This is a genomic window from Janthinobacterium sp. KBS0711 (assembly GCF_000988085.1).
In the GTDB taxonomy this organism is placed as follows: Bacteria; Pseudomonadota; Gammaproteobacteria; order Burkholderiales; family Burkholderiaceae_D; genus Janthinobacterium; species Janthinobacterium lividum_E.
In genome coordinates this window covers 55,758-100,872 of the sequence record NZ_LBCO01000002.1, presented here as the reverse complement: position 1 = coordinate 100,872, position 45,115 = coordinate 55,758, and the positions used below count along the sequence as shown (strand labels likewise).

General features: G+C 63.1%; 40 protein-coding genes and 1 tRNA gene (1 of these 41 running past the window's edge). 10 read left to right on the top strand and 31 right to left on the bottom strand.

Going from position 1 to position 45,115, the window contains the following annotated elements; genetic code table 11:
* Positions 1-252: 252 nt before the first annotated feature.
* A complete protein-coding gene (gene rapZ, locus VM94_RS00505) occupies positions 253-1,116 on the top strand; it encodes an RNase adapter RapZ (protein WP_046681712.1) in 864 nt (287 codons plus the stop codon).
* On the opposite strand, the gene VM94_RS00500 is transcribed toward rapZ, so the two are convergent.
* The 8 genes from VM94_RS00500 to VM94_RS00465 form a co-directional block, all read right to left on the bottom strand.
* Positions 1,117-2,202, bottom strand: a complete 1,086-nt coding sequence (locus tag VM94_RS00500) for an enoyl-CoA hydratase/isomerase family protein (protein ID WP_046681711.1) — start codon at positions 2,200-2,202, stop codon at positions 1,117-1,119.
* Between the two features lie 135 nt (positions 2,203-2,337).
* Positions 2,338-2,700, bottom strand: coding sequence for a ribosome hibernation-promoting factor, HPF/YfiA family (gene hpf, locus VM94_RS00495; protein WP_034753331.1), 363 nt, complete (start codon positions 2,698-2,700; stop codon positions 2,338-2,340).
* Between the two features lie 69 nt (positions 2,701-2,769).
* Positions 2,770-4,248: an RNA polymerase factor sigma-54 gene (locus VM94_RS00490; RefSeq protein ID WP_046681710.1), complete on the bottom strand. Its 1,479-nt coding sequence runs from the start codon at positions 4,246-4,248 to the stop codon at positions 2,770-2,772.
* Between the two features lie 4 nt (positions 4,249-4,252).
* The gene (lptB, locus tag VM94_RS00485) at positions 4,253-5,008 is read right to left on the bottom strand and encodes an LPS export ABC transporter ATP-binding protein (RefSeq protein WP_034753325.1); all 756 of its coding nucleotides are present in this window, start codon (positions 5,006-5,008) and stop codon (positions 4,253-4,255) included.
* Complete coding sequence (gene lptA / locus VM94_RS00480; protein WP_046681709.1) at positions 5,008-5,589, bottom strand: lipopolysaccharide transport periplasmic protein LptA; 582 nt, start codon at positions 5,587-5,589, stop codon at positions 5,008-5,010. Before lptA ends, lptB begins: the two co-directional genes overlap by 1 nt.
* A gap of 25 nt (positions 5,590-5,614) precedes the next feature.
* Positions 5,615-6,226, bottom strand: coding sequence for an LPS export ABC transporter periplasmic protein LptC (gene lptC / locus VM94_RS00475; RefSeq protein ID WP_046681708.1), 612 nt, complete (start codon positions 6,224-6,226; stop codon positions 5,615-5,617).
* 42 nt (positions 6,227-6,268) lie between these two features.
* A complete protein-coding gene (locus VM94_RS00470) occupies positions 6,269-6,802 on the bottom strand; it encodes a KdsC family phosphatase (protein WP_046681707.1) in 534 nt (177 codons plus the stop codon).
* Positions 6,802-7,812, bottom strand: a complete 1,011-nt coding sequence (locus tag VM94_RS00465) for a KpsF/GutQ family sugar-phosphate isomerase (protein ID WP_082127485.1) — start codon at positions 7,810-7,812, stop codon at positions 6,802-6,804. The genes VM94_RS00470 and VM94_RS00465 overlap by 1 nt, the downstream gene beginning before the upstream one ends.
* Positions 7,813-7,920: 108 nt before the next feature.
* Here VM94_RS00465 and VM94_RS00460 point away from each other — a divergent pair, with 108 nt between their 5' ends.
* Positions 7,921-9,900: a monovalent cation:proton antiporter family protein gene (locus tag VM94_RS00460; RefSeq protein WP_046681706.1), complete on the top strand. Its 1,980-nt coding sequence runs from the start codon at positions 7,921-7,923 to the stop codon at positions 9,898-9,900.
* On the opposite strand, the gene VM94_RS00455 is transcribed toward VM94_RS00460, so the two are convergent.
* The 3 genes from VM94_RS00455 to VM94_RS00445 form a co-directional block, all read right to left on the bottom strand.
* Positions 9,901-11,058, bottom strand: a complete 1,158-nt coding sequence (locus VM94_RS00455) for a GGDEF domain-containing protein (protein ID WP_046681705.1) — start codon at positions 11,056-11,058, stop codon at positions 9,901-9,903. It abuts the gene before it with no gap.
* Positions 11,059-11,092: 34 nt separating this feature from the next.
* Complete coding sequence (locus VM94_RS00450) at positions 11,093-11,944, bottom strand: MOSC domain-containing protein (protein WP_046681704.1); 852 nt, start codon at positions 11,942-11,944, stop codon at positions 11,093-11,095.
* Between the two features lie 127 nt (positions 11,945-12,071).
* Positions 12,072-13,166 carry a type II asparaginase gene (locus VM94_RS00445; protein ID WP_046681703.1) on the bottom strand — a complete coding sequence of 365 codons (1,095 nt, stop codon included), beginning with the start codon at positions 13,164-13,166 and terminating at the stop codon, positions 12,072-12,074.
* Between the two features lie 133 nt (positions 13,167-13,299).
* On the opposite strand from VM94_RS00445, the gene VM94_RS00440 reads away from it, so the two are divergent.
* Both VM94_RS00440 and VM94_RS00435 read left to right on the top strand, forming a co-directional pair.
* Positions 13,300-13,692 carry a hypothetical protein gene (locus VM94_RS00440; RefSeq protein ID WP_138828932.1) on the top strand — a complete coding sequence of 131 codons (393 nt, stop codon included), beginning with the start codon at positions 13,300-13,302 and terminating at the stop codon, positions 13,690-13,692.
* A complete protein-coding gene (locus VM94_RS00435) occupies positions 13,689-14,525 on the top strand; it encodes a MipA/OmpV family protein (RefSeq protein ID WP_046681701.1) in 837 nt (278 codons plus the stop codon). Before VM94_RS00440 ends, VM94_RS00435 begins: the two co-directional genes overlap by 4 nt.
* 22 nt (positions 14,526-14,547) lie before the next feature.
* Here the strand turns inward: VM94_RS00435 and VM94_RS00430 are convergent, their stop codons facing one another.
* From VM94_RS00430 to VM94_RS00375, 12 genes are all read right to left on the bottom strand, one after another.
* Positions 14,548-16,977 carry a TonB-dependent receptor gene (locus VM94_RS00430; protein ID WP_185982098.1) on the bottom strand — a complete coding sequence of 810 codons (2,430 nt, stop codon included), beginning with the start codon at positions 16,975-16,977 and terminating at the stop codon, positions 14,548-14,550.
* Positions 16,978-17,087: 110 nt separating this feature from the next.
* On the bottom strand, positions 17,088-18,071 hold the full coding sequence (locus tag VM94_RS00425; protein WP_046681699.1) for a siderophore ABC transporter substrate-binding protein: 984 nt from the start codon (positions 18,069-18,071) through the stop codon (positions 17,088-17,090).
* Position 18,072: 1 nt separating this feature from the next.
* Positions 18,073-18,843 carry an iron ABC transporter ATP-binding protein gene (locus tag VM94_RS00420; RefSeq protein WP_046681698.1) on the bottom strand — a complete coding sequence of 257 codons (771 nt, stop codon included), beginning with the start codon at positions 18,841-18,843 and terminating at the stop codon, positions 18,073-18,075.
* A complete protein-coding gene (locus VM94_RS00415; RefSeq protein ID WP_046681697.1) occupies positions 18,840-19,790 on the bottom strand; it encodes an iron chelate uptake ABC transporter family permease subunit in 951 nt (316 codons plus the stop codon). Before VM94_RS00415 ends, VM94_RS00420 begins: the two co-directional genes overlap by 4 nt.
* Positions 19,787-20,752 (bottom strand): ABC transporter permease, encoded by a 966-nt coding sequence (locus VM94_RS00410; RefSeq protein ID WP_046681720.1) that lies wholly within the window; start codon positions 20,750-20,752, stop codon positions 19,787-19,789. Before VM94_RS00410 ends, VM94_RS00415 begins: the two co-directional genes overlap by 4 nt.
* A complete protein-coding gene (locus VM94_RS00405; protein ID WP_046681696.1) occupies positions 20,752-22,524 on the bottom strand; it encodes an ABC transporter ATP-binding protein in 1,773 nt (590 codons plus the stop codon). The genes VM94_RS00410 and VM94_RS00405 overlap by 1 nt, the downstream gene beginning before the upstream one ends.
* Positions 22,518-24,284, bottom strand: coding sequence for an ABC transporter ATP-binding protein (locus VM94_RS00400; protein WP_046681695.1), 1,767 nt, complete (start codon positions 24,282-24,284; stop codon positions 22,518-22,520). Before VM94_RS00400 ends, VM94_RS00405 begins: the two co-directional genes overlap by 7 nt.
* A gap of 103 nt (positions 24,285-24,387) precedes the next feature.
* Positions 24,388-25,356: a FecR domain-containing protein gene (locus tag VM94_RS00395; protein WP_046681694.1), complete on the bottom strand. Its 969-nt coding sequence runs from the start codon at positions 25,354-25,356 to the stop codon at positions 24,388-24,390.
* 3 nt (positions 25,357-25,359) lie between these two features.
* Positions 25,360-25,878 carry a sigma-70 family RNA polymerase sigma factor gene (locus tag VM94_RS00390; RefSeq protein WP_046681693.1) on the bottom strand — a complete coding sequence of 173 codons (519 nt, stop codon included), beginning with the start codon at positions 25,876-25,878 and terminating at the stop codon, positions 25,360-25,362.
* Positions 25,879-26,074: 196 nt separating this feature from the next.
* Positions 26,075-27,166, bottom strand: coding sequence for a redox-regulated ATPase YchF (gene ychF / locus VM94_RS00385; RefSeq protein WP_034753282.1), 1,092 nt, complete (start codon positions 27,164-27,166; stop codon positions 26,075-26,077).
* Between the two features lie 154 nt (positions 27,167-27,320).
* On the bottom strand, positions 27,321-27,554 hold the full coding sequence (locus VM94_RS00380) for a helix-turn-helix domain-containing protein (RefSeq protein WP_034778346.1): 234 nt from the start codon (positions 27,552-27,554) through the stop codon (positions 27,321-27,323).
* Positions 27,554-28,129: a DUF2975 domain-containing protein gene (locus VM94_RS00375; RefSeq protein WP_046681692.1), complete on the bottom strand. Its 576-nt coding sequence runs from the start codon at positions 28,127-28,129 to the stop codon at positions 27,554-27,556. Before VM94_RS00375 ends, VM94_RS00380 begins: the two co-directional genes overlap by 1 nt.
* A gap of 123 nt (positions 28,130-28,252) precedes the next feature.
* Here VM94_RS00375 and VM94_RS00370 point away from each other — a divergent pair, with 123 nt between their 5' ends.
* Positions 28,253-29,350 carry a serine hydrolase domain-containing protein gene (locus VM94_RS00370; RefSeq protein ID WP_046681691.1) on the top strand — a complete coding sequence of 366 codons (1,098 nt, stop codon included), beginning with the start codon at positions 28,253-28,255 and terminating at the stop codon, positions 29,348-29,350.
* On the opposite strand, the gene pth is transcribed toward VM94_RS00370, so the two are convergent.
* The 7 genes from pth to VM94_RS00335 form a co-directional block, all read right to left on the bottom strand.
* Entirely contained in the window at positions 29,351-29,935 is a 585-nt protein-coding gene (gene pth / locus VM94_RS00365) for an aminoacyl-tRNA hydrolase (protein WP_034753275.1), read from the bottom strand.
* A 115-nt stretch (positions 29,936-30,050) separates the two neighbouring features.
* On the bottom strand, positions 30,051-30,659 hold the full coding sequence (locus VM94_RS00360; protein ID WP_035824067.1) for a 50S ribosomal protein L25/general stress protein Ctc: 609 nt from the start codon (positions 30,657-30,659) through the stop codon (positions 30,051-30,053).
* 164 nt (positions 30,660-30,823) lie between these two features.
* Positions 30,824-31,774, bottom strand: a complete 951-nt coding sequence (locus tag VM94_RS00355) for a ribose-phosphate pyrophosphokinase (RefSeq protein WP_034753270.1) — start codon at positions 31,772-31,774, stop codon at positions 30,824-30,826.
* A gap of 150 nt (positions 31,775-31,924) precedes the next feature.
* Positions 31,925-32,001 (bottom strand) — tRNA-Gln (locus VM94_RS00350).
* A gap of 78 nt (positions 32,002-32,079) precedes the next feature.
* Positions 32,080-32,964, bottom strand: a complete 885-nt coding sequence (ispE, locus tag VM94_RS00345; protein ID WP_046681690.1) for a 4-(cytidine 5'-diphospho)-2-C-methyl-D-erythritol kinase — start codon at positions 32,962-32,964, stop codon at positions 32,080-32,082.
* Complete coding sequence (locus tag VM94_RS00340; RefSeq protein ID WP_046681689.1) at positions 32,961-33,611, bottom strand: outer membrane lipoprotein LolB; 651 nt, start codon at positions 33,609-33,611, stop codon at positions 32,961-32,963. Before VM94_RS00340 ends, ispE begins: the two co-directional genes overlap by 4 nt.
* A 61-nt stretch (positions 33,612-33,672) precedes the next feature.
* Positions 33,673-35,463 (bottom strand): tetratricopeptide repeat protein, encoded by a 1,791-nt coding sequence (locus tag VM94_RS00335; protein ID WP_046681688.1) that lies wholly within the window; start codon positions 35,461-35,463, stop codon positions 33,673-33,675.
* 167 nt (positions 35,464-35,630) lie between these two features.
* Here VM94_RS00335 and mutM point away from each other — a divergent pair, with 167 nt between their 5' ends.
* From mutM to VM94_RS00310, 5 genes are read left to right on the top strand one after another with little or no spacing between them, the layout of a single operon-like run.
* Positions 35,631-36,467: a bifunctional DNA-formamidopyrimidine glycosylase/DNA-(apurinic or apyrimidinic site) lyase gene (mutM, locus tag VM94_RS00330; protein ID WP_046681687.1), complete on the top strand. Its 837-nt coding sequence runs from the start codon at positions 35,631-35,633 to the stop codon at positions 36,465-36,467.
* 10 nt (positions 36,468-36,477) lie between these two features.
* Positions 36,478-38,379 (top strand): dynamin family protein, encoded by a 1,902-nt coding sequence (locus VM94_RS00325; protein ID WP_046681686.1) that lies wholly within the window; start codon positions 36,478-36,480, stop codon positions 38,377-38,379.
* A 23-nt stretch (positions 38,380-38,402) separates the two neighbouring features.
* Positions 38,403-39,566 carry an A/G-specific adenine glycosylase gene (gene mutY / locus VM94_RS00320; RefSeq protein WP_235432776.1) on the top strand — a complete coding sequence of 388 codons (1,164 nt, stop codon included), beginning with the start codon at positions 38,403-38,405 and terminating at the stop codon, positions 39,564-39,566.
* Positions 39,566-41,356 (top strand): sensor histidine kinase, encoded by a 1,791-nt coding sequence (locus VM94_RS00315; protein WP_052755437.1) that lies wholly within the window; start codon positions 39,566-39,568, stop codon positions 41,354-41,356. The genes mutY and VM94_RS00315 overlap by 1 nt, the downstream gene beginning before the upstream one ends.
* Positions 41,353-41,967, top strand: a complete 615-nt coding sequence (locus VM94_RS00310; protein WP_046681685.1) for a response regulator transcription factor — start codon at positions 41,353-41,355, stop codon at positions 41,965-41,967. The genes VM94_RS00315 and VM94_RS00310 overlap by 4 nt, the downstream gene beginning before the upstream one ends.
* A 53-nt stretch (positions 41,968-42,020) precedes the next feature.
* Here the strand turns inward: VM94_RS00310 and VM94_RS00305 are convergent, their stop codons facing one another.
* Positions 42,021-45,115, bottom strand: the 3' portion of a protein-coding gene (locus VM94_RS00305; RefSeq protein WP_046681684.1) for a molybdopterin dinucleotide binding domain-containing protein. It continues 127 nt past the right edge of the window; the window shows 3,095 of its 3,222 coding nt (coding positions 128-3,222); its start codon lies off the right edge, out of view; its stop codon occupies positions 42,021-42,023.

Genomic DNA, 45,115 nt, shown 5'->3' with positions numbered 1-45,115 from the left:
CAAGGAGTTCGCCCTTGCAAGGGCGAACCGTTACGCAGGCACGCAGCAGTGCTGTGTGAATTCCCTGCTGCACCAACGGCTCGCCATGAGTGGCGATTAACAACGTAGGTCGGATTAGCAGGGCAACGCCCTGCGTAATCCGACAACATTGTTGACGTGTGCAGCAAAGAAATACCACAGTCCAAATTGCAATAATTTGTAAAGATAATTGCCTTGGGAGCAGAGCGCCGATCTTTATTGTATGATCGGGCTATGCATATCGTCCTTATCACCGGAATATCCGGTTCCGGTAAATCCGTCGCGCTCAATGTGCTGGAAGATACCGGCTACTATTGTGTCGACAACCTGCCACCGGCCTTGCTGCCCAGCCTGGTGCAAACCCTGCTCGACGAAGGTACACCGCAACTGGCCGTCGCCGTCGATGCGCGCAGCGCCGAGTCGCTCGTCAGCTTGCCGCACAATGTGGCGCTGCTGCGCGACCAGGGGCACGACGTCAAGGTCATGTTTTTGACGGCCACCACGCATTCGCTGGTGGCGCGCTTCTCGGAAACGCGGCGCAGCCATCCGCTGTCGCATGAATTGCGCCCGAACCAGAATCCGGCCAGCCGCCGCACCCTGATCGAGTGCATTTCGGAAGAGCGCGAACGCCTGTCGGCCATCGAACAGCTGGGCCACGTGATCGACACGTCGGAACTGAGCGCCAACAAATTGCGCGCCTGGATCAAGGATATGATCGCCTCCGAACGCGCGCCACTGACCCTGTTCTTCGAATCGTTCGCCTTCAAGCTGGGCGTGCCGCTGGATGCCGATTTCGTCTTCGACGTGCGGGCCTTGCCCAATCCTTATTATGACCTGGCGCTGCGCCCGCTCGACGGCCGCGACGCGCCCGTGATCGCCTTTCTCGACGCGCAGCCAAGCGCACTGGAACTACTGGCCGACATCCGCACCTTCATCGAGAAATGGTTACCGTCATTCAAGTCCGACAACCGCAGCTACCTGACGGTGGCGCTCGGTTGCACGGGCGGCCAGCACCGCTCCGTGTACATGGCGGAACGGCTGGCGCAATACTTCGGCCCGAATGAACGGGTCGTGCTGCGCCACCGCGAGCGTAGCTAGTTAATTCAAGTGGCGCAGCGGATGCGCTTGGGCCGGCCAGACGGGCGCAAAGAAGCGCGCCACCATGGCCGCGTCGACCTCGTCCAGGGTTGATGGATTCCAGCGCGGCGCATTGTCCTTGTCGACCACCAGCGCGCGCACGCCCTCGAGCACTTCGCCATGCTCGAAATTGTGGCGCACCACCGTGCGCTCCAGACGCAGGCAATCGGCCACGCCCAGGTGAGCCCCCCGCTGCAGCAACTCCAGGGTTACCGACATCATCAAGGGCGAACGCAGGCGCATGGCCGCCAAAGCCTTGGCGGCGAACGCGCTGTCGTCCTGCGCCAGCGAGGCCATGATGGCCGCCACGGAGCCGGCGCCGAAATGGCGGTCCAGCGCCGCGCGCGCCGCCGCCAGCGAGGAAACGCCTGCCTGTGCCTGAAACGGCGCCGCCAGGGCCTTGATGGCCACCGGCAAGGCCTCGCCCGGCGTCGACTCGAACAGGGCCAGCAGCGCCCCCATCTGCGCCTCGGGCAGGTAGACATCGGCCAGGTCCGTGTACAGGGCGTCGGCCGCGCTGATCGTCAAGCCCGTCAAGCCCAAATACAAGCCCAGCTGGCCTGCCAGGCGGGACAGGAAATAACTGCCGCCCACGTCGGGAAACAAACCGATATTGACTTCCGGCATAGCCATGCGCGTGCGGCCCGTGACAATGCGCAGGCGGTTGCCGGGCCCTGCTTGTGCCACGCCCATGCCGCCGCCCATCACCACGCCATCCATCACGGCGATATACGGTTTCGGATAGAAATGAATCAAATGATTTAAAGCGTATTCTTCCGTAAAGAAATCTTCCAGCAAGGCGCTGCCGCCTTGCGGCGTGGCCAGGCCCGCATCGTAAAAGAAACGGATGTCGCCGCCGGCGCACAGCGCTTTTTCGCTGCTGGAACGGATCACCACTGCGTCCACCTGCGGGTCGTCGCGCCAGGCCAGCAGGGCCGCGCTCAGGGCGCGCACCATCTCCAGCGACAGGGAATTCAAGGCTTTCGGGCGGTCGAGCACGATGTGCCCCGTGCGGTTGCGGATGGAGGTCTGGACGAAGTCGCTCATGGCAGGCAGGAAAGAAGTGAAAGTGCAAACATTCTAGCCCCTGCGCGGGGAACATTGCGTTCAAAAGGTACGGGCGCAAAAAAGGGCGCAAGATGTGCGCCCTTAGTTGATCACAACTGCTGGAAGCGGGTGGCCTTAAACGGCGACGACGGCGTCTTCCTCGGAGTTGTCTGGCAGATGCTTGATCGCCTCTTTACCGTGCCCTTGCACTTTGGTTTTGTATTTCATCACTTGCCTATCGAGCTTGTCGATCAGGGCATCGATCGCGGCATACAGGTCTTGTGCCAGGCTTTCCACATAGACGGTTTTGCCACTTAAACGCAGGTTGACTTCGGCCTTTTGACGTTTTTCTTTCTCTTTGAGGTTATCCACGGTCAGAATCACGGCGATATCGATAACTTGATCGAAATGACGTTTCACGCGTTCCAGCTTCGTTTGTACGTATTCACGGATGGCTGGTGTCACTTCGAGATGATGTCCGCTGATGGTGAGATTCATACACACTCCTAAAGATGATCGGGTTCGTGCGGTCCATCCTATCCGGCCCGCAGAGGAACCGAAAAAAACTTACAAACACTTACGCAGGCTCACTGGCGGAATTTTCAACGCTTCCCGGTATTTGGCAACAGTACGTCGCGCAATCACCATGCCTTGTTCCCCCAGCATGTCCGCAATCTTACTGTCGGATAAAGGATTTTTAGGGTCTTCTGCTCCTGTCAGTTGCACGATCAATGCCCGTATCGCCGTCGATGACGCTTCGCCCCCCGCTTCGGTGGCGACGTGGCTACCAAAGAAATATTTCAACTCGAACATGCCGTGCGGGGTCAGCATGTACTTTTGAGTTGTTACCCGCGAGATAGTACTCTCGTGTAAACCCAGTGTATCAGCTATTTCACGGAGCACAAGGGGGCGCATGGCAACGGCCCCGTGCGAGAAAAAGTTCTTTTGTCTTTCTACTATCGCCTGTGCCACGCGCAGGATCGTGTCGAAACGCTGGCGCATATTCTTGATCAGCCACTTGGCTTCCTGCAACTGTGCGCCCATGGCGCCCTCGCCCTTGCCCTGCTTGAGCAGGTTGGCATACATGGCGTTGACGCGCAGGCGCGGCATCACATCGTTGTTCAAGGTGACTTGCCAGCCATTGCGCGCGCGCTTGACGACGACGTCGGGCACCACGTAATCGGACACGTCCGAGGCGAACACGGCGCCCGGATGCGGATTGCACTGGCGAATCACCGTCTGCGCTTCGCGCAAGTCTTCATCGTCGCAATCGAGGGCTTTTTTCAGCTTGTTGAAATCGCGCTGGGCAAACCAGGCCAGGTGCTTTTCCACGATGACGAGAGCCATGCGCCGCGTCACCATGGCGATGTGCGGCAAGCGCTTGATCTGCAGCGCCAGGCATTCGGACGCATTGCGCGCGCCCACGCCGGGCGGATCGAAACTTTGCAGCAGCGACAAGGCCGTGCGCATCTCGTCGGCGTCGATTTCCAGCTCTTCCGGCAGGCGCGCCAGGATGTCGTCGAGCGACTCTTCCAGGTAGCCATTGTCGTCGAGCGCGTCGATGATCAGCTCGACCAGCGCGCGGTCGCGCAATTCGAGCACCGTCACGCGCATCTGTTCCATCAGGTGTTCGCGCAGGGTGCAGTGATGGGCTTCCAGTTGCGGACGGGAATCTTCATCGTCGGGCGCCTTGCCCCGGCTCGCCTCGCTCCAGTCGCTGTCGCCGCCGTCCGCCGCGGCCGGGCTCTCGCCCGCCTCGCCGTCAAAGGTTTCCGCTTCGGCCGGCGCCGCGGGCGCTTCCTGGCCTGGCGGCTGGGGCGGCGCTTCAGCCGGCGCGGCCGTGGAACTCAAGGCGCCGTCCGACAGCAGGCGCAAGGAGCGGTCGAGCGGATCGTCGAGGCGCTCGAGCAGGGGATTGTCCGTCAGCAGTTGCTCTAGCTCCTGGTGCAATTCCAGGGTAGACAATTGCAACAGGCGTATCGATTGCTGCAACTGCGGCGTCAGTGCCAGGTGCTGCGAAGTGCGCAGCTGCAATGATTGTTTCATTGGCTTACATGCGGAAGTGTTCGCCCAGATAGACCCGGCGTACCGACTCGTTCGCGATGATGTCGTCGGGGCGTCCCGACGCCAGCACCGAGCCCTGGTTGATGATATAGGCACGGTCGCAAATACCCAGCGTCTCGCGCACATTATGATCGGTGATCAGCACGCCGATATTGCGCTCCTTCAAGAAGCGCACGATGCGCTGGATCTCGATCACGGCGATCGGATCGACGCCGGCGAACGGCTCGTCGAGCAACACGAAACGGGGATCGGTGGCCAGCGCGCGGGCGATTTCCACGCGGCGGCGCTCACCGCCCGACAGGGACAGGGCCTGGTTCTCGCGCAGCTTTTCAATCTGCAAGTCGGCCAGCAGTTTATCCAGGCGCTCCTCGATCTCGGCCTTCTTCAGGGGGCGGCCTTCGACGGTCTGGATTTCCAGCACGGCGCGGATATTGTCTTCCACCGTCAGCTTGCGGAACACGGACGCTTCCTGCGGCAGATAGGACAGGCCCATCTGCGCGCGGCGGTGGATCGGCAGGCTGGAAATGTCCACGCCGCTGATATCGATGCTGCCGCCGTCCGACGGCACCAGGCCGACGATCATGTAGAACGAGGTGGTCTTGCCGGCGCCGTTCGGGCCCAGCAAACCCACCACTTCGCCGCATTCGACTTGCAGCGAAACATCATGCACGACTTGCCGCTTGCCATAGGTTTTTTGCAGACCGCGAACGATCAGGGTGCTGCCGCAACGAGTATTGTCCATTATTTCTTTCCTGGCGCAGGCGTGGCTGGCGCTTTCTCCGCCGCCGGCGCCTTGGTCTTCGGCTGGATCACCATGCGCACGCTGCCGCCATCCGGGGTGCTGGTGCCGCTGTTGGAGTTTTCCATCGCAAATACTTCCTTGCGGCTGTCATACGAGATGAAGGCGCCATTGGCCACGTCGGTCACTTTCGTGCCTTCCAGACGCGTCAGCTTGGCCCGGGAAAACAGTTTCACCACTTCCGTCTTGTTGTCGTATTCCACGCGCTCCGCTTCGCCTTCGACCCACAGGTCGCCCGCGCCATCGCGCTTCTGGCGGAAGGTGGCCAGCTTGCCGGGATCGGCCCAGAAGGTGATGAACTGGTAGCCTTGCGGGTCTTCCGTGATCAGGGCCCGGCCCGCCTTCATGGTCAGGGTGCCTTTCACCAGCACGACGTCGCCCGTCAGGGTACGCACCTGCTTGACGTCATCGACGTGGCCGCTGCGTGCCGTGATGACGGCTTCCTTCTCGGAATCGGCCTTCTCGGCATGCGCCACGCCCATGATGGCCAGCGAAAATACGGTCAACAGCAAGATGTTCTTCATAGTATGGTTTCCTTGTTTCATTCTGTCATTTTGCCGCCGCGGCCGGGCGCGGTTTTGGCGGGAGGACCATGCGCAGCGCATTCTGCACTTCCACCTCGCCGGTGGCGTTATTGGCTTTCATGCCGATGCCATTGAGGCGCGAGGTGCCCGTCAGGATATCGACAGGCACGTCCGTTTCCATTCTTTCCTCGTCCGGAAACACCGTCAGCGCCTCCGTCTTGACCGTCAGGTTCTGCGCCTTCGGACTGGCCACGCGGTCGATCACGACCTTGCGGTGCAATTGCAACCGGGTATTGTCCTGGTCGATATGCGCCAGTTCCGCGTTCATGTTCAACGGCGGCATGCCGGGCGTGAGCTTGCGCACGAAAGGCTGGTCGATATCGGACGAATCGTCGGCCGGATAATGCGTAAGCTTGGTGCCCGATACGATATAGCTGGGCTTACCCGTCAAATCCATGCGCACCAGGCTGAAATTGGTGATGAAATAGTCAGGCTCATCCAGATGCTTGCTGGCCTTGATGTCCTGGCTGTTCTTGTTCATCACTTCGAGCAGCCAAAAGCTGCCCAGCGCGACAACAACCGCGCCCAGCAGGGTAAAAATCGTGCGCCAGCGATGGGCGCCTCCTGGCTTACGCATAGGGTTTCACTCTTTCCAATATCACTGGCGGCAAGGCGCGCCTCACTCCAGGAACGGCGCCATGACGCGCGCATAGTTGTCCTGGGCGCGCAGCAGGAATTCGCAGATCTCGCGCACGGCGCCGCGGCCGCCGCCGGCCTGCGTCACATGGTGCGCCAGGTCCTGCGCTTCCGGGCGCCCGCCCGGCACGCTGACGGCAAAACCCACGCGCTTCAGGATGGGTGCATCGATGACGTCGTCGCCGATATAGCCGCATTGCTCTTCCGTCAAGCCCGTCAGCGCCAGCAGTTCGCGAAACGGCGTCAGCTTGTCATGGCCGCCCTGGTGCACATGGGTAATGCCCAGGTCTTGCGCGCGGCGCGCCGTAATGGCCGAGCGGCGCGCGCTGATGATGGCCGTCTGCACGCCCGATTCCTGCAGCAGCTTGATGCCCAGGCCATCATACACATTAAACGTTTTCATCATCTCGCCGTCGGGGCCGAAATGCAGGCTGCCGTCGGTGAGCACGCCATCGACGTCAAAGATCATCAGTTTGACCTTGGCCGCGCGCGCCAGGTTGTCCGCTACGCTGTCCATCAGATCACCTTCGCTTGCGTCAGATCATGGATATGCAGCGCGCCCACCAGCTTGCCGTCGGCGTCGACGACCAGCATCTGGTTGATGCGGAACTGCTCCATCACGGCCACGGCATCGACGGCCAGGCGCTCGGGCGCGATGCTGCGCGGCTGCGCATGCATGACGTCGCGGATCGCCACTTGCGTGAAATCCTGCACGCGCTCGAACATGCGGCGCAAGTCGCCATCCGTAAACACGCCCACGGGGCGGTTGTCGGCATCGACGACGGCCGTCATGCCCATGCCCTTCTTCGTCATTTCTTCCAGCGCCTGCAGCAGGGAAGCCTGCACGGGTACCTTCGGCACCCGTTCGCCGCTGCGCATGACGTCATGCACGTGCGTGAGCAGGCGGCGGCCCAGGGCGCCGCCAGGATGCGAGCGGGCGAAATCTTCTTCCTTGAAGCCGCGCAAGTCGAGCAAGGCCACGGCAATCGCGTCGCCCAGGGCCAGGGTGACGGTGGTGCTGGCCGTCGGCGCCAGGTTCAGCGGACAGGCTTCTTTTTCAACGGAAATATCCAGGTGCACATCGGCCAGCTGGGCCAGGCTGGAATTCGGTTTGCCCGTCATGGAAATCAGTACGCCGCCCATGCGCTTGACGACGGGCATGATGGCCATCAGTTCGGACGACTCGCCCGAGTACGATATGGCAATAAAAGCATCGTCCGAGGTGACCATGCCCAGGTCGCCATGGGCCGCTTCGGCCGGATGCACGAACAGGGCCGGCGTGCCGGTGGAAGCGAGGGTGGCGGCAATCTTGCGCGCGATATGGCCGGACTTGCCGATGCCGGAGACGACGACTCTTCCTTTGCATTGCAGCAACAGCGCCACGGCGCGGCCCACGCTGTCGTCCGTGGCCAGGCGCGCGTGCAGCGCAACGATGGCGTCGGACTCGATCTGCAAGGTAGTGCGGGCCAGCGCGACAGCGCGCTCGGTCGTCGCTTGCATGTCAATTCGATCAAAAGCTTTCAGCATTGTTTTTTCATGGGTTACACTCATGCCCAAAGTATAAACGAATTAGGAAAGCAAAAAACTTGCCAGTCACAACAAACAACGATTTCCATTGACCGTACCGGGCAACCCATGTTTTCCTCGCTTGAACTGACCCTGATGTTACTCGGCAGCGCCGTGCTGGGCGTGGTCGCTTTCAGAATGTTGCATTTGCCGCCCATGCTGGGCTACCTGGCCGTTGGCATCGTCATCGGGCCCCATGCGCTGGGCCTGGCGGCGGAAAACGAGGCCAGCCACACCTTGGCCGAGTTCGGCGTCGTCTTCCTGATGTTTTCCATCGGGCTCGAATTCTCCCTGCCCAAGTTCCTCGCCATGCGGCGCATCGTCTTCGGCCTTGGCATGGCGCAGGTGGTCACCACCATCATCGCCACCGTCGTCTTCGGCTGGCTCGTCGGACATTACCTGTCCGCCTACATCCACCTGAGCTGGCAAGCCGCGTTCGCCCTGGGCGGCGCGCTGGCCATGTCGTCAACGGCCATCGTCTCGAAAATGCTCACTGAGCGGCTGGAACTCGAAAGCGAACACGGGCGCAAGATCATCGGCATTTTGCTGTTCCAGGACTTGGCCGTCGTGCCCCTGCTGATCCTCATTCCCGCCCTCACGCGCGATTCGGACAACTTGGCCGAAACCCTGGCCTGGGCCGGCGGCAAGGCCTTGGTGGTACTCATTTTGCTCTTGTTCATCGGCCAGAAGATGGTGCGCGGCTGGCTGACCATCGTCGCCAAGCGCCGTTCGCAAGAATTGTTCATGCTCAACCTGCTCCTGATTACCCTAGGCGCGGCGTGGATCACGGAGCGGGCCGGGCTGTCGCTGGCCCTGGGCGCTTTTGTTGCCGGGATGCTCATTTCCGAGACGGAATTCAAGCACCAGGTGGAAGAGGATATCAAGCCCTTCCGCGACGTGCTGCTGGGCCTGTTCTTCATCACCGTCGGCATGCTGCTCAATATCCGCGTCGTGTTTGAGAACTGGTGGCTGGTGCTGCTCTTGCTGTGCGGCCCCGTGCTGCTGAAATTTGCCCTGATCGCGGGCCTGGCACGGCTGTTCGGCTCCAGCAACGGCGTGGCCTTGCGCACGGGGCTGGGACTGGCCCAGGCGGGCGAGTTCGGCTTTGTGCTGCTGAACCTGGCTGGCGGCATCAAGCTGATGGACCCGTTCGTCGTGCAGGTGGTGCTGGCCTCGATGGTGCTGTCGATGCTGGTGGCGCCCTTCCTCATCGCCAAGTCCGACGCCATCGTCATGAAACTGGCGGCCAACGACTGGATGATGCAATCGTTGGCGCTGACGAAGATCGCCACGCGTACCATGGCGTCGCAGAAACACGTGCTGATCGCCGGCTTCGGTCGCAGCGGGCAAAGCCTGGCTACCCTGCTGGCGGAAGAAAAGATCGAATACCACGCGCTGGACCTGGACCCGGAACGGGTGCAGGAGGCGCAGCTGGCCGGCGCCCACGTCTCGTATGGCGACGCGGGCCGGCGCGAAAGCCTGGTGGCGGCCGGCATCTACCGGGCCAGCGCCGTCGTGATCACGTACGCCAACACGCCGTCGGCACTGAAGTTATTGCATCTGCTTAATGAAATGGCACCGACCTTGCCCGTCATCGTGCGCAGCCACGACGATACCGACCTCGACCAGTTGAAGAAGGCGGGCGCGGCCGAAGTGGTGCCGGAATTGATGGAAGGCAGCCTGATGCTCGCTTCGCACGCGCTGATCATGATGGGCGTGCCCCTGCGCCGCGTCGTGCACCGGGTGCAAGCGGCGCGCGAGGAGCGCTATGCCTCCTTGCGCGGTTATTTCCATGGCACCAGCGATGCGGGCGACGATGCCGAACTGGAACGCTTGCATACGGTCACCGTCAGCGACGGCGCGCATTGCGTGGACTTGCCCCTGAGTGCGATCGACGTGGCTGGCTGCGGCGCCTTTGTGACGGCCATCCGCCGCGGCCGCGGCCGCCTCGACGTCACGCCCGAGACGCAACTGGCCAGCGGCGACGTGGTGGTGCTGCGCGGCACGGCCGACGCCGTGGCCAAGGCCGAAACTTTACTATTGAAATAATTAACCGGGCTGCGCCTGCCAGCTGACAACCTTGTTGCGGCCATCGGCCTTGGCCTGGTACAGGGCCTGGTCGGCGTGCGCCACCAGTTGCTGCGCCACCGTCTCGATCGGCAGCAGCGCCGCGTCCGCTTCCAGGCTGGCCACGCCGATCGACACGCTGACCCACGCCTGCGCGCTGCCCGGCAAGTCGAACATGGTTCCGGCGATGCTGGCGCGGATGCGTTCGGCAACGAAGGTCGCGCTGTCGAGGTTGGCGTCGATCAGCAACACGACGAATTCCTCGCCGCCGAAACGGCCCAGTGCATCGGAGCGGCGCAATTCCGTGCGGATGCGCGTGGCCACTTCGCGCAGCACTTCATCGCCGCCCTGGTGACCATGCGTGTCATTGACCAATTTAAAATGGTCGATGTCGATATACATGCATGAGATGCAATAATTCTGGCGCCGCGCGCGCGCGATTTCTTCCAGCAGGCGGCGGTCGATATAGCGGCGGTTGTAGACCCCCGTCAGGGAATCGGTCAAACCGATGTATTTGAGCATTTCATTGCTGATCACGTTTTCCAGGCAAATGGCGATGATGGAGGCCATGTGCTTGATGAAATCCGTGCCCAGCGCGGGCGTAAAACGCGTCACGTCGCTGCTGGCCAGGTTCAGGCTGCCAATCAGGCGCTTGTTGCGCAGCAAGGGCACCAGCGCCACGCTGCGCAGCGCGTCGATCTGCGGAAAACGGGGGCCATGCACGGCCGCATCGAAGGCACCGAGCAGCGGCATCGGCGGCAAGGCCGCCTCGCCCTCGGCCACGGGCTTTGGTGCGGCAAAACCCAGCTCCGCCACGGTGTGCACGAACAGCAACTGGGGGAAGGCGCTGAAATCGACGCCCAGCTTTTCCATCACCAGCACGATATCGTCATCCTCGTCGAGCAGGCTCAAGGTGACGCCATCAAGGTCGGAAATCACGGGCAAGGTGCGGAAGATGGTGCCGATCAGTTCGGGAAACGTGGACGCGCTGACGATTTCCAGGTCGAACGCCTGGTGGCGGCACATGATGTCGTGGTTGCGCTCAACCTGTTCCAGCAGGAAAGCCATGCGCGCGCGCAAGGCCTGGTTTTCGGCTTCGAGGCTGGCAATGCGCGGGTCCGGCGGTATTGCTTGATTCATAGAAACCTTAAACCCTTGTATGCGGGCGCCATGCTTAAAATGCCAGTTCGAAACCGATGTCCTGCCCCACCACGATACGCTCATCGCCGCCTTCAGTGACGATGGCGTTCATGCCAAAGCAGATGGCGCCGTCCAGCTCGGGCTTGGCGCGATAGCCATGCATGACGTCGAGCGGGTCCGGTCCGGGTACGCCCGTGGCCTGGTCCACCGACGGGATCGGGCAGCGCGAACACGGCTTGACGGGTTTCAAGGTGGTCGCGCCAAATTGCAGGAAGTCGGCGTAGTCTTCCTCGAAGGCGCCGATGTCGCCAATGACGAGGTTGGGGCGGAAGCGGTTCATCGGCAGCGCTTCACGGCCGGCGGCGCGCAGCTTGTCATTCACGTCATCGAGCGAAGCATTGCCCGCGATCAGCACCGGATAACCATCGGCAAACATGGTCTCGGCAGCCACGCCATTGGTCCATTTGGTGCTGGTGGCGCGCACCACATCCGGATGAAAACGCGCCAGACGGCACGGCACGCCGATGGCCTGGGAAAACCAGGTGGCCGTCACCTCGTCGCAATCGTAGGCGCGCACGCTATCGTCCCACACTTGCACGTCCAACATGGGCGCCAATTGCGGATGCGGCAAGCCCAGCTCGATTTCCAGACGCAGCATGCCCGGCGCGCGCAATTCCAGGGTGGTGGCCTTGATGGAAGGCACGATCAGCGCCATGCGCGGATACTCGCGTTGAGTCAGGAAGCGGCCTTGCGCATCGACCACCATCCATTCGCGGTCGAACACGTGCTCGCTCATCAGCCCCGAGCGTGTCAGGACCGCCTCGCGCAAATGGATGCCGGCGCACGATTTGATCGGATACAGGATGATGTCGGACAGGATAGCCATGGACAGGGGAGAAGAACAGTGTGGCTGCTTCTGCCAGGAAATTATTCAGAAGCGAAGTATGGCAGCAAAGCGGGCAAGCGTAAATCGGCCAGGCTCAGCCGATGAGGCTGGCCTGGCGCGGTATTGATCAATACGTGTAGAAAATACGCTGGATTTCTTGCGTGCTGTTCGTTTTGGTCAAGGCCAGCATCAGCAGGATGCGGGCTTTTTGCGGGTTCAGGGTGTCGGATACGACACTGTCGAGTTCATCGTCGTTGGCTTCGCCATTGCGCGCCACGATGCCTTGGCCGACTCGGCTCGAACGCACGATCAGCACGCCCTTCTGGCGCGCTTCCACCAGGGCCGGCTTCATTTGCGCGGCCACGCTGCCATCGCCCACGCCTGCGTGGATGATGCCCTTGGCGCCAGCGGCGATGAAGGCGTCGATGCCGACACGGTTCATGTTGGCGTAGCCGTAAACGATGTCCACTTGCGGCAGAGCATCGAGCTTGCTGATGTCAAATTCCGTTTCCAAGGTGTGCTTGCGCGTCGACTGGCGGTAGAAGAAAGGCTTGCTGCCCTGGATGTAGCCGAGCATGCCCAGTTCCGGCGACTTGAAGGTGTCGGTGGTCGAGGTGTTGGTTTTGGTCACTTCGCGCGCGGCGTTGATCTGGTCGTTCAAGGCCACCAGCACGCCCTTGCCCACGGCTTCCTTGCTACCGGCCAACAACACGGCGTTGTACAGGTTGATCGGGCCGTCAGCCGAGATGGCCGTCGACGGACGCATGGCGCCCACCACGACGACCGGCTTGTTGCTCTTCACGGTCAGGTTCAGGAAATACGCCGTTTCCTCGATGGTGTCGGTGCCGTGCGTGACGACCACGCCATCGACATCGTTCGAGGCCAGCAGCACGTTGATGCGCTTGGCCAGGGTCAGCCAGTGGCTGTTGCCCATGCTTTCACTGGCGATCTGGAATACTTGCTCGCCTTTTACGTTTGCCACTTTCTTCAATTCCGGCACGGCCGCGATCAGGCGCTCGACGCCCACGGTGGCCGAGGTGTAGCCGACGGTGGTGGTGCTGTCGGCACCGCTACCGGCGATGGTGCCGCCTGTGGCCAGAATCACCACGTTCGGCAATTTGACGGCCGCCTGCTGCGCGCGCGCCGGAGATGCGGCGATAAAGCCCATCAGCAAGGTAGCCAGCATCAGCTGTGCACAAGAATGGAATTTGCGTGAAAACATGGTGCTCCTGTTCGGTGATGTGTCAAAGATAACAAAGTCGTGTGCAAATTATATGTCATCAGTGCTACAAAAAACCCCAGATTCACGCGTATCGCGCAAACGTGCGCCCCTTCCCATGCGCTACAGTGGCGCCATGTCCACACTCCTGTCCTTCCGGTCTTGCCTCGTCCTGCCGCTCGTCTTGATGGCGCTGGGCGCCTGCTCCACGCAAATCGAACTGCGCACGGCGGCGCAGCAGGAACAGTTCGCGCGGGAAGCGGCCAGCCAGGGCGACTGGGCGCAAGCCATGCGCAACTATGCGGACGCGGCCGACAATGCCGAACTGGGCCATGGAGATCTCGCTTGGCAGGCGCGGTTGCACCACGAGGCGGGACGCGCCGCCAGCGCCGCCTGCCGCGAAGACGCGGCCAAATTTCATTTCCGCCGCGCCATCGCGCTGGCAAAGAAAAGCGGTCAATCGAGCGCCCTCAGCGACAAGGCGCTGGAATCGCTGGCGGCGGGCAAACCTTGCGGAGTCCCTCAATGAACATCACGCGCACCTTGCTGGCCGCCTGCGCCCTGTTCGCCGCCATGGCGCCGGCGCGCGCCGCCGAAGCACCGCTGCCATTATGGGAAGCGGGCGTGTTTGGCGGCACGGCCGTCACGCCCGCCTATCCAGGCGCCAGCGAGCGCTCGACGCGCAGCCTGGCCCTGCCCTATCTGATTTATCGCGGGAAAGTCTTGCGCGCCGACCGTTCGGGTGTGGGCGCGCGCCTGCTCGATACGGACCGCCTCGACTTCGATATCGGTTTTGCCCTGTCCTTGCCGGCCCGCTCTCGCGACGTGCCGGCCCGGCGCGGCATGCCCGACCTGGGTACCCTGGTGGAATTTGGCCCGCGCCTGAAAATCAAGCTGGCCGAGCCGACGCAGCACAGCCGTCTGGCGCTGGAACTGCCCTTGCGCGCCGTCATCGAAGCGCGCGGCGGCCTGCGCCGCCAGGGCGCCACGTTCGAGCCGCGCCTCGTCTACGCGCTGCAAGGCGAACAGCAGGCATGGCATGTCGACGCCAGCCTGGGCGCCGTGCTGGGCAATGCCGCCATCAACGATTATTTTTATGGCGTCAGCCCCGCGTATGCCACCGGCCAGCGGCCCGCGTATGCGGCAAAAAGCGGGCTGATGCTCACGCGGCTGGGCCTCGGTGGTTCGTACCGGCTGCACCAAGACTGGCGCGCCTTTGCCTTTCTGCGCTACGACAACTACACGGGCGCCGCCAACCGCGCCAGCCCCCTGCTGCGCCAGAACAGCGGCACCTCGGCCGGCATCGGGCTGATGTGGACGTGGCACCGCTCGGACAGCCTGGCGCGGGGCCCGGACGAGTAATAACGAGTAACAGCAAGACGGCTTAAAACTCCGTCGTGGCCGACAGCATGAAAGTGCGCGGCGCGCCCAGGCCCAGGCTGGTCCATTGCGGCAGCGCCCAGTACGCCCGGTTGCCGACGTTCGTCACGCTGGCGCGCACAGTCAGGGGCCGGCCCGCCACATTCGTCGCATAGCGGGCGCCCAGGTCAAACACGGTACGGCCCGGCACGGACATCGAATTGTCGGCATTGATATATTGCTTCGATGCCGCCGTCGCATTCGCCGTCAGGGTCACGCCGGGGATGGCAGGCGTATCCCATTCGACACCGAGCTTGGCTTGCAGCTTGGGCACACCCGTTGCCTGCTTGCCCTGGTTGGCGCCGCCCGGCGTCTTGCTCAAGACCGGGTCGACATACGCCACGCCGCCCATCAGGCGCACGTCGCGCAGGGGCGAACCGAAGAAGCCCCAGTCGATGCCGCGGTTGCGCTGCTCGCCGCCAAAGGAAAAGATATTGCTGACGGGATCGACATAGCTGCTGGGCCGCTTGATTTCGTACACGCTGACCGTATGCGCGAACTCGCCCAGGTCGACCTTGACGCCAGCCTCCATCTGCTTCGATTTATAGGGAGCAAAGACGTCGCCCGCGTTGGCCGCCGTCATGGGAGCCGTCGCGCCCTGGCTCAAGCCTTCGATGTAATTGCCATACAGGGAAATGTTCCTGGCGGCCTTGACCAGCAGGGCGACGGCCGGCGTGGTGGCGCCTTCGTCATAGCGCGAGGTGCGCGCGCCCGTCTTGATATTGAAGTTATCACTGAGCACTTCCTGGCGGCGCAAACCCACCGTCAATTGCACGGTGTCTTGCGCAAAAGAAAGCGTGTCGACCAGGCCGACACTGGCCAGGCGGAGTTCCGCCTTGGAAATTTGTGGCGCCTCGAAGCGCGTCGCCGGACCCCAGACGGGGTTATAGATGTTCGTGATCCAGTCTTTTGCCAGGGTATTTCTGCGCCCGTACTGCTTGTCCGTATGGTGATAATACGTGGCGTTGACGGCCCATTGATGACCGATATCGCCCGTGCGCAGCTTGCCGCGCAAGCCCGCCTCCGCCGACTGCTTTTCCACATCAAAACCCAGGTCGGCAAGATTGGTGCGATAGTCGCCAGCCGTGTTGAACACCTGGATCAGGTACGCGCCCGTCGACTGATAGTCGGCCCGGCTGGCGCCCACGGCGGCATACGCCATCACTTGCTCATTGACGTCCAGCTCGCCGCGCAGCATGGCGCCCTTGTCCTTGGTATCGTAGAACGCCCAGCTGGGATTCAACAAGGTTTCCGCTTTCGGCGGACGCGGCACGGGCAAGCCGGGGGCCAGGTTGACGCCCCGGTTCAAGCCATCCGCGCGGTCCTCGCTGTGGTACAGGTCGGCGGACAGGCGCGCACCGTTGCCACGCCAGTCCAGCCCCACGGAGACGAGCTTGGTCTTCTTTTTCTGATGGTCGATGGCGCCCTCGCCATCGCGGTAGACGCCGTTGATGCGGATGCCGAACTGTTGATTCTCACCGAACCGCTGGCCCAGGTCCACATGGCCGCCCCATTGCGCGTCCGACATATACGATGCCGTCACCCTCGCCAGCGGCGTCTCGCCCGCGCGCTTGGGCACGAGGTTGATGCTGCCGCCTACCGAGCCGCCCGGTGGCATGCCATTGAGCAATGCTGACGGTCCCTTCAGCACCTCGACGCGCTCGAACATTTCAGGCGAGGTGCGGTAGTAGGGCGAGATGCCGTACAGGCCGCCAAACGCGACGTCGCCGATATTCGAGCTGAAGCCCCGTATCGAATAATTCTCGCCGATGATGCCCGTCATGCCGCTGCTGAAGACGGTGGGATCGGTGGCGGAAATCACATCGGTGATGTCGCGCGCCTGGCGGTCTTCGATGAATTTATCCGTATAGTTGATGGTGTTGAACGGCGTTTCCATGAAATCCTTGTCACCAAGAAAACCCACGCGGCCGCCGGACGCCACTTGCCCGCCTGCGTAGGCATCCGTCACGGTGCTGCCTTTGCCCCAGACCGTCACGGCCGGCATGGTGGCGGCGGCGCCATGCGCCGGCTCGCGGCGCACCGTATAACTGCCATTGCCCTCACGCACGGCTTGCAAGCCGTGGCCGCGCAACAATTCGTAAAAGCCTTCGGGTACGCTGTAGCTGCCGGACAGGCCGGCGCTGTTCTTGCCTTGCAGCAGGCTGGCCTCGACCGTCAATTCCACGCCCGCCTCGGCGGCGAAAATGTTGAGCGCCGAGCCCAGCGCACCGGCCGGCACGCTGAACGCTTGCCGGGCCTGGCCCGCCCCCGCTTGCGCAAAGGCCGGCGGGGCCGCCACGCCCAGCGCCCCCGCGGTCAAGCCCGTGATGAGCGCAACTTGCACGGCGGTGGCGATGCGGCTCAGATTGAAGGCGGGAAGGTGGCGTGTTGCCATGCGGTGTGTCATACAGTAAATCCTTTCAGATGGGATGATTGCTTGTTCTCACCCTATCTCCCGAACGAAAAGGCAAAATCCTCAATACAAATACGAATCATTACGAAATATTATTGATAGCCTTTCAGCACGTCGTCGATCACCCGTTTCAGCGACGTCACGCTGGCCGCCGTGATGTACCAGGCATCCGCATCGACAAAGACGACGCGGCCGTTCTTCCAGGCATTGGTCTGGCGCAGCAGCGGATTGGCCATCTGTTCGGCCGTCATGACGGGACGGTGTTCCATCACGGCCGTACGGTCGACAACATAGATGATGTCCGGATTGGCTTGCTGGATGAATTCGCTGGAAATAGGCTGGCCATGCAAGCCCGCTTCGATGGCCGTGCTGGCAGGTTTCACGTCCAGCGCATCAAAGACAAACCCGTAGCGCGACTGCACGCCGAAGGAGCTGAAGGCGCCATTGTTGTGCAGCACGATCAGCGCTTTCTCGGGACGCTCCCGGGTCACCTTGCGCGCGTCCGCCACCCTGGCGTCAAGTTCGGCGGCTTTCCGGTTGGCGAGGTCTTCCTTGCCGAAGATGCGGCCCAGGGTCAGCAAGTGCTGCTTGACCACATCGATGTGCTTGCTTTCGCTGTTCTGGTAATCCACGTCGAAATGCAAGATGGGCGCGATCTGACTCAATTCCTTGTAGTGATTGGCCTGGATCGACGTCATCAGTATCAGATCGGGCCGGAGCGCGTGGATGTGTTCCAGGTTCGGCTGCACGATGGCGCCCAGGTCGCGGATGTTCGCGTCGTCCTTGTAGCGGGTGAGGAAATGCGGCACATAATCCTTCACCATGCCGGCCACGGGCACGCCCAGCTGGTCGAGGAAATCGACTTCATTCATGTCGAGCACGGCCACCCTTTGCGGACGATGTTGGATCACCGTCGTGCCCAGCTTGTGCACGATGGTGATGGGAGCAAATGCCTGCTCCGACGTGGAAGCGACAGGCGCCGGCGGCGCCGTGGCCACCTTGTCGGTGCAGCCTTGCAGGGCGGCCATGGCGGCGAGCAGCACGGCCAGCGCGCAGTGGGATTTGTTCCAGATCATCTCAAGCTCCTGTAGGGGTAAAGTAATTGCAGACGCAGCCGCGCTCGTTGCGCACGATGTGAAAATCGATGTCGTACAGCGCCCGCAAGCGTTCCTCCGTGACGACCTCGTGCGCAGGGCCGGAAAAGCGCACGGCGCCACCCTGCATGGCGACGATGTGGTCGGAATAATTGGCGGCGAAATTGATGTCGTGGATCACCAGGATCACGGTGCGGCCTTGCTCGTCGCACAGGCGGCGCAACGCGCGCATGATCTGCACGGCGTGCTTCATGTCGAGGTTGTTGAGCGGCTCGTCGAGCAACAAAATATCGGTCTGCTGGGCGATCGTCATGGCCAGGAAGGCCATCTGGCGCTGGCCGCCGCTCAGCTCATCGACGTAGGCCAGGCGCAGCGACTCCAGCGACAAAAAGGCGATGGCCTCGTCGATGGCTTGCCGGTCCTGCGGTGTCAGGCTACCCCGGCTGTAAGGAAAGCGGCCAAAGGCGACCAGCTCTTCCACCGTCAGGCGCAAATGAAAATCGGGTGATTGGCGCAGAGTGGCCACCAGTCTCGCATAGTCCTGAATCTTGATGGCCGCGATGCTGCGCCCGTCTATCGCGATCTCCCCGCCATTCGCTTCCTGCAGGCGCGCGATGAGCATCAGCAAGGTGGTCTTGCCGGCGCCGTTCGGGCCGATCAAGGACGTCACTTTCCCCTTGGGAAACTGTACGCTGACGTGGGCCAGCACGCGCTTTTCTCCATAGCTTTTTTCGATCTGATGGACGTGAATCATGCGGTACCTCGGTTACGGACCATGAGCGAGAGGAAATACGCGCCACATACGAGGTTGACGAGGATGCCGACCGTGGTCCGGTAGTTGAAAACGTGCTCGACCAGCAGCTGGGCGGCCAGGAAGATGGCGATGGCGATGGCGCAGCCCAGCGGCAATGTGGCGCGGTGGCGCGCCGTGCGGGCCAGGGCGTAGCTTGTGTTCGCCACGAAGATACCCATGAAGGCCGTGGGGCCCAGCAAGCTCGTCGACACGGCCACCAGCACGGCAATCAGCGCCAGCTGACCCTGCACCATGCGCCGGTAATCGACGCCGAGCGAGATGGCTTGCTCGCGCCCCAGCGCCAGCACATCGAGCGCCGGCAGGGTCTTCGCCACGGCCGCGCAGGCGGCGCCCGCCAGCAGGGCCGAGTACAGCAATTGTGCGGGCTGCGCCTTGTTGAACGAAGCCTGGCTGAAGCCTTGCAAGATGGCAAATTCGCCGGGACTGATGCGCAGCTGGATGAACTGGGTCAACGTGCCGATCACCATCGTCAAGACGAATCCCAGCAGCAACAGGAAATACACATTGTTCTTGCCATCCTTGAACAGCCAGGTATGGATGGCCCAGGAATACGCGAGCATCAGCGTGATCGACAGCACAAAATTGCCGTTCTGCCCCAGCAGCACCACGCTGTGCATGCCCATGGCGAGGATCAGCAGCGATTGCAGCAGCAGGTACACGGCTTCATAGCCCATGACGGCCGGCGTCAGTATCCGGTTGCCGGCGATGGTCTGGAAAACAATCGACGACACGGCTACGCAAACGCCGCCGATGGCGATGGCGGCCAGGCGCGACAGGCGCTTCGGAATGATGTAATCGAAGTCAAGATTGGCGCCGAGGAAAAGGAAAGCGAGCGCCAAAGCAAACACGGCCAGCCATAGCATCCGTTGATTCAAGAACCGCCTCATCTCCGCCCCCGGATGATCAGGACGAGGAACAGCAGGCCGCCCACGCCACCCGCCGTCAGGCCGATGGGCACTTCGAATGGGTAGATCAGCAATCGCCCGGCGATGTCGCAGGCCAGCAGCAGCGAGGCGCCGCACAGGGCGACGATGGGCAGGGTGCGCTCCAGCCTGTCGCCATAGCGCAAGGCCACCAGGTTGGGGATGGCCAGTCCGACAAACGGTATGGCCCCCACCGTGATCACCGTGGCCGCCACCGTGACGGCCACCAGCATCAGACCCAGCGCCACCGTGCCCGCATAGTTCAGGCCCAGGCTGGTAGCCATCCCTTCTCCCATGCCCAGCACGGTAAAGCGCTGCGCGTACACATACGTGAGGGCAACGATGGGCAGGATCAGGTAAATGATTTCATAGTTGCCCTGCACGATGCGCGAAAAGTCGCCGAGCAGCCAGCCCTGCATGCTTTGCAGGATATTGTTGCGGTAGGCATAAAACTCGGCCACGGCGCTGAGCACGCCGCCATACACGAGGCCGATCACGGGCAGCAGAATCGTGTTCTTGAAGCGGATGCGGCGGATCAGGGCCACATACAGTACGCTGGCGGCAAGACAGAAGGCCAGCGCGAACGCCATCTTGCCGGCCGTGCCCGCCGCAGGCGCCACGGTCAGCGCAACGAGGATGCCCAGCTTGGCCGCGTCGAGGCCGCCCGAAGTGGCCGGTTCGACAAACTTGTTGCGCACGATGTGCTGCAGGATGACGCCGCACACGGACAGGCCCACGCCCGTCAGCACCAGCGCCGCCAAACGGGGCAGCCGACTGGCCGTCAAGGTCAGCCACGTATCGTCGGACAGCGCGTCGGACAGCGCACCGGACGATGACAGCAGCTGTGCCCACTCCATCTGCCTGGCGCCGACCAGCAAGGAGGCGCAGCACAGCAGGAAGAAGAGCAAAAACAAACGCGCGTGTATCAAATGCCGGACTCCGTTCCAGCCGGGCGCGCGGGCGCGGCGATGCGCCAGCCCTTGGCCGCCTGGCGCTGGGCCAGGAAGTGCGCATACAGGCCGCCCTGCGCGCGCAAGGTGGCTGGCGCCCCCTGCTCGCCCAGAGTGCCGCCATCGAGCACGACAATCTGGTCGGCCATGGCCACCGTCGACAACTGGTGCGCGATGACGATCAGCGTGCGCTTGCCGCGCAGCCGCGCCAGCGCTTCGGCGATGGCGGCCTGGTTTTCCGCATCGAGCGCGGCCGTCGCCTCGTCGACCAGCAGAATCGGCGCATCCTTGACAAGCGCACGCGCGATGGCGATGCGCTGGCGTTCGCCGCCGGACAGGCTCGTGCCGCCCTCGCCCACCGGCGTCGCAAGTCCCTGCGGCAGGCGGGCAATGATCTCGGCCACGCCAGCCTGGCGCGCCGCGCCCAGCACCTCGGCATCGCTGGCGTCCGGCTTGCCGATGCGGATGTTGTCAGCGATGCTGCCCTGGAACAGATAACTGTCCTGGAAGATCTGGCTGATCTGGCCGGCCAATTGCTCGCTGGACATGTCGCGCACATCGACACCACCCACCAGCACCGTGCCTGCACTGGCGTCAAAGAAGCGCGCAATCAGGCGCACCAGGGTCGTCTTGCCTGAACCGGAAGCGCCGATCAGTGCCGTCATGCTGCCCGGCGCAATCTGCAGGTTGATGTCCGTCAAGACATGGGGCTGGTCCGGCGCATAGCGGAAGTGCACGCCACGCAATTCGACCGAAGCATCGCGCGGCGCTTGCGGCTTGTGTGCTTCCGGCAAGGGCTGCACGGCGAAAATATCGCGCGCAGCGTCCAGCGGACCGCGCGCACCGCGCAGCACTTCGCCATAGCTGGCCACTTCCTGCAGCGGGTCGACAAAGCGCACCACCAGCACTAATGCCACGATGACGGCGATGGCGTCTGCCGCCGCTACCGTACCGAGCAGGGTCGCGGCAACGGCCAGCAAGACAGCGAAGATGGCTTGTACGGTCCAGGCGTTCAGCACCGAGGACAGCGCCGACAGGTAAATGAGCCGCGTGCCCGCGTGGCGCTGTGTATCGATGGCTTGCTGCAAGAAACGCGTGCCGCCGTCAGCTGCGCCGCCGCCATTGAATGCCCGCAGCACCGACTGCACTTGTGCAAACTCCACAAGGCGCTGACTGGTCTGGGCAAAATGATGGTGGTAGGCATCGTCGGCGCGCTGGCCCAGGTGCGCCGTGAGCCGCAAGGCGCCAGCCAGCAGGGGCAGCGCCAGCAGCGCGATCACGCCCAGCTGCCAATGCAGCGCAAACAGCGCGGCCAGCAATACCACGGGCGTGACGGCGCCGCAAATCACGGGCGTGAGCACGTGTGCCGGCAGCTGCGCGACGTTCATCATGCCTTGCGTGATGACGTGGCCCAGCTTCGTCGTATTCTCCGGTGTAAACCAGCCGACGGGCAGGCGCGCCACGTGGTCGCCCAAGCGCTGGCGCGCCCCTTGCAAGACCGTCACCCCCACGCGCACGCCCGCTTTCTCCACTTGGCGCCGCCAGGCCCAGCAAGCGACCAGCCCGGCCAGCAGCACGATCAGCCACAGGGCCGCGCCGCCCGTATCGCCGGCCAGCAGCCGCCTCAGGGCCAATACCAGCACCGTGATCGTCAGCCCGCTCAGCACGCCATACGCGAGCGCCATGGCGCAGTAGCGGCGGAACACGGGCGCATCGTCGCCCAGCAGTTGAATAAACGTTTTCAGCATGGGAGCACCGCATCTTCCTGGGAATCTTGATAGCCGCCCAGCGCCCATAGTTGCGCATAGCGGCCCTGGTGGGCGAGCAAGCCGGCATGGCTGCCCTGCTCGGCGATGACGCCGTTCTCGACCACGACGATGTTGTCGGCATGCATGACCGTATCGAGCCGGTGCGCGATCACCAGCAGGGTGCGGCCTTGGGCAAAGCGCGACAGGGCATCCTGGATCGCCACTTCGTTTTCCGCGTCGGCCGCGGCCGTCGCCTCGTCGAGCACCAGCACGGACGGATCGAGCAGCACGGCGCGGGCGATGCTGACGCGCTGCAACTCGCCGCCGGACAGCTGCGCATCCTCGCCGATGACGGAATCGTAGCCGCGCGGCAAGGCCACAATGCGCTCGTGGATATTCGCCAGGCGCGCCGCCTCTTCGATCTCGTGCGTACTGGCCGATGGTCGGCCCAGCCCGATGTTCTCGCGCACGCTGGCGTGGATCAGCCGCACTTCCTGCAATACAAAACCGATGCGCCGGTACAGCTCGGGCGTGGCGATGTGCCGCAAGTCGGCGCCGCCGAGGGTGATGCGCCCTTCTGTCGGGTCGAAAAAGCGCAACAGCAGCCGCGCCAAGGTCGACTTGCCGGAGCCTGAAGCGCCGACGATGGCCGTCACCGTGCCAGGACGCAAAGTCAGCGTGATGTCCGACAGCACCTTGTTCTGGCCATCGTAGGCATAGCCCACGTGCTCCATGCGGATCTCCGTGCCGTTCGGCAACTGCTGCTGGCCGGGCGCCGGCTGCGCCAGCACGGGCGTATCGAGCAAGGCTTGCACCCGCTGGGCCGCGCCCGTGGCATTGTTGAGGTCATGCGTGAGGTAGTGCAGCAACAGCATCGGTGCGGAAATACCGGGCGCCACGAGGGCAAACGGCAGGATGTCGATAGGCGCCATCGCCTCCAGCGCCACGAAGGCCGTGCCGGCAAGCACCACCACGCCCAGCACGGCGACGGGCGCGATCAGCGCGTTGGCATTCGCCATCGAACCGACCAGGGGGCGCGTAAACGCGGCAAACGCCTCGGCAAACGAATCGACGGCCGCGCGGTAGCTGCCGTGCGCACGTCCCGTGGCACCAAAGGCCTTGACCACGGGAATGCCGTTGACGAATTCCACTACGGCATTGTTGATGCGTCCCATGCCTGCGGCAAATTGCTCCATATTGCCGCCGCTGGCCTTCATGGCGCGGCCGAAGAACAGGAAGAAGCCGGGAAATGGCAGGATGGCGATGAGGGCCAGGCGCCAGTCCATGGCGAACAAGTAAATGACGGAGATGGCGATGGCGCCCACGGCGCGCCCCGTCGTCGTATAGAAGTGCGCGGTGAGGCTGTGCAGGGTATTGATGTCGTCCTGCATCGCCTGCTTGACCTCGCCCGAGGCGCGGCTGGTGAACCATCCCAGCGGCACCTGACCCAGACGCTGCATGGCTTGCAGGCGCAATTGATGGGTGAGGCGGTTGTCGGCCAGGTGGGCGGCCAGCTCGCCCAGCGTGATCAGGGCCATGCCGGCAAACAGGCAGGCGACGCTGGCGATGATGATTTGCCACATATCGCCCCGCGCCAGCGCGGGGTTCAGGGCGATGCGCGCGATCTGCGCGATGCCGGCCAGCGGCACCAGGGTCAGCATGGAACCCGTGCCGGCCAGCACGGCGGCGGCGATTAAACGTGCGCGGATGGGCTGCAGTATCCGGCTGATCGGGCCGACTTGGCGGCTTGGGCTACTCATGGGAAAAACGGGAAAAAGCGTGCATAAGTTCAATGGATAAGGGTGGCTCTCACCCTATATCCCGAACGAGAATGCAAAACCCTCAATCGGGTCCGCGAAATTGTCAGGCAGCGGCCTGGACCGTCACCCAGTAGCGTGTGCGCGCAACGATTTGCACGGGCAAGGCCAGCGCCAGGTTGTGCAGCGCGCGGTCCGTGTCGCGCAAGGAAAACACGCCGTTGACGGTGAGACTGGCCACCACCGGGTCGCAGCGCAGCAGGCCGGGGCGGTAGCGGGCCAGTTCCGCAAGCAGGTCGTCCAGGCGCATATTGTCGGCCACCAGCACGCCCTTGGCCCAGGCCGCGGCGCTGGCGGACGCGGGTGCGCCTGACTGCACGATGTCAGCCGAGAAGATGGCACTGTAGCCCGTGTCGAGGCGCACGGGGCGGCCAGACGCATGCGCGAGGCGCACTTCGACGGCGCCCTCGAAGACGGCCACGCGCGACGTGTATTCGTCTTGCCGTAAAGTAAAACGCGTACCCAGCGCCTGCACCGTGCCATGGCGGCCCTGCACGCGGAAAGGCCGCCGCGCCGGGTCGGGATCATGCGCCGTCGTGACGAGGATTTCGCCGCTGCGCAGGATCAGCAAGCGCTCGCTGGCGCTGAAGCGCACGTCGATGGATGAGGCGGAAGCGAGCATCACGCGCGTGCCGTCCGGCAAGGTAATCTCGCGGATCTCGCCCGTGGCCGTGCCATGCCCTGCCGTAGCCACTTGCCAGGCATCCGTGCCGCGCAGCATGTACGCCATGCCGCCTACGGGCAGCAGCACGGCCAGCAGTTTCAGGGCCCGGCGGCGGTTCAGGTAGGCGGCCGGGGCCGGTTCGCGCAGCGCATGGCGGGCCACGTCGCGCGGCACGCTGTGCAGCTTGCCTTCGAACGCCTGCAGGCGCTGCCAGGCGAGGTCGTGGTGCGGATGGGCGGCGCGCCAGCGGGCGCAATCGGCCTGGTCTTCATCGCTGGCGTCGTCGGACCACAGGCGCGCCATCCAATGGGCCGCCTGCTGCACGATGGCCGGTGCAATCACCACATCCATGGTTCAGGCGCCTTGGGCGTGCATGGCCTGGTAGCAAGCCAGCAAGCCGGCGGCGATGTATTTTTCGACGGACGAGACGGACACCTGCAATTCGGCGGCGATGTCGCGGTAGCTCAGGCCATCGAGCTTGCACAGCAGCAAGGCGGTGCGCGCCTTGGCCGGCAACTGCAGCAGCACGGCGTCGATTTCCGTCAGCGCCTCGATCACCAGCGCGCGCTCTTCCTCGGAGGGCGCCAGCGCTTCGGGCGCCAGGGCCAGCACTTCCAGGTAGGCGGCCTCGATCTGGCGGCGGCGGTACAGGTCGATGACCATGCCGTTGGCGATCTGCGTCAGGTGGCGGCGCGACTCCCCTGCCGGCGGCACCCTGCCCGTCTTCATCAGGTGCAGGTACACATCGTGCGCCAGGTCGGCCGCATCGAAGGCATTGCCGAGTTTACGGCGCAGCAAACCCCGCAGCCAGCCATGGTGGTCGGTGTACAGACTGCTGACTTGCTGCTGAAGCGCTAACTCGGCGGTGCTCACGATACCCTTCCTGTGGTCGATGGCCAGCGGACTGGCGGACGCATCAATATAAATGAGAATTATTCTCATTATATAGTGAAAAACAGGACAGCCGCAACCATCTCGCATGCCGGCTTGGCCATGCAGGCAATAAAAAACCCTGCAAATCAATGACTTGCAGGGTTCGTGGCGGCTCCATAGGGGAGCGGGTCGGGAATTAGACGTTGAACAGGAAATTCAGCACGTCGCCATCCTTGACCACGTATTCCTTGCCTTCGGCGCGCATCTTGCCCGCTTCCTTGGCGCCCGCTTCGCCCTTGTAGGCGATGAAGTCGTCATAGGCGATGGTTTGCGCGCGGATGAAGCCGCGTTCGAAGTCGGTGTGGATCACGCCGGCCGCTTGCGGCGCCGTGGCGCCCACGGGAACGGTCCAGGCGCGCACTTCCTTCACGCCTGCCGTGAAGTAGGTTTGCAAGCCCAGCAGCTTGTAGCCGGCGCGGATCAGACGGTCCAGGCCTGGCTCTTCCATGCCCATGTCGGCCAGGAAAGCGCCCTTGTCGGCGTCGTCCAGGTCGGCGATTTCCGCTTCCAGCGCGGCGCAGATGGCGACGATGGGCGCGTTTTGCGATTGCGCATAGGCCGTCAGCTGGTCCAGCAGCGGGTTGTCCGTGAAACCCGAATCGGACACGTTGGCGACGAACATGGCCGGCTTGGCCGTGATCAGGCACAGCGGCTTGATCAGTTCCATTTCGTCGGCGTCCAGGCCCATGGCGCGCACGGGTTTCGCATCGTTCAGGTACGGCATCATGCGTTCCATGATGGCCAGCAGCTTGGCCGCATCCTTGTCGCCCGAGCGGGCTTTCTTGTTTTCGCGGTGGATGGCTTTTTCCACGGTGCCCATGTCGGCCAGCGCCAGTTCGGTCTGGATGACTTCGATATCGTCGAGCGGGTTGATCTTGCCGGCCACGTGGATGACGTTGTCATCTTCGAAGCAGCGCACGACGTTGACGATGGCGTCCGTTTCGCGGATGTGCGACAGGAACTGGTTGCCCAGGCCCTCGCCCTTCGATGCGCCAGCCACCAGGCCGGCGATGTCGACGAATTCCACGATGGCGTTGACCATGCGTTCCGGCTTGACGATGGCGGCCAGCGCATCCATGCGCGGATCCGGCACTTCAACGACGCCGACGTTCGGCTCGATGGTGCAGAACGGATAGTTTTCAGCCGGGATGCCGGCTTTCGTCAGTGCATTGAACAGGGTGGACTTGCCGACGTTCGGCAAGCCGACGATACCGCATTGGAGACTCATGGAAAACCTTTAATTAATCAATATTGCCGGCAAGCGGCTGGTGCAAAAACGGCCTGTACAGGCGTTTTCTGGATAATCTTGCTGTATAAATGCTCGTAAGGGTCAATTGTACCTCTATGCACCCTACTCTTCAAAAAAACCGCCCTCTGTGCCGCTAACTGTCGCCATCCCCGTCGTCCGGCTGCGACGCATCGAATTCCAGGATGTCGCCGGGCTGGCATTCGAGCATCTCGCAAATTTTCGACAGGGTATCGAAACGCACGCCGCGCACCTTGCCCGATTTTAAGAGGGACAAATTCTGTTCCGTGATGCCGATGAAGGCCGCCAGTTCCTTCGATTTCACTTTTTTCCTGGCCAGTACCAGATCGAGGCGCACGACGATACCCATCAGATGAACCCGCTGTTTTCATCGGCCAGGCGCTGGCCTTCATGGAGGATTTGCGCCAGCGCAAAGAACACGCAGCACAGCAGCAAGGTCCACAGGTCGCCGCCCGTGATATCGATGACCAGGCGCAACTGGCCCGTTCCCTCTTCCAGCAAGCCAAACAGCATGCCGCGCACGGTCGGTTCCAGCAAAGTCAACACCGTTCCCAACAGCAAGCCGCCGGCGAAACGGCGAAAGTGCCGCGCCACCTGCGGCGTAAAGAACACGCCCTGCTCGAACTGGCGTAAGACCGCGGCCAGCTGGCGCACGGCGTCGCCCAGCACGCACAAGGCCGGCAAGGCCAGCGCCAGGCCAAGTCCCCGCTGCCACAAGGGCATGGCGGCCAGGCGCTCGAACGGCTGGCTCTGCAATTGCAGCAACAGTTCATACATGCCGGCGCCGCCCACGGCTCCCTGCACGGCCGGCGCGGGCGCCAGCCAGCCCAGCACCGTCAGCAGCAGGTACAGCAGAAAGAATCCCGAAACGCCGTAACGCACGCGCCGGCTCAGCGCCGCGGGCGCCGTCTGATTTTTTTTCATAGTTAAAAGAAAAGTATACGAAAGCGGCTAGTGCCGTTAGAATAAATTATCGTAAAACAATAATTAAATCATGTTTTGCGACCATTTTAACATGTTCGCCCACCCTTATTGACTGGAGACACCATGAAAACCCTGCTTGCCTCGTTCGTTTGCAGCACCGCCTTTTTGCTCAGCGGGGGCGCCCGCGCCCATGACTTGAACGCCATGCTGCAACAGGCGCTGGCCGACAAGAGCGTGCCGGCCATGGCCATACTCGTGATTCGCGACGGCAAGATCGATGCGCAGGCGCAGGCGGGTGTGCGCGCCAATGACGGCCACGACGCCGTGCGCGCCGACGACGTGTGGAATATCGGCTCGGACGGCAAGGCCATGACGGTGACCCTGATCGCGCAGCTGGTGGAACGGGGCGTGCTGTCATGGGATGCGCCACTGTCAAGCATGTTGCCCGCGCTGGCCGGCGGCATGCGCGCCGAGTACCGCGACGTCAACCTGATGGATCTGCTGTCGCACCGCGCCGGCCTGCCGCCCAATCCGGATGAGGCATGGATCGAATCCACCTACGCGGACACGCGCCCCTTGCCGCTGCTGCGCCAGGAATACGCGCAGCGCGCGCTGGCCGACGCTCCGGTGGCCCCGCCGCGTGGCGAATCGCATTATTCGAACAGCGGCGCCATGATCGCCGCCGCCATCGCGGAAAAGGCCACGGGCAAGACGTATGAAGAATTGATGCAAGCCGAAGTGTTCGGCCCGCTCGGCATGCAGGCCGCGTTCGGCCCCACCGTGCGCGGGCAGAATCTGGGGCATAAGGAGAACAAGCCGATTGCCGGCCTGATGGCCAGCAATCCGCTGATGATGGCGCCCGATGGAGAGATTCACCTGAGCATGCAAGACTGGGCCAAGTTTGCGCTCGATCAACTGCACGGCGAACAAGGCAAGGGCAAGCTGCTGAAACGGGAAACGTATGTGTTGCTGCACACGGCGCAGGGCGACACGAATGCGGCGTTGGGCTGGGGCGTGATGCACTTCCCGCCGCAGGCGCCGCAGCGCGTGCTCACGCACCTGGGCTCGAACGGCTACTGGCACGCGCTGATCGCGCTGGCGCCCGGCAGCGGCGACGGCTTGCTGATCGCCGCCAACGCGGGCGAAGGCAGCAGCGCGCAAGCCAGCCAGCAGCAGATGGCGAAAACCATCATGGCCGGCTTCGGCCAGGCAGGAAAATAACTAGGCCGTATGCAGTTTCATCGTCGCGGCCTCGAACTTGCCTTCGACGATCTGCGGCATCACCTGCAAGGATTTGTCGATGGCTTGCTCGATCAGCTCCTGGTCTTCGCGGCGCGGGCGGTGCAGCACGAAGTCGGCCACCTGCTGCTGCAGGCTCAGGGTGCGCGGGTGGCCGATCCCCAGGCGCAAGCGCCAGTAATCCTGCGTGCCCAGCGCGGCCGTGATGTCCTTCAAGCCATTGTGGCCGCCGGCCGAGCCGCCCTTTTTCAGGCGCGCGATACCGGGCATCAGGTCGAGTTCGTCGTGCACGACGAGCACTTCATCGGCGGCGATCTTGAAGAAACGCGCCAGCGCGCCCACGGACTGGCCCGAGCGGTTCATGAAGGTCAGCGGTTCGAGCAGCCAGACTTCGTTGCCGCCGATGGAGGTCTTGGCCAGCATGGCGTTGTAGCGCGAATCGCGCTGCAAACGCGTGCCGGGCAAGCTGTTGGCAAGATTGTCCACCAGCCAGAAGCCGGCATTGTGGCGGGTTTGTTCGTATTCGGGTCCCGGGTTGCCGAGGCCGACGATCAGGCGTATGGGCATGGCTGTGTCTGCAATGTAAAAGAAAGCATTATCGGTGAAAACAGGCAGAAAAAAACCCGCGCGGCGAACCTGGCGGGTTTTTCCTTGCGACTACCGCATTGCTGCGGCGGCAAAATTACTTCTTGTCAGCAACAACTTCAGCAGCAGCGGCTTCAGCAGCAACGTGGCCAGCCGGTACCGAAGCGGTAGCGATGGTCAGGTTGGCGCCGTGGGTGACAGCGGTCACGCCAGCTGGCAGAACCAGGTCGCCTACGTGCAGCGAGTGACCAACGTCGATGTTCGACAGGTCAACGTTGATGAATTCTGGCAGTTTGCCTGGCAGGCAAGCTACTTCGATTTCGTTGGCAACGTGGCTGATGGTCGCGCCGTGCAGTTTGACTGCTGGGGAAACGTCAGCGTTGATGAAGTGCAGAGCCACTTTCACGTGGATAGGCTGCGATGCGTCAACGCGCTGGAAGTCAGCGTGCAGAACCAGTTGTTTGTATGCGTGGACTTGGAAGTCGCGCAACAGAACTTGCTGGGAAACGCCGTCGATTTCCAGGTCCAGGATCGACGAGTGGAACACTTCTTTTTTCAACGCGTGGTACAGGGCGTTGTGATCCAGCGAGATCAGCACAGGGGCTTCAGCGCCACCGTAGACGATACCAGGGGTTTGGCCGGAAATGCGCAGGCGGCGGCTCGCTCCGGAACCTTGCAATTCGCGTTTAAATGCGATAACTTTCATGTGAAACTCCAAGAAGAACAAGGCTTGCGCCTTGTGTTATGAGGATGCCCGCGACCAGGAATCCTCGAAAATGGGGTGCAAAACACCCCGAAAATTAAAACACTGCGGCGCAACAGGCAAAAAGCCGGTCGCGCCGCAGGCATACGTCTGTTTCTATTATCGAATTAATCGATAAAGAGGGAAATAACCGAATCGCCCTTGATGATGCGCTTGAACGTCTCGGCCAGCAAAGGCGCGCACGTCAATTGACGGATCTTGCCGCAGGCCAGGGCCGCTTCGGACAGGGGGATCGTATCGGTCACGACCAGCTCATCGAGTGGCGAAGCCGAAATACGGTCGATCGCCGGGCCCGACAGCACCGCGTGCGTGCAATACGCCACGACTTTTTTCGCGCCGCGCTCTTTGAGCACTTCGGCAGCCTTGGTCAGGGTGCCTGCCGTGTCGACCATGTCATCCATGATCACGCAGTTGCGGCCTTCGACTTCACCGATGATGTTCATCACTTCGGACACGTTCGCTTTTGGACGACGCTTGTCGATGATGGCCAGGTCGCAGCCCAGGCGTTTTGCCAGGGCGCGCGCACGTACCACACCGCCGACGTCCGGCGACACTACCAGCAGATCCTGGTAATTTTTCTTTTGCAGGTCGCCCAGCAAAATTGGCGAAGCGTAAATATTGTCGACTGGGATATCGAAGAAACCTTGAATCTGGTCGGCGTGCAAGTCCATGATCAGGACGCGCTCGACACCGGCTTCTTCCAGCATGTTCGCCACCACCTTGGCCGAAATCGCCACACGCGCGGAGCGTGGACGACGGTCTTGGCGGGCGTAGCCAAAGTAAGGAATCGCGGCGGTGATGCGGCCAGCGGAAGCACGTTTCAAGGCATCAACCATCAGCATGATTTCCATCAGGCTGTCATTGGTTGGAGCACAGGTGGATTGCAAAACAAAAACATCCTTGCCGCGTACGTTTTCGTTAATCTCGACCATTACTTCGCCGTCGGAGAATTTCGAAACGTTTGCTTTACCGAGAGGGATGCCGAGGTTTTTTGCGACCCCCTCTGCCAACGCTGGATTCGCGTTGCCGGTAAAAACCATCAGGTTTTCGTAAGCCATGGGAGTCCCAAGAGGTGATATAGAAGTCTTGAAAAGCACTAACCGGGCATAGGCCCGGTCAGTCATTGTTTAGAATATGCCGCGTGGCGACACATCTGCTTTTTCCCGCACTGGACGCCAACTTCGCATCGACAGACTACGGTGAAAGGGTGGCAGGGGAAGAAGGATTCGAACCTTCGCATGCTGGAATCAAAATCCAGTGCCTTAACCAGCTTGGCGATTCCCCTACGTTACTGACTGCTTGCCGTCATGTTGGCCAGTATTATACCGACTATTTGACGCTAAGCAAAATCTTTTTTTGCTCTCTACAACATGGTGAGCATCGGGTGGCGATTCAGCGCTTTTGCCTTCCAGGCGACCCAGACTGGTGGCACATTACTGAGCACCGCATCCGCTTCTTCCTGACTGCCAAACGCACTAAACACACAAGCACCGGAACCAGTCATCCTGGCTTCACCGTAAGCACCCAGCCATTCTACCGCATCTGCTACCGGCTTGAAAAGACTGCATGCCACTTGCTGTAAATCATTCTTTCCAAACCCGCCCGCATCGTTTCCTTCTGCGAGGTACCTGGAAAAGTCCGCTATTGTGACGGGTTCGGTATTTCTCGTCAAGCCTTCCGCGCAAAAAATTGCGGCGGTCGGCACTTGCACGCCCGGCTCGATCACCACATACCAGCATGCGGGCGTGGCGACGGGCTGCAAGGCTTCGCCCACGCCTTCGGCAAAGGCGTTTTCGCCAAAGATGAAAAACGGGATATCGGCACCCAGCGGCAAGCCCAGCGCCATCAATTCCTCGCGCGTCAAACCGGCCTGCCACAGGCGATTGAGCGCCATCAGCGCCGTGGCCGCGTCGGACGAGCCGCCACCCAAGCCGCCGCCCATGGGCAGCACCTTGTCGATGGCGATATCGACGCCGCGCGGCAAGGCGCCCGTGCGGCGCAGCACTTCGGCCTGCAGCAGCCTGGCGGCGCGGATGATCAAGTCCTGCTCCTGCGGCACGCCGGCCAGCTCCGTCACGCGGACAATCGCCGCGTCGTCGCGCAGCGCGAAGTGCAGGGTGTCGCCATGGTCGAGCAACTGGAACACCGTCTGCAACAGATGGTAGCCATCGGCGCGGCGGCCGTTGACGTGCAGAAAGAGGTTCAGCTTGGCGGGAGCCGGGCAGTTATTCAGGGTCGTCAACGTCATTGTGCTTGATCCGATGGGACGGGATCGAGGACGATGCGCAGCGACACGGCATCGGCCTGCGCGCTGGCATTGCGTTCGGCATCGATACGCCGCGGTTGGGGCAAGGCGCCCGGTATATTGTCGGCCGCATTTTGCCCTACTTCTTGCCACGACACATAGCGCAAGCGCCAGCCGTCTTTGGTCGTCACGCTGTCGTTGGCCGGCGAAGCGACGAAGCGCTTGCCGTCGGCGCCCACGGCATACCCTTGCAGCCAGTCGCGCAAGCCCGACACGGGCAAGGACCAGCCCAGCATCTGCGCGCTCAGGGTGTCGACATCGGGCGCGCTGCGCGGCGCCTTGCCGCTTTGCGTCAACACGGCTTGCTGCGGCGTGACGGCGATCGTCGCCAGCGTGCTGCCGACGGGAGAATACAGGGTCACGTCCGTGCGCTGCGCCGTCTGCTGCCAGTTGAAATTGACGGTGGCCGATTCGGGCTTGTCATCCTTCTGGTACACGACGTTCAGGCGGCCCGTCAGCTCCACCTGTTCGCGGTAGGGCGCGACGGTGTTGGCGGATGGCGCGGCGCCGGACGAGAATGGGGAACTCAGGGTCGAGCAGGCCGAGAGGGACAGGCAGACGAGTGCGAGGGGGAGCAGTTTTTTTAACATGGGTACAAGGAAAAACCAGCGCCATGGCGCTGGTTTTTTATAGTGGAGTTAATCGATTCAATCACAGACTGACATTCAGGCGCGCCAGCGTACTTTTCAGCGCCTCGTTTTTCGGGTCCTTGCCTTGCGCCTCGCGCCACAGTTTTTGCGCTTCGTCCTTGTCGCCCTTCTGCCACAGCACTTCGCCCAGGTGGACGGCGATTTCCGGATCGCTGCGCACGGCATAGGCGCGGCGCAGCGCGTTTTCCGCGGCGGCCAGGTTACCCATGCGGAACTGCACCCAGCCCATGCTGTCCATGATGAACGGGTCGCCCGGCGCCATCTGCAAGGCTTTCTCGATCAGCGCATGGGCTTCCTCCAGGCGCAGGCCCCGTTCGGCCAGCGAATAACCGAGCGCGTTGTACGCGTGCTGGTTGTCGGGCGCCAGCGCCATCACGCGGCGCAAGCTCGCTTCCATCAGCTCGAACTTGTCCAGGCGTTCGGCCAGCAAGGCATAGTCGTACAACAGTTCCGGATTGTCGGGGAAGCGCAGCAAGGCGTTTTCCATCACCGTGTACGCGCTTTGCACGTAGCCGGCATCGCGCAGGAATTGCGCGTCGACCAGCAGCACCTGCGCCTGGCTTGCCGGATCGTCCGTCTCGATTTCCGTCAGCGCCTTGCGCGCCGCATCGAGATTGCCGCCACGGGCGATCAGCTGGGCGCGGCGCAAGCGCGCCTCGACATAGCCGGCCGACGCGCTGTTGTCGACCTTGTCCAGCCAGGCGATGGCGCCCGCCGTGTCGCCGCGCGTCTCGGCGATCTGCGACAGTATCATCAGGGCCTTGAACGGATCGCGCGTGTCGCCAGGGGATTTTTCGAGCACGGCCAGGAAGCGCTTGAAGTACTGCTCCGCGCCCTTGGTGTCTTCCAGCTGCAGCGCCACGATGCCGAGCGCATACAGGGCGCCCACGTTATCGGGCTGGCTTTTCAGCAGCAGCAGGAACTGCTCGCGCGCCGGCTCCAGCTGCTTTTGCTCGACCAGCAGGCGCGCGTACGCGCCGCGCACTTCGACGGCGTCCGGATTCTTTTGCAGGAACGTGGCCAGCACCTTGTTTGCCGCCTCGGGTTCGCCCGTCACCTGCGCCAGGGTCAGCGCGGCCAGCTCGGAGTTCGGCTTGATCGCCAGCGCCTTGTTCGCTTCGCCGATGGCGCGTTCACGCTCGCCGATCGACAAGGCGCCCTGCGCCAGCACCAGGTGCGCTTCGAACATGTCCAGGTAAGGCTGCACCAGGCGCGTCACCATCGAATAGGCATACAGCTTGTCATTCGAGCGCGACAAAATCTGCTGCATCTGGAACAGGGCCACGCCCCGTGCGCCACCCGGCGCATTGGCCAGGCGCTCGGCGAAGATCGGTTCCGCTTCCTCGATCTTGTCCGTCAATACGACGAAGCCGAGGAAGAACTGCGTTGCCTCGTCCGATTCGGGCGCCAGCTCGCGCCACAGGCGGATGGCCGCCAGCGCTTCGCCGCCCTGCTTGGCGGCCAGCGCCATTTCGGAAGCGCGGCGCGCCAGGCGCGGGTCGCGCGTCTGCTGCGCCGCCACCATCATCGTCACGTACGGCCCTTGCCACTGGCCGCTCTTGAATTCCATTTCGGCGCGGGTCAGCTTGTACAGCAGGTCGCTGCTCAATTCGACCTTGGGCAAACCCTCCGCCTTGGCGTCCACCTTGGACTCTGCGCCCTCTTCCTGCGGCGCGACGGGCGCGGCCGCAGAGGGGCTGGCCGCGGCATCGGCAGGGGCGACAGGGGTCTGTGCCATGGCATGCGTGGCCATCAGGGCGGACAAGGTTACAATGGCGAAAGCGTTTTTCAAAGGCTGATCCTGGCTAAACGGCAAAGTTTGATTCTACGCCCAACGCGGCTATCGCGTACTTCACGTATGTAACGAAATATATACGTCGTGGCGGCGTGGCCTGCCAGGGCCAGCCCTCGGCCGGCAACCCGCCTGTTTTTTATCCGGTTTTCAACCATTCGAGCCCTATGCCAGAATTGCCAGAAGTCGAAGTCACACGGCGCGGTGTCGCGCCCCACCTGGAAGGGCGCGCCGTGCGCTCCGTCGTGCTGCGCCGCGACGGCCTGCGCTGGCCCTTCCCCCCTGCCCTGGGCGAACAATTGTCGGGGCAAACCATCGGCCTGACGGGGCGGCGCGGCAAATACCTGCTGATCCATTTCCGCCACGGCACCCTGATCATCCACCTGGGCATGTCCGGCCATTTGCGCGTGCTGCCGACGGGGACGGAAGCGCAAAAGCACGACCATTTCGACCTCGTCGTGGAAGATGCGGACGGCGGCAGCCAGGTGCTGCGCATGACGGATCCGCGCCGCTTCGGCGCCGTGCTGTGGCACGACGAGGCCGACGGCCCGCTGGACGGCCACGCGCTGCTGCGGGGACTCGGCACGGAACCGCTGGAAGGCGGCTTCACGGGCCAGCTGCTGTTCGAAAAAACGCGCAACAAAGGCACCAATATCAAGCAGGTGCTGATGGCGGGCGACATCGTCGTCGGCGTGGGCAATATCTATTGTTCCGAAAGCCTGTTCCGCGCGGGGATCAACCCGAAGACGCCAGCCCGGCGCATCGGCCTGGCCCGCTATGAGAAACTTGCGCAAGCGATCCGCGACGTGCTGGCCGAAGCCATCGTGCAGGGCGGCAGCACCCTGCGCGACTTCATCGGCGTGAACGGCCAGTCCGGCTACTTCCAGCAGACGTATTTCACGTACAACCGCGCGGGCAAGCCCTGCCGCGTGTGCGGCGCGCCGATACGCCAGATCGTGCAGGGACAGCGTTCCACGTTCTACTGCGTGAATTGTCAAAAATAAAGGGGAGCAGATGGTCAGAGACCTGGAACAATACAGCGCATGGCGGCAGGACGTGCAGGCCGCCTTGCAGGCATACCGGCAAGCCGCCAGCGCGGCTGGCCTGGTCGACGGCGCCTCCGCGCTGCGCCTGGCGCGCTGTGGTTCCCGCCTGCTCGATGACCGTTTATCTGTCGCCTTCGTGGCGGAATTCTCGCGCGGCAAATCCGAACTGATCAACGCCATCTTCTTTGCCGGCTACGGCCAGCGCATCCTGCCATCGGGCGCGGGCCGCACCACCATGTGCCCCACCGAGCTGCTGTACGACGCGGCCTGGCCGCCATCGATCCGGCTGCTGCCCATCGAGACGCGCGCGCAGAACCTGTCGACCAGCGACTACCGCGACCTGCCCGCCGCCTGGACCGTCCTGCCCCTGAACATCGAGGCGGGTGGCGACATGCAGGAAGCGATCCGCCAGGTCAGCCTGACGAAAAAAGTCAGCGTCGAGGAAGCGGCGCGCTACGGCCTGTACGACGCCGACGACGCGGATGCTCCCGCCATGCTCGACGAGGACGGCCAGGTGGAAATCTCCATGTGGCGCCACGCCATCATCAACTTCCCCCATCCGCTGCTGAAACAGGGCTTGGTCATCCTCGACACGCCGGGTCTGAACGCCATCGGCACGGAACCTGAACTGACCCTGAACCTGATTCCGAATGCACATGCGGTGCTGTTCATCCTGGCGGCCGACACGGGCGTCACGCGCAGCGATATCGAGGTATGGCGCAACCATATCGGCGCCGGCGCGGGGCGCCTGGTGGTGCTCAACAAGATCGACAGCATGTGGGACGAATTGCGCGGCGATGCCGAGGTGGCGCAAGCGATCGAGCGCCAGCAAGCCAGCGTGGCGCATCTGTTGACACTCGACGCGAGCCAGGTGTTTCCCGTCTCGGCGCAAAAGGCCCTCGTGGGCAAGATCAACGACGATGCGGCGCTGCTGGAAAAGAGCCGCTTGCTGCCGCTGGAGACGGCCCTGTTCGAAGAGCTGATCCCCGCGCGCAAGGACATCATCCGGCGCCAGCTGGCATTCGACCTGGACGCCATCGAGGCGGCGCAGCAGGTGCAGGCGGCGGCCCGCGCGCGCGGCATCGCCGAGCAGCTGCATGAGCTGCACAGCCTGCGCGGCAAGAACCAGAGCGTGATCGCGCACATGATGCGGCGCATCGATATCGAGAAGAAGGAATTCGACAGCAGCCTGTTCAAGCTGCAGGCGACGCGCGCCGTGTTTACCCGCCTGTCGACGGAGCTGTACACGAGCCTGGGCATGGACATCGTGCGCGACGATATCGATGGCGTGCGCGCCGCCATGCAGCGCAGCCGCTTTTTCACGGGCCTGCGCGAAGCCGTGCGCCAGTATTTCGAGCGCATCGCCAGCAACCTGGACCGTTCGGAAGGCAAGACGGCCGAGATCACGGAAATGATGAACGTGATGTACCGCAAATTCGCTTCCGAACATGGCTTGGCGCTGGCCTTGCCGATGCCGTTTTCGCTGGCCCGCTACCGCCAGGAGATCGCCGACATCGAAGCCGTCTACCATAAGCAGTTCGGCACGGCGACCCTGCTCACCACCAGCCGCGTCGTGCTGATGGAAAAATTCTTCGACACCATCGCCTCGCGCGTGCGCCGCAGTTTCACCAACGCCAATGACGACGCCAGCGCCTGGCTGAAAGTCATCATGGCGCCGCTCGAAGCGCAGATCGTCGAGTACAAGGAACAGCTGAAACTGCGCTTTGCATCGATCCAGCGCATCCACGACGCCACGGGCAGCCTGGAACAGAAAATCGCCGGCTTCGAGGCCAGCCTGGCAGCGCTCGAACGCGACAAGGCGCAGCTAGCGCAATTGCTGGCCACCCTGCGTGCGGCCAGCGCAACATAGACAACAGAACACTGGGATCCTGCATGAAACGTTTGCTGCACCCGCTCTCGCCCGCCACGGGCATGGCACCTTTTGAAGATTATGTCGACCCGACTTTTTCCGCCACCGTCATCGCCTGGCAAAAGCAGCATGGCCGCCACGCGCTGCCCTGGCAAAACACGCGCGACGCCTACCTGATCTGGCTGTCCGAAATCATGCTGCAGCAAACGCAGGTCACCGCCGTGCTCGGCTACTACGCGCGCTTCCTCGAACGCTTCCCCACCCTGCGCGACCTTGCTAGCGCGCCTGTCGAAGACGTGATGGCGCAGTGGAGCGGCCTTGGCTACTACACGCGGGCGCGCAACCTGCACAAGTGCGCGCAGCGCGTGGTGGCCGAATACGACGGCGTGTTCCCCAGCGACCCGGCCCTGCTGGCCGACCTGCCCGGCATCGGCCGCTCGACGGCCGCCGCCATTTCCGCGTTTTCCAGCGGCACGCGCGCGGCCATCATGGACGGCAACGTCAAGCGCGTGTTCGCGCGCACGTTCGGCATCGACGCCTATCCAGGCGAAAAACGGGTCGAGGAAGCCATGTGGCGCCGCGCCGAAGCACTGCTGCCTGAGACGGGCATCGAAGCCTATACGCAAGGCCTGATGGACTTTGGCGCCACCCTGTGCACGCGCAGCAGCCCCGATTGCGGCCGCTGCCCCTTGCAGCCGCGCTGCGTGGCCTACGCCACGGGCCGCACCAAGGATCTGCCTGTGCGCAAACCGAAGAAAACCAGCCCGGAAAAACACGCCGTCATGCTGGTCGTCATCGACGATGGCCAGGTGCTGCTGGAGCAGCGTCCCGGCTCGGGCATCTGGGGCGGCCTGCTGTCGCTACCCGAACTCGATGGCCACGTGCTGGCCGATGCAGACTCTCCCCGTGCCATCGACCAGGATGCGCTGGCGCGCGCCGTGGCGCCGTTCGGCGAAATCGAATCGCAGGAACGGTTGCTGCCCATCGTCCACGTCTTCACCCACTACAAGCTGCACATCGTCCCCTGCCGCATCACCCTGGCGCGCCGTTTGGCAATGGCCGGGGAAGCGACGCACGTCTGGTATGACGGCGCGAAAATCGCGGATGCGCCGCTGCCCGCCCCCATCAAGAAACTGCTGCTGGACCTGTTCGGCGATGCGCGTTCGGCACAGCGCAGCATGTTTTAGTGCGTTTTTTACTGTTCGCGTTGGCGGCGCTGTGTCTGCACGGCGCGCAAGCGGATGACGCACTGCCAGAGGTCCGCATTGGCGTGCTGGCCTACAAGGGCGGCGACGCCGTGCAGCAGGACTGGTCGTATGTGACGCGCCATCTGCAGGCCAGCATTCCCGGCATCCGTTTCATCCTGGCCGATTACGACCAGGCGGGCCTGACGCGCGCCGTGCAGTCTCAAACGATCGCCTTTGCCATCACCAGCAGCGGCCATTACGTGGCGCTCGAACACAGCGACGGCGCCAGCCGCATCGCCACGCTGGAATCGCCGTGGACGGACTCGCCGCGCCAGGCCATCGGTTCGGCCATCGTCGTGCGCAGCGCGTCGCCGCTGCATGACCTAGCCGACCTGGCGGGCAAGAACGTGATGGCCGTGGCGCCTGACGCCTTTGGCGGCTACCAGATCGCTGCGCGCGAACTGCGCGAAGCGGGCATCGATCCCACGCACGATTTTGCTAGCCTGCGCTACAGCGGTTTTCCCTCGCAGCAGATCGTCGACGCCGTACGGGCCGGGCACATGGATGCGGGCATCGTGCGCACCTGTTTGCTGGAACAGATGGTGGCGCGCGGCGAAGTGCGGGCCGAGGAACTGCGCGTGATCACCACGCGCCCGATTCCCGGCTTTCGCTGCGCCAGCTCGTCGCGCCTGTATCCGGACTGGCCCTTCGTGGCCCTGCGCCAGACGCCGCCCGCGCTGGCGAAAAAAGTGGCGCAGGCCCTGCTGGCCATGCCGCGCACGGCCGAGGGTTATAGCTGGACGGTGCCCAGCGATTACCAGATCGTCGATGAACTGTTCCGCGACTTGCACATCGGTCCCTACGCCTATCTGGACAAACTGACGTTCGAGACGGCGCTGCGCCGCTACTGGGGTTGGATGCTGCTCGTGCTGGCCCTGCTCGTGGCATGGGCCGTGCACACAGTGCGCGTGGAATACCTGGTCAGCCGGCGCACGGAGCAATTGCGCGCGGCCCAGCACCAGCAGCGCGCGCTGGAAGAACAGGCGCGCCAGCGCCAGGCCACGCTCGACCACACGGCGCGCCTGGCGATTTTGGGGGAGATGGCCAGCGCCATCGCGCACGAATTAAACCAGCCGCTGGCGGCCATCGGCAATTTCGCGCGCGGCATGGCGCGCCGCATCACGGCGGGCCGGCTCGACGCGGCGCCCCTGCTCGACGGCGCGCAGGAAATCGCCACGCAAAGCGAGCGCGCGGGCGCCATCATCCGGCACATCCGCGCCATGGCGCAAAAACGTCCCGCCCACAGCACGGCCTTCGCCCTGGCCGGCGCCGTGGAGCAAGCCGTGGCACTGTTCCGCGCAGCCCATCCGCACGCCCATATCAGCTGGAACCACGAAGGCAGCAATCTTGACGCACGCGTGCTGGCCGACCCGCAGCAAGTGCAGCAGGTGCTGCTCAATCTGCTGAAAAATGCGCTCGATGCGCAGGTGGAGAACGACAATCCGCAGCAGCCCATCGGCGTGCTGCTGCACCGTGAAAACGGCGCCTGCACGGTGGCCGTGCGCGACGCGGGATGCGGCTTGCCAACGGCGCAGATGGCGCGATTGTTCGAACCGTTCTTTACCACCAAGGCCGAAGGCCTGGGCCTGGGCATGTCGCTCAGCAAAAGCATCATCGAATCGTTCGGCGGCAGCCTGTCGGCGCACGCCAATGCCGATGCGCCAGGCTTGACGGTCTGGTTCCGCCTGCCTGAAGATACCGGCATAGAAGCAAACAAGGAAACACCATGAATGAAAGCGATGCGATCATCTTTGTCGTCGACGACGACGCCGCCATGCGCCGCTCGCTGGCCTATCTGTTCGATTCGGCCGGCTGGAAAGTGCAGACGTTCGAATCGGCGCGCGATTTCCTGCAGCGCTATGACGGCCATGCGCCGGGCTGCTTGCTGCTCGACGTGCGCATGCCCTTGATGAGCGGGCTGGAACTGCAGCAGGAACTATCACGCCATGCCATTGCGCTACCCGTGATTTTCTTGAGCGGCCACGGCGACCTGGCCATGGCCGTGCAAACGATGAAGGCGGGCGCTTGCGACTTTCTGGAAAAGCCATGCAAGGACCAGGTATTGCTGGACGCCGTCTCGCGCGCCGTGTCCCGCAGCGTGGAAGAAAGCCGCAGCGCCGCCAGCACCAATACGGCACAGGCAGCACTGGCGACATTGACGGCGCGCGAACGCGAAGTGGCGCTCTTGATGGCCGAAGGCAAAGCGTCGAAAGTCATCGCCCGCGAGCTGGGCATCAGCGACAAGACGGTGCAGGTGCACCGCCATAACACGATGGAAAAACTGGGCCTGCATTCAGCAGCCGAGGTAGCCCGGCTGCTGATGGCGGGTGGGGCAATTTAGGCTATCTGTCGGATTACGCTACGCTAATCCGACCTACCAACAGGTGGACAACTCTAAACCCGCACGATGCGCGCCGGCAGCCCCTGCCGCACCGCCGTGCCCGAAACGGGATCGACAAACACGTTCTTGTCGCCGCGGCTCGGGTCCGTCAATCCCAGGTCGTTCAAGTTGATGCCCGCGCCGATGGCCGGTTCGTCGGGCTGGCGCAGCTTGCCGATGCGGTGGGCGCGCGCACCGTGCTCCTTGTGGCCGAAACCATGTTCGACGGCGATCACGCCCCGTTGCACGCCGTGGCGCAGCATCACCGTGGCCCTGGCCTTGCCGCCCGGCGTTTCCAAATAAATTTCATCGCCATTTTGCAGCTTCAAGCGGGCCGCATCGTCGGGGTGCACGGCGACCGGGTTGTCCGGATGGATGCCGCGCAAGCGCCGCGCGCCGATGCTGTAGGAGTTCTGCAGCGCCGATTTAAAGCTGATCAGTTCGAACGGCCATTCGCTGGCCGGATAGGCCTTGCGCACGGGCGTGCCATCGGAAAACGCCGCCACCCGCCACGCGGGCGTACCGGGGAAACGCTTGCCGCTCAAGCTGTTCTTGCTCACACCCAGGCCCTCGTTGTATAGCATCATCGGTTTCAGATAACGGTGCGTGGACCAGTCCTGCGAATACGGCGCCTCGTCGGTCACGGGTGCAGGAACAGCCGGCGCCTTGGGGTTCGCGGGCGGCGGCAGGCGCAGGCCGAACATCTCGCCATAGCTCTGGTAGCGCCCTCCTCGCGCCAGCATGAAGGCCACCTTGCGCCACTCCTCCGGCTTCAGGGTACGTTCCAGTTCGGGGCGGATGCGCACCACGCCGGACAGGTCGATGTCGTCGTCGCTCGCGTCAGGCACGGACGTTTTTCCTTGCCAGGCGATGTTGGCGCCGCCGCGCAGATACCAGTCTTCCGCGCGCTGCAGGGGAAAGCGCTGGCCATCCATGTCTTGCAGGGCGTCCGGGCCGAAACCGGGCAAGGCCATCGTTTTGGCCAGCGCGATGAAGAACGATTCCATGCAGATGGTCTGGCCGTCCGGCGTCTTTTGCACGCGCGGTTCGACCACGGGCCAGCGCGCCGTACTCATTTTGACGGGCATGCCGCCCCAGGCGCCAGCCCAGCCCCAGCTTTCATACAGCAAGGTATCGGGCAGCAGATAGTCGGCAAACGCCGAGCTTTCATTGATGAAGGGGTCGATGGCGACGATCAGGGGAATCTTCTTCGGATCGGCCAGTTCCTTGCCGATCTGCGCGCGCAAGCCCGTGATGCCGTAGACGGGATTGCAGCTCCACAGTATCAGCGCCTTCAAGGTGTAGGGGTAGCCGTTCATGGCGCTGGTGAGCCACTCGGTCGCCAGCGCGGGCGCGTTCGGATACCACGGCGCCCTGGCCGGATACGCCTTGCCCGCTTCTTTCTTCAGCTTGAATTCCGAGGTTTTTTCATACGGCACATTGCGCCCGATCGGCATGCCGGCCGCCTTGATCTCGCCGTCGAAACTCTCCAGGTTATAGCGCGGACCCGGTCCCGCATCCTTGAAGCTGCCGCCATTGACGAGGGTGCCGCCCTTGCGGTTCAAATTGCCGATCAGGGTATTGAGCATGACCAGCGCATACGCGTTGTAAAAGCCCGCGCCCGACATCATGCCGCCGTGCGCATTGACGGCCGCGCGCTTGCCATGACTGGTGAGTTCCTGCGCCAGGCCTTCGATGATGTCGCGCCCGATGCCGCAGGCGGCCGAATACTCGTCCATGCTGTGGCGCTGCGCTTCCTCGTTGAGCATCGTCATGGCCGTCTTCAGGTGCAGCGGCGCGCCGGCCACGTCCAGCGGGCCATCGAAGAACAGACGCGCCTCGCCCTTGGCCGCGTTGTGCGGCACGATGGCTTGCGTGGCGGCGTCGATCACGCAAAAGGCGTCACCATCCTTGTAGCGCTCTTCTTCCGGCAGTTCCACCGCGCCGATGTCGGATGCGCGCAGGTAGCGGCCGTCGCGCGGATGGCCCTTTTCGTTGATGATCAGATGCGTGGCGTTGCACCAGGCGGCCTCGCCCGCCGCTTCCGCCACCTTCAGGTTCGGCTGCACGAGGAAGTTGCGGTCATAGCGTTCGTGCTCGATGATCCAGCGAATCATGGCCATGGCCAGCGCGCCGTCCGTACCCGGCTTGATCGGCACCCAGCGGCTGCGGTCGCCCGCGGCCAGGCTGTCCGCATTCGTCAGCACGGGGTCGACGACGACGTAGCTGAAGTCGCGCTTGCCCGAACGGGCTTTCGCGATCAGGGTGCCCTGGCGCTTGAACGGATTGCCCGCATTACCCGGCGCCGTGCCGACGAAAATGCAGAACTCCGTGTTTTCCAGGTCCACTTTCGCATGCGGCATTTTCTTCATGTCGCCGAACATGGCACCCGAGCCGCTGCGGTAGGCGCCGCCGCAATACGAGCCGTGATTGACCAGATTCAGACTGCCGTACGACTGCTTGAAAAAGCGCGTGCCGAACGCCAGGCGTCCATCGTCGGTGCTGCACATCAGGCCAACCTGGTTCACTTGCGGACCCAGTTCCGGCTGCGCCGGATCGATCGGTTTTTCCAGCTCGCGCAAGGCGCGCAAGCCCTGTACCTGGCCTTCGCCAAACAGGTCGCCGCCTTCCGTCACTTCCTTGACCAGTTGATCGAAAGCGATCGGTTCCCACTGGCCGCCGCCGCGCGGCCCCACGCGCTTCATGGGCGCCAGCACACGGAACGGCGACTCCATCTGTTCCAGCACGCCGTTGCCCCGGCCGCAAGCCGTCGAGCGGCCCTTCAAGCCCTTTTCCTGGAAGCGCGACAGCGAGACAAAGCTGTCGCGTATCGAGGTCTGGTATGGCTGCGCCGGATCGGCCGACAGGGGGCTGTACGGATTGCCCGCCACGCGCAAGACCTTGCCGCTTTTTTTATCCAGGCGTACGCGCACGCCGCAAAACGTGGTGCAGCCCATGCACATGGTGTAGCTCACTTGCTGGTCCGGATTGACGGTCAGCTTGCCCGTGGCCGTGTCGACGGAAAACTCGGACGGCAGCGAATTGCCATGCAATTTCTGCACAGGTTTATCTTTGCCCAGCGCGTGGTCGACCATGCGGCCAGCCGTGG

What these genes read in the sequence shown, in the direction of transcription:
- VM94_RS00325 (WP_046681686.1), top strand. Translation starts at nt 36,478, where the DNA reads ATGGTCAGAGACCTGGAACAATACAGCGCATGGCGGCAGGACGTGCAG.
- VM94_RS00360 (WP_035824067.1), bottom strand. Translation starts at nt 30,659, where the DNA reads ATGAAAGTTATCGCATTTAAACGCGAATTGCAAGGTTCCGGAGCGAGC.
- VM94_RS00470 (WP_046681707.1), bottom strand. Translation starts at nt 6,802, where the DNA reads ATGGACAGCGTAGCGGACAACCTGGCGCGCGCGGCCAAGGTCAAACTG.
- ychF (WP_034753282.1), bottom strand. Translation starts at nt 27,166, where the DNA reads ATGAGTCTCCAATGCGGTATCGTCGGCTTGCCGAACGTCGGCAAGTCC.
- VM94_RS00370 (WP_046681691.1), top strand. Translation starts at nt 28,253, where the DNA reads ATGAAAACCCTGCTTGCCTCGTTCGTTTGCAGCACCGCCTTTTTGCTC.
- VM94_RS00420 (WP_046681698.1), bottom strand. Translation starts at nt 18,843, where the DNA reads ATGATTCACGTCCATCAGATCGAAAAAAGCTATGGAGAAAAGCGCGTG.
- VM94_RS00435 (WP_046681701.1), top strand. Translation starts at nt 13,689, where the DNA reads ATGAACATCACGCGCACCTTGCTGGCCGCCTGCGCCCTGTTCGCCGCC.
- VM94_RS00355 (WP_034753270.1), bottom strand. Translation starts at nt 31,774, where the DNA reads ATGGCTTACGAAAACCTGATGGTTTTTACCGGCAACGCGAATCCAGCG.
- VM94_RS00425 (WP_046681699.1), bottom strand. Translation starts at nt 18,071, where the DNA reads ATGATCTGGAACAAATCCCACTGCGCGCTGGCCGTGCTGCTCGCCGCC.
- VM94_RS00455 (WP_046681705.1), bottom strand. Translation starts at nt 11,058, where the DNA reads ATGAATCAAGCAATACCGCCGGACCCGCGCATTGCCAGCCTCGAAGCC.
- VM94_RS00405 (WP_046681696.1), bottom strand. Translation starts at nt 22,524, where the DNA reads ATGCTGAAAACGTTTATTCAACTGCTGGGCGACGATGCGCCCGTGTTC.
- lptB (WP_034753325.1), bottom strand. Translation starts at nt 5,008, where the DNA reads ATGGACAATACTCGTTGCGGCAGCACCCTGATCGTTCGCGGTCTGCAA.
- hpf (WP_034753331.1), bottom strand. Translation starts at nt 2,700, where the DNA reads ATGAATCTCACCATCAGCGGACATCATCTCGAAGTGACACCAGCCATC.
- VM94_RS00440 (WP_138828932.1), top strand. Translation starts at nt 13,300, where the DNA reads ATGTCCACACTCCTGTCCTTCCGGTCTTGCCTCGTCCTGCCGCTCGTC.
- mutM (WP_046681687.1), top strand. Translation starts at nt 35,631, where the DNA reads ATGCCAGAATTGCCAGAAGTCGAAGTCACACGGCGCGGTGTCGCGCCC.
- pth (WP_034753275.1), bottom strand. Translation starts at nt 29,935, where the DNA reads ATGCCCATACGCCTGATCGTCGGCCTCGGCAACCCGGGACCCGAATAC.
- VM94_RS00430 (WP_185982098.1), bottom strand. Translation starts at nt 16,977, where the DNA reads ATGGCAACACGCCACCTTCCCGCCTTCAATCTGAGCCGCATCGCCACC.
- VM94_RS00460 (WP_046681706.1), top strand. Translation starts at nt 7,921, where the DNA reads ATGTTTTCCTCGCTTGAACTGACCCTGATGTTACTCGGCAGCGCCGTG.
- VM94_RS00445 (WP_046681703.1), bottom strand. Translation starts at nt 13,166, where the DNA reads ATGTTTTCACGCAAATTCCATTCTTGTGCACAGCTGATGCTGGCTACC.
- mutY (WP_235432776.1), top strand. Translation starts at nt 38,403, where the DNA reads ATGAAACGTTTGCTGCACCCGCTCTCGCCCGCCACGGGCATGGCACCT.
- VM94_RS00500 (WP_046681711.1), bottom strand. Translation starts at nt 2,202, where the DNA reads ATGAGCGACTTCGTCCAGACCTCCATCCGCAACCGCACGGGGCACATC.
- VM94_RS00490 (WP_046681710.1), bottom strand. Translation starts at nt 4,248, where the DNA reads ATGAAACAATCATTGCAGCTGCGCACTTCGCAGCACCTGGCACTGACG.
- VM94_RS00415 (WP_046681697.1), bottom strand. Translation starts at nt 19,790, where the DNA reads ATGAGGCGGTTCTTGAATCAACGGATGCTATGGCTGGCCGTGTTTGCT.
- VM94_RS00395 (WP_046681694.1), bottom strand. Translation starts at nt 25,356, where the DNA reads ATGGATGTGGTGATTGCACCGGCCATCGTGCAGCAGGCGGCCCATTGG.
- lptC (WP_046681708.1), bottom strand. Translation starts at nt 6,226, where the DNA reads ATGCGTAAGCCAGGAGGCGCCCATCGCTGGCGCACGATTTTTACCCTG.
- VM94_RS00465 (WP_082127485.1), bottom strand. Translation starts at nt 7,812, where the DNA reads ATGCTGAAAGCTTTTGATCGAATTGACATGCAAGCGACGACCGAGCGC.
- VM94_RS00340 (WP_046681689.1), bottom strand. Translation starts at nt 33,611, where the DNA reads ATGTTAAAAAAACTGCTCCCCCTCGCACTCGTCTGCCTGTCCCTCTCG.
- ispE (WP_046681690.1), bottom strand. Translation starts at nt 32,964, where the DNA reads ATGACGTTGACGACCCTGAATAACTGCCCGGCTCCCGCCAAGCTGAAC.
- VM94_RS00310 (WP_046681685.1), top strand. Translation starts at nt 41,353, where the DNA reads ATGAATGAAAGCGATGCGATCATCTTTGTCGTCGACGACGACGCCGCC.
- VM94_RS00375 (WP_046681692.1), bottom strand. Translation starts at nt 28,129, where the DNA reads ATGAAAAAAAATCAGACGGCGCCCGCGGCGCTGAGCCGGCGCGTGCGT.
- VM94_RS00400 (WP_046681695.1), bottom strand. Translation starts at nt 24,284, where the DNA reads ATGAGTAGCCCAAGCCGCCAAGTCGGCCCGATCAGCCGGATACTGCAG.
- rapZ (WP_046681712.1), top strand. Translation starts at nt 253, where the DNA reads ATGCATATCGTCCTTATCACCGGAATATCCGGTTCCGGTAAATCCGTC.
- VM94_RS00450 (WP_046681704.1), bottom strand. Translation starts at nt 11,944, where the DNA reads ATGGCTATCCTGTCCGACATCATCCTGTATCCGATCAAATCGTGCGCC.
- VM94_RS00380 (WP_034778346.1), bottom strand. Translation starts at nt 27,554, where the DNA reads ATGGGTATCGTCGTGCGCCTCGATCTGGTACTGGCCAGGAAAAAAGTG.
- lptA (WP_046681709.1), bottom strand. Translation starts at nt 5,589, where the DNA reads ATGAAGAACATCTTGCTGTTGACCGTATTTTCGCTGGCCATCATGGGC.